The organism is Kutzneria viridogrisea DSM 43870 (assembly GCF_000525635.1).
Lineage (GTDB): Bacteria > Actinomycetota > Actinomycetes > Mycobacteriales > Pseudonocardiaceae > Kutzneria > Kutzneria viridogrisea.
In genome coordinates this window covers 7,903,376-7,961,046 of record NZ_CP007155.1, presented here as the reverse complement: position 1 = coordinate 7,961,046, position 57,671 = coordinate 7,903,376, and the positions used below count along the sequence as shown (strand labels likewise).

Below are 57,671 nucleotides of genomic sequence, written 5' to 3'. Positions count from 1 at the left end.
GTTCCTCGAAGTGCTCAGCGACGCCCTCGCCGCCGCGACCACCGCCCTCGCCTCACTGGTCATCCTGCTCACCGGGTTCCAGCGGGCCGACGCCATCGCCTCCGCGCTGATCGGCGTGGCCATCCTGCCCAGGGCCTGGGTGCTGCTGCGCGAGGCCGTGACCGTGCTGCTGGAGGCCGTGCCCCGAGGCGTCGACCCCGTGCGACTGCGCGCGGACCTGCTCGCCGAGCCCGGCGTGCGCGGGGTGCACGACTTGCACGTCTGGACCGTCACCTCCGGCTCGCCGGTGCTCACCGCGCACGTCGTGGGCGAGTCCGGCCCGGACCTGATCGACCGGCTCGCGGCCCGGGTCCGGCAGGGGTGGGGCATCGCGCACAGCTCGTTCCAGGTGGAGGACGCGGGTCCCCGGCCGGGCTGCCCCGCGCACGCGTGACGGCGCCAAACAGGAGGCGCTGGCGATCCGCCAGCCGCTCTGAGGTGAAGCGGTGCTGCCGCCGACTTGTCGGTGCTGCGTCGTAGGGTGCTGCACGTGACGTTCCAGGGCTTCGGCGAGCACGCGATCGACTTCTACGACGGCCTGGAGGCCGACAACTCCAAGCCGTACTGGGAGGACAACAAGCACGTCTACGCGGCGGACGTGCGGGCGCCGATGGAGGCGCTGCTCGCCGAGCTGGAGCCGGAGTTCGGCGGGCTGGGCACGCCCAAGGTGTTCCGGCCGTACCGGGACGTCCGGTTCAGCAAGGAGAAGCACCCGTACAAGACGCACTGCGGCGGGGTGATCGAACAGGGCCGCGGCGGCGGGGCCTACTACGTGCAGGTCGGCCCGGAGGGGCTGATGGTCGGTGGCGGCTGCTTCCACCTGGCCGCCGACCAGCTCGCCAGGTACCGCACGGCGGTGGACGAGGACCGGCGCGGGCAGGCGCTGGAGAAGATCCTGGCGAAGCTGCGGCGGGCGGGCTGGCAGATCCGGGGGGAACAGCTCAGGAGCAAGCCCCGCGGCTTCGAGGTGGATCACCCGCGCATCGAGCTGCTCCGGTACAAGTCGGTCTACGCGGTCCGGGTGTGGGAGCCGGACGACGTGCTGCACGAGCGCGGGAGCCTGGCGCGGGTGCGCAAGGCGTGGCGCGAGGTCCGCGCGTTCAACGAGTGGGCGGCCGACCACGTGGGCGTGAGTGATCAGCGCCACAATCGGCGGTGACCGGCGGGCAGTTGTGTGAATTCATGAAGAACTCGCACGTCTGTCTCACCTTTTTGCGCTGGATCGCCCTCGTGAGAGCTTTCCTCGCAGTTAAAACCCGGTAACACGGGTTGACGGTTCACGCGCGGAAGTTCTGTTAACGGGGCAACGAAGTGTGGTGACCTACGCAAGTGGGGTTGTGTGACGCTCCGGCATATGCAAACCTCACAGTGCCCCGAACGGGTGAACGACGCAGTGTGCGGCAGCGGTCGAAGTGGACTGCTGTGGCAGTGAGCTGCGGAAATTCCCTGCCTGGTGGTCTTGGGGGCCATCAGAGTCACGTCAGTGGATGGACAGTCGCCATGACTCGGCAGTGGTGCCACAACTCGGCTAGATAGCCGTCTCCTCGCGCTGGCGCGGCCGTTGTCGCTTGTCGCCAGAAGGTTCGCCGTCCCCGTGTCTCCCGGAAGGAGATTCGTCCGTGGCCCTTCCCATGCCCGTGTCAGTTGTGTTATCGGACGCTCTGCCGTCCGTCACCTCCACCCGGCGTTCCGTCGTGGACCTCGAGGTGATCGTGCCCGCCTACAACGAGGCCACCCGGCTGCCCGACACCCTGCGCGCGGCCGTGGACTACCTCGCCGGACTGCCGCTGACCAGCCGCGTTGTCGTCGTGGACAACGGCAGCGTGGACGGCACGGCCGCGGTGGTGGACCAACTCGACACCGGCTCGGTCGAGGTGGTGGTCATCGGCTGTTCGCGTCCGGGCAAGGGCGCCGCCGTGCGCCGTGGCCTGTTGACCAGCAGCGCGCGTTTCGTGGGCTTCGTGGACGCCGACCTGTCCACCCCGCTGGACACCCTGGCCAGAGCCGTGGCCGAGTTGACCAGCGGTGCGGAGGCGGCCATCGCCTCCCGGCACGCGCCCGGCGCCAGCTTCGTGCACCCGCGCTCGCTGGGCCGCAAGGTCGGCGGCTCCGCCTTCCGCGCGCTGGCCCGCCCGCTGGTCACCAAGGTGCGCGACACTCAGTGCGGCTTCAAGTTCTTCCAGCGCAGCGCGGTGCAGTCCGCCCTGCTGCGCTGTCGGGTGGACGGCTTCGCCTTCGACGTGGAGTTGCTGCGCCAGGTCCAGGCCGACGGTGGTCGCATCGTCGAGCTGCCGGTGGCCTGGCGCGACGACACCCGATCCACCTTCCGCCCGCTGCGTGACGGACTCGCCTCCTTCACCGCACTGCTCCGGCTGTACCGGGGAGCTCATCGATGAGTGTGAAGCTGTTGCACGGCAACAGGATTCTTGTGCTGAACTGGCGCGACGTGCGCCACCCGCAGGCTGGCGGTGCCGAGCAGTACATGCACGAGATCGCCAGGCGCTGGGTCGAGCAGGACGTGCACGTCACCTGGCTCACCGCCCGCGCGCCCGGCGCCGAGGCACGCGAGATGATCGACGGCATCGAGGTGCTGCGGACCGGGGGAGCGCTGTCGGTGTACCCGCGCGCCGCCGCCTGGATGGCGACCAGGGCCAAGCGCTTCGACGCCGTTGTGGACTGTCAGAACGGCATCCCGTTCTTCGCCCCGCTCTTCGCCGGGGCGGCCATGCCCGTGGTCCAGGTGGTGCACCACGTGCACCAGGACCAGTTCGCCACGCACTTCTCCCGGCCGATGGCAGCGGTGGGCCGCTTCCTGGAGGGACCGGCCTCGCGCGCGGTGTACGGCAGGCGGGCCATCGCCGCCGTCTCACCGTCCACAAGGGAGGAACTGCGCAGGCGGCTGGGGCTGCGCGGGCCGATCAGCATCGTGCCCAACGGGACCCACCCGGTGCTGGGCACGGCCGCCGCCCGCGAACCGGGCCCGGTGGTCACGCTGGTCACCAGGCTGGTGCCGCACAAGCGGGTGGACCTGTTGCTGGACAGCCTGGTCACCGTGCTGGCGCAGATCCCCGACCTGAAGGTGAACATCGTCGGCGGGGGCTCGGAGCTGGCAGCGCTCACCGCGTACGCCGAGCGGCTCGGGCTCGACTCCGCGGTGACCTTCCACGGCCGCCAGCCCGACTCCGTCCGCGACGACCTGCTCAGCAAGGCCTGGCTGACCACCTCCACCTCCGCGGGGGAGGGCTGGGGCTGCTCGATCCTGGAGGCGGCGGCCTGGGGCGTGCCCTGCCTGGCGCTGAAGGTGCCCGGGGTGCGCGACTCCGTGGTGCACGAGCACACCGGCTGGCTCGTCGACCGGGCCGAGGACTACGCCGAGGCGATGGTCACCGCGCTGCGCGAGCTGGCCGACCCGGTGCGGGCCGAGGCTGTGGCGCAGCGCTGCCGTTCGTGGGCGGCCTGCTTCTCCTGGGACCGCAGCGCCGAACTGCTCGCCGCCGTGCTGGCCTACGAGATCGGCGCCGTGGGCAGCCCGCAGCGCCGGGAGGCCCGTTCGGACATCACCACCGTGGCGACCCTGCCCGACAGCGAACTGCCCGCACTGGCGGCGGGTCTGCGCGCGACCGACGAGGTGCGCAGCGACGGGCGGTGCACCGGCGTGCTGCTCGGCGGCTGCGACGAGGTGGACGCGATGACGGTGCTGGACCGGCTCGGCGTGTCCGGGGCGAACCTGCGCCTGGCCAACCGGTACGACCTGCTCGCGGGGCCGCTGGGCGCACCGGGCTTCCTCACCGCACCGGCCGTGCCCGGTCTGGAGGACCCCGCGTGAGCGAACTCGCGAGCAAGCCGTCGAGCGCGGCGCCCGGGGAGCAGGCCGTGCTGCGCAGCAGCATGGTGCTGGCGGTCTCCTCCGGACTGGTCGGCGTGCTCAGCTACACCTGCGGCCTGCTGATGGCCAACCTGTTGCAGGTCAAGGCGTACAGCGACTACAGCGCGGCGCAGGCCTTGCTGACCACGGTGGGCGTGGCGGCCAGCGCACTCGTGCCGCTGCCGCTGTCCCGTGAGATCCGCGCCAACCCGCGGGGCTCGGCGGGCCGCAAGTCCGCGGTCGGCTTCGCGCTGACCGTCTCGCTGGGCGTGGGGTTGGCGGCCATGGTGGTGCTGACCGGCATCGCCTGGCTGTTCACCAACCCGGCGGCGGCGATCACCGTGGGGCTGGCGGGCTTCTCCCTGTTCGCGATCATGCCGGTGTGGGGCTGGTTGCAGGGCGAGTCCCGGTTCACGGCCTACGCGGGCATGTCGGTGGCCGAGGTGGCCCTGCGGCTGGTGGTCAGCACCGTGGCGGTGCGCGCGGGACTGGGTACGGCTGGTGGGGTGGCCGGGTTCATCGCGGGCGCCGCACTGGTGCTCGTGGCCGGGATCTGGTGGCTGCGCAGGGACTTGGGCGCCCGGCTCGGCGCGCCAGCGGACCGCTCGCGGTGGACCGAGACCGTCCGAATAGGACTTGTCCAGCTCGTGGTGTCCACTGTGGTCGGTGTCGACGTGGTGCTGGTGGCTGTGCTGGGCGCCGACTCCGTCAGCGACGCGAGCTACCAGGCGATCGCCACGCTGGCCAAGGGGCCGGTCTACGTGGCGACCGGGGTGACGGTCGTCAGCTTCCCGTTGCTGCGAACGGTTTCCGCCGACCGCCTGCACGGGGCCGTCGCGTCCATGGCGCGCTCCTTCGCGTGGCTGGCGCTGCCCGCGGCTGCCGTGCTGGCGACGGTGCCCAGCTCGCTGGTGGCACTGGTCCTGCCCGCGCGCTACCTGGGCTCCCTGCACCTGCTGCCCTGGCTCGCGCTGACGGGTCTGGGTTACGGCACCGTGGGCATGCTGGCGATCCTGTTGCTGGCGCTGGGCCGGTACCGGCGCTGCGTCGCGGGCTTGGCGGTGACGGTGGTCGTGTTGCTGTCGTGCATGGTGGGCGGCTGGGCGCTCGGCGGCGCGACCGGGCTGGCGATCGCCGCCGCGCTGGGCTCGGTGCTGGTGAGTGGGGTGCTCGCCGTGCTGGCGGCCAACCTGCTGCCGCCCGGTTCGATCCTGGCCACGCTGCGCGCGGTCCTGTCCGCCGGGGCGCTGCTGCTCGTGCTGTGGCTGGTGCACGAGGTGCCGCTGCTGTGGGTCCCCGTGGTGCTCGTGGCCGGTGCCTTCGTCCTCGTGGCCGCCAAGCGCGGCAAGCCGAAGGAACCCGAGCCCATCAAGGGTTTGCGCGTGCTGCACCTGGGGTTCGAGGACCCGGCGATGCCCGGCTCCGGTGGCGGCTCGCTGCGCACGCACGAGATCAACCGCAGGCTCGCCGCCCAGGGGCACGAGGTCACCGTGCTGACCACCCGGTTCCCGGGCTGCCAGGACCGGGTGCAGGACGGGGTCCGGTACTGCCACGTCGGTTTCGGCAAGGGCGGCAACCGGGCCACCCGCACCCTGGGCTACGTGCTGGGCCTGCCCTTCGCGGTGCGGCGCCACCGCGGAGACCTGGTGGTGGAGGACTTCTTCGCGCCGATCTCCTCGATGGCGGCTCCACTGTGGACCGGACGGCCCACGGTGGGCGTCGTGCAGTGGCTCAACGCCGCGGAGAAGTCGCGCGAGTACCACCTGCCGTTCACGCCGGTGGAGCGCTTCGGTGTGCGGCGCCACCACAGCGTGGTCGCGGTCTCGGAGGGCGTTGCCGAGCGGCTGCGCGGGTACAACGAGCGGATCTCCGTGACGGTGATCGGCAACGGGGTGGACCCGCTGGCCTTCTCGCCGAGCGCACGCCTTGGCGAGGACGTGGTGTTCATCGGTCGGCTGGAGATCGCGCAGAAGGGCCTGGACCTGCTGTTCACCGCGTGGAAGTCGGTCAGCGAACAGGTTCGCGGCACCCTGGTCGTCGCGGGGACCGGTCCGGACGAGGGCAGGCTGCGCCAGCTCGCCGAGGAGCTGGGCATCGCCGACCGGGTGCGGTTCGCGGGCTGGGTCAGCGGCCGGGACAAGTACGAACTGCTCGCCTCGGCCCGGCTGGCCGTGGTGCCCTCCCGCTTCGAGACCTTCGGCATCGTGGCGGTCGAGGCCCTGGCCTCGGGAACCCCCGTGGTGGCCTTCGACATCCCGTGCCTGCGCGAGGTGATCCCGGCCGAGTGCGGGCAGCTCGTCGAGGCCTTCGACGTGGCCGCCTTCGCGCGGGTCGTGGCCGAGCGCTACCAGGACGAGGCCTGGCTGGCCGGTGCCGGTCGGCTCGGCAGGCAGGCCGCCCGCGCCTGGGACTGGGACCTGCTCGCCGAGCGGCAGGCCGAGTTCTACCGGGCCGCGGTCGTGTCCGGGCCGCCGACCGTCCACGCGCAACTGTCCGATCTGGGCCGTGAGCGGACCCGCGGCCGTCGGCGCCGTCGGCTCGCGGTGGTCGGCAACGTGGGCAACGGCAACACCGGGGACGAGTCCCTGCTGGCCGTCACACTGTCCGAACTGGACGGTGACGCCGAGGTCACGGTGATCTCGCGCAACCCCGCGGCGGTCACCGCCGTGCACGGGGTGCCCGCGGTGCCGATGACCGTGGCCGGGGCCCTACCCGCGCTGCTGCGCTGCGACGGGCTGGTCATCGTCGGCGGCGGCATGTTCGGCCCCGGACTGCCCCGGCTCGTCCGGCTGCTGCCGCACGTGGCGGAGTGGGTGGGCCGGCTCGGGCGGGACGTGGCCTACGTGGCGATCGGCGTCTACGCGGGCATGCCGCCGGGCACGCTGGCGGCCCTGCGGCGGGCCGCGCGCCGGGGGCGGCTCACCGTGCGCGACGAGCTGTCCCTGCACACCCTGGACATCGGCAGGCCGGTGCCCTGCGTGGGCGACCTGGCCTGGCAGCTGCCCTCGGCCGAGCCCGCGCTGGCCCGCGCCGAGCTGGCTCGCGCCGGGGTCGACCTGGACCGGCCGCTGCTGGTGCTCTCCCCCAAGGCGGGCACCAACTCCGAGCAGAACGAGTCCGTTGTGGACACGATGGCGCTCGCGGCCCGCCAGTGGGTGGACCGCGGCGGCAGCGTGGTGGCGATCGCGCTGTCCGACCACGCCGACTACGGCCGAGACAGCGCGTACGGCGACACCTCGGCGGCGGGCCTGGTGTCCGAGCTGGCCGGGGTGCCGGTGCCCGTGGTGGGGCCGAACCTGGCGCCCGCGCTGGCCAAGGCGGTCATCGGCCAGGCCCACGGCGTGCTCGGGCTGCGCTTCCACGCCCTGGTCTTCGCGCTGGCCACCGGCACGGCGTGCATCGGCTTCCCCTGGGAGCCCAAGGCCCAGGCACTGTTGGCCGAACACGGCCTGCCCACGCTGACCGACCAGGCGGCACTGCTCACCTGGCTTGACGACCTCCTCCCGACCACGACTCTCGCAAGGCGGTAATCCACAGATGGCACTGCACCGCGCCAACGACGCGTCGACGGTGCTCCAGCGGCTGGTGCGCGGCGGTCTGCTCGCACCGGTCCTGCTGGGCCTTGCGGCCTTCGGGGTCCGCGCGCTCGGGCTGACCCGCAGCTTCGAGCTGTGGGTGGACGAGATGGTCTACACCGACCTGGGTGTGTCGGTGGCCCACGGGCAGCTGCCCAGCCTGTCCGGGCAGCCGTTCTTCCTGCACCCGCCGGGCGCCTTCCTGCTGGAGGGCCTGGTCGTCAAGGTGTTCGGCCTGACCGGCACCAGCATGGACATCACCTACGACCTGCGCTGGGTCAACGCCGTGCTCGGCGCGCTGACCGTGGCGCTGGGCTTCGTGCTGGTGCGCCGGATCACCGGCACCGGTCCGGCCTGGGCCTGTGGGGCGCTGCTCGCGCTGGACCCGTTCGTGTTGCGCAACAACAGCCGGGTCTTCCTGGAGACCCCGGCCACGCTCGCCGTGGTCGGCGGCCTGCTGGTGCTGGTCTGGGCCCTGGACTCCGAGCGGGGCCTGTCGGCGAAGGTCGCGGTGCCCGCCGGGCTGCTGCTGGGCTACGGGGTGCTCACCAAGGACGCGCTGGCGGTGTTCGCCGCGGTGCCGGTGGTGCTGGCGGTCCTGTGGCGGCGCACGCTCAAGCCCCGCGAGGCGCTGACCGTGCTGGTGGCCTCGCTCGTGCCGTACCTGAGCTACCTGGCCGTGGTGGGGCTGTGCGGGTTGCTCGGCGGCTGGTGGCAGTCCAAGGCCTCCGGCCTGGAGCGCATGATCGGGCTCAAGCAGACCACCGGCTTCAACGCCCCCAACGCGCCCAGCCTGGTGGACCGGCTGGTGGCCCAGCTCGGCCAGTTCGGCACCAGCTACGTGCTGCTGCTGCTCTGCCCGATCGCCGGGCTCGTCGCCGCGCTGAGCACGGACCGGCGGCGCAGGCTGATCGGGCTGTGCGCGGTGTCCATGGGCGGTTTCGGCATGTACGCCGCGCTGTTCGGCACCTTCGAGGAGCAGTACGGCTACGGGGTGATGGTCGCGGGCACGCTGGCGCTGGGTCCGGCCGCCGTGGAGGTGGTGCAGCGCTGGCCCAGGCTGACGGTGCCGCTGCGGGTCGGGGCCGCGCTGCTGGTGGCGGTCAGCCTGGGGCTGGCCCTGCGCGCGGAGCTGACCCCTGACGACGGGTTCGTGCGGGTCCGCGCCTGGGTGCACGACAACCTGCCCGCGGGCGCCAGGGTCGGCGTGACCAACAGCACCGGCCAGTGGGCGTTCAAGGAGGACGCCCGGTTCGGGGTCTGGCCCTCGGCGCGGTCCATGCTCGACCACCACGCGGACTACATCCTCACCCAGAGCCTGCCCACCAGCCAGGGTTACGGCTACGCGAAGCCGATCATGCTGGACTGGCTGCGCTCGGTGGGCAAGCCACTGCTGACCTTCCAGGGGCCGACCAACGGGCAGACCGTGCTCTGGCAGGTGCCCGCCGACGCGCTCACCGCGGGGGCTCGCGCGGGGGTCGGCAGCTGAACGAGGGCACCGACACTTCGTGACCCAACGGTTACGCAGAGGCGAAATCCGGGTCCCGGGGGCGAGTTTGTCCACTGTTGACGGACATTACCCCCGGGTAGCTCGGGATCGGTCAAGCTGGGCAGACTAGGCTGCTGGAACGTGAGCCGACGAGCGAAGATCGTCTGTACCATGGGTCCCGCGACCGCCACCCCTGAGAAGGTGCGCGATCTGGTCGCGGCGGGTATGGACGTGGCCAGGATGAACTTCAGCCACGGCAGCCACGCGGACCACAAGCAGGTCTACGACCTGGTTCGCTCGGCTGGCGACGAGTCGGGCCGGGCGGTGGGCATCCTCGCCGACCTACAGGGCCCCAAGATCCGCCTGGGCACGTTCGCGGGCGGGCCGGTGGAGTGGCGCACCGGGGACGTCGTGCGGGTCACCGTGGAGGACGTCGCCGGCACCCACGACCGGGTGTCGACCACCTACAAGAACCTCGCCAAGGACGCCAAGGTCGGCGACCGGCTGCTGGTGGACGACGGCAAGGTCGGCCTGGTGGTGACCGCCGTGGAGAACCAGGACGTGGTCTGCGAGGTCACCGAGGGCGGGCCGGTCAGCAACAACAAGGGCCTGTCCCTGCCCGGCATGGACGTCTCGGTGCCCGCGCTGAGCGAGAAGGACATCGAGGACCTGGAGTTCGCGCTCAGCCTGGGTGTGGACTTCATCGCGCTGTCCTTCGTGCGCTCCCCGGCCGACATCGACCTGGTGCACCAGGTGATGGACCGGGTGGGCAAGGGCAGGCTGCCGGTGGTCGCCAAGATCGAGAAGCCGGAGGCGGTGGACAACCTCGAGGCCATCGTGCTGGCCTTCGACGGGGTCATGGTCGCCCGCGGTGACCTGGGCGTGGAGCTGCCGCTGGAGCAGGTGCCGCTGGTGCAGAAGCGGGCCATCCAGATCGCCCGCGAGAACGCCAAGCCGGTCATCGTGGCCACCCAGATGCTGGACTCGATGATCAGCAACTCGCGGCCGACCCGCGCGGAGACCTCCGACGTGGCCAACGCGGTGCTCGACGGCGCGGACGCGCTGATGCTCTCCGGCGAGACCAGCGTGGGCCGCTACGCCATCGAGTCCGTGCAGACCATGGCCAAGATCATCGAGGCGGTGGAGACCGAGTCCACGGTCGTGCCCCCGCTGACCCACGTGCCGCGCACCAAGCGGGGCGTCATCTCCTACGCCGCCCGCGACATCGGCGAGCGGCTCAACGCCAAGGCCCTGGTGGCCTTCACCCAGTCCGGGGACACCGTGCGCAGGCTGGCCCGGCTGCACACCCCGTTGCCGCTGCTCGCGTTCACCCCGGAACCCGACGTGCGCAGTCAGCTTTCTCTCACCTGGGGCACCGAGACCTTCCTGGTGCCTAAAGTGGACTCGACAGACCAAATGGTGCGGCAGGTGGACATCTCGATGCTGTCCATCGGGCGCTACCAGCCCGGTGACCTGGTGGTCATCGTGGCCGGTTCCCCGCCCGGCACCGTGGGGTCGACCAACCTCATCCGGGTGCACCGGCTGGGCGAGGACGACCACGCCTAGGGAGTGACATGACTGAAGCGGCTCGGGCCGCGGCAGCCGACCCCGCAGCACTCAAGGTTGCGGGGTCGGTGCCGTTGACGCCGGATGGTGTGCCCTACGGACAGCCCGTGCTCGACCGCCTGGTCGCGCTGCTGGACCTGGAGCGCATCGAGGAGAACATCTTCCGCGGTGTGAGCCCCGCCCAGTCCCCGGTGCGGGTGTTCGGCGGGCAGGTCGCCGGGCAGGCCCTGGTCGCCGCGGGCCGCACGGTGGACCCGGACCGGCGGGTGCACTCGCTGCACGCCTACTTCATCCGGCCGGGCGACCCGAGCATCCCGATCGTCTACGAGGTGGACCGCATCCGGGACGGCCGCTCCTTCACCACCCGCCGGGTGGTTGCCGTGCAGCGGGGCAAGGCGATCTTCTCCCTGTCGGCCTCCTTCCAGAAGGCCGAGCAGGGCATGGACCACGCCGAGCCGATGCCGGTGGTGCCCGACCCGGAGTTGCTGCCCACCTTCGGCGAGCGGGTCGAGCAGCTGCGCGACAAGGTCAAGGGCTTCAACCTGGCGCCAAGGCCGATCGACGTGCGCTACGTGGCCGACCCGCCGTGGGTCACCAGGGAGAGCGGCCCGCATGAGGCCCGCAACCAGGTGTGGATGCGCGCCGACGGCAAGCTGCCCGACGACGAGCTGCTGCACGTGTGCGTGCTGGCCTACGCCTCGGACATGACCCTGCTCGACTCGGTGCTGGCCAAGCACGGGGTGTACTGGGGCACCGACAAGGTGCAGGGCGCGAGCCTGGACCACGCCATGTGGTTCCACCGGCCGTTCCGCGCCGACGAGTGGTTCCTCTACGACTGCGTCTCGCCCAGCGCCTCGGGCAACCGGGGGCTGGCCACCGGCAAGTTCTTCACCCGTGACGGCAGCCTGGTCGCCACCGTGGTGCAGGAGGGCCTGCTGCGCGTCCTGCCCTAGGGTGCGTGGAACAGCGCTCGCACGGGCTGCGGCTGCTCGGTCGGGCGCGGGCTGTTCGACTCGTCCTGGCCGCAGTGGCTGAACAGGACGGCGGTCACGCCGGTGTGTTCGGTGTTCTGGCTCGGTCGTTCGTCGGTGGCGGTCATCGTCGTCCTCGTCGTAGTGGGTGCGGTGCCCGCCGACCCGGCCGGGTCGGCGGGCACCGGTTGCTGCCTGGTCAGCAGGTGCTGACCTCGGTGGCCTGGAGGCCCTTGGCGCCCTGGGTCACGGTGAAGCGCACCGACTGGCCGTCCTCGAGCCGCTGCAGGTCACCGCCGAGCGCCGAGGAGTGCACGAACAGGTCGGCGCCGCCACCCTCGGGGGTGATGAAGCCGAAGCCCTTCGCGCCGTTGAACCACTTCACGGTGCCCTGTGCCATGTGTGACCGTCCTGTCGGTGGAGCTGTGGTGATCACGGCACCCGCGGACGCGGGCGCCGAGGCGGTGTGCGGGGTCGGCCGGTCAGCTGCCGAGCCGGTTGGGCCGGGTGTAGCGCGCGAGGCGGGCGGCCAGAGCCTGCCGGTCCCCGGCGCGCACCGGCGAGCCGGGGCCGCGACTGCCCACGAGCACCTCGGCCACGAACTGGGCCACCAGCAGGGGGTCGGGCACCGCGTCGGCGCCGAAGAAGGCCACCACCACCGGCACCTCGGTCGGGCCGGTCTCCACCGACACCGACCAGCCGCTGTGCTCACTCCACACCAGCATCAGGTCCCTGCCCGGGCGCAGCGGCGAGTGCTGCGGCAGCGCGAGGTAGGCGGTCGCGGTGTCGCTGACCTCGAAGGAGGTGCCCTCCTCGGGCACACCCGTGGCCGCGGCCACCGCATGCAGGTACCCGGACAGGCCGCGGCTGAGCGCGGGCGTGCTGTCGGTCGAGCGGGACCAGCCAGGGGCGCGGCTGTCGGCGGACAGCCCAAGCATGGACAGCAGCGTGCCGCAGTCCTGCGCGTCCACGGCGTGTCCGGCCACCGTGCGGGCCGCGTGCGCCTGGAGTTCGAGCTCGGCCGTCCTGGCCTCGTCCAGCGCCCTGCTGAACCGGCCTCGTTCGTCACCGGGTGCGATGGGGCGTGGACGGGTCATGTGGACTCCGTTCTTCGCGCCGAGCGCGTGGCGACAGAGATCGCGGGCCCGGCGGCGATCGGGCAGTGGTGGTGACCTAGCGGGACCGACGTCAGGTCGGCCGTCCCGTCCCTGGCTGGACAGACCCAGTCAGCTGAGTGGTCGTGGGCGACACCGGCTCGACCACCGGCGTGCGAAGGCCCTTCGACACCCCCAGTCTACCCCATGATGGCCGTACTGCCTGGGATTGCCGGGGAGTACGGTCAACGGATGGCGCCCCAGGCAAGCGGACCCGTGCTCGGCCCGACGCTGGCCGAGTGGCTCAAGGCCCGCGAGGAGACCCGCTCGCACCTGTCGGTCGCCGGACCCCCGGTGGACGAGTCCTGGGTGCAGCGGCTGTCGGACCTGCTCGCCACGGAGCGCTCCTGGCAGGAGCAGTACACCGAACTGCTCGCACTGGGACGGCCCGGCGGCCGGTTCCCGCCCTCCCAGCGCTGAGCCGCGTCCCGGCAGGCACCTCCTCGGCGCCGGAAGTCCCGCTGTCGCCGCGAGTTCGGCCCGCGGCAACCCCGCACCGCTAGGGTCCGCGCCATGCGCCGACCCCTGCTGGCGGCACTGGCCGCCGTCCTGCTCCTGCCCGGCACGACGGCGGTGGCGGCACCGCGGCCCGAGCCGGTCCACCAGGTCGACCCCCTGATCGGCACGGCGGGGGACGGCAACACCTACCCCGGGGCCACCGCCCCGTTCGGCATGGTGGCCTGGAGCCCGACGAGCACCCGCGGGGACCAGACCAGCACCGGGGCCGCCAACGGTTACCAGTACGGGGTCACCCGGTTGCGCGGGTTCAGCCTCACCCACGTCAACGGGGCGGGCTGCAACCCGGGGGCTGCCGGTGACGTGCCGATCATGCCGCTGACCACGGCCGTCACCAGTTCACCCAGTGCCGACAGCACCGACGCGCGGTACGCCAGCGACTTCACGCACGCCGCCGAGACGGCCACCCCGGGCCGCTACCGGCTCGCGCTGGCCAACGGGGTGAGCACCGACTTCGCCGCCACCGAGCGCACGACCACCGGCACGTTCGGCTTCCCCGCCGACAGGCCGGCGACCCTGTTGTTCCGGACCTCCAACTCCCTCAACGGCAGTGCGGACGCGCAGACCCACCTGGACGCGGCACACCGGCGGGTCACCGGTTCGGTGCTGACCGGGGCCTTCTGCGGGCGGCGCGCGAACGGCGGGGTCAACAACCGCAAGAGCTACTACCGGCTGTACTTCGTGGCGGAGTTCGACCAGCCGATCACCGGCACCGGCACCTGGCGGGACGACACCCTGCAACCCGGTGGCACCGACCAGACCGGCGGCGAGGGCTACGCCACCGGCAGGGACCGCGCGGGGCGTGGCTCCGGCGGCTACGTGAGCTTCGCCCCGGGCAGCCGGGTCAGCATGCGGCTGGCGATCTCCTACGTGTCGCTCGAAGGCGCCGAACGCAACCTGCGCGCCGAGGCGCACGGATCTGTCGACGAGGTGGCCGCCGCGACCGAGCGCGCCTGGAACACCGAACTGGGCCGAGTGCGGATCAGCAGCCCCAGCACCGTGTTCTACACCGCGCTGTACCACGGCCTCCAGCAGCCGAACCTGGTCAGTGACGTGGACGGCCAGTACCCGGGCATGGACCAGAAGCCGCACCGGCTGGAACCCGGGCAGCACGCGCAGTACGGCAACTTCTCCGGCTGGGACCAGTACCGGGCGCAGATCCAGTTGCTGGCGCTGCTGGAACCGGTGGTGGCCGGGGACTTCGCGCAGTCGTTGTTCAACTACGCCAAGCAGAACGACGGGGTGTGGGACCGCTGGGTGCACGTCAACGGGGCCACCCACGTGATGACCGGCGACCCGTCCGCCGCCACGCTGGCGACCTTCTACGCCATGGGCGTGCGCGGCTTCGACTACCGGGGCGCGTTCGACTCCCTGTACCGGCAGGCCACCGTGCCGCGCCCCGAGGGCCTGCTTGACGCCGGGTGCCCGGGGCAGTGCGTGGGGCAGCGGCCGAACCTCGCCCAGTACCTGGCTTCGCACTACAGCGCCAACGACGTGTGCCACTGCTGGGGCGGTGCCGCCGAGACGCTGGAGGACTCGGTGGCCGACTCCGCACTGGCCAAGTGGGCCGCTGCCCTGGGCTACCGGGACAAGGCCGCGGAACTGGCCGCCCGCGGCGGGTACTGGCGCAACGTGGTCAACCCCGCCACCGGCTACGCCCAGGCCCGCGACCTGGATGGCAGCTGGGTGACGCCGTTCGACCCCGCCAGCGACCGGGGCTTCGCCCAGGGCAGCAGCGCGGCGTACACCTGGATGGTGCCGCAGGACGTCACGGGGCTCGCGGAAGCCCTGGGCGGCAAGGACAAGGCCATCACCCGGCTGGACGCGTTCTTCCATGACGCCCAGGGCAACTGGCTGCTGCGTGGCGGCGGCCCGCTCAGGTACGACCCCACCAACGAGCCCGACATCCACGCGCCGTGGATGTACAACGAGCTCGGTGCGCCCCGCAGGACCCAGGACACCGTGCGGCAGCTCCTCGACACCGTCTACACCACCGGCCCGTCCGGGCTGCCCGGCAACGACGACCTCGGCACCATGTCCGCCTGGTACGTCTTCGCCGCGCTCGGGATCTACCCCCGCACCCCCGGCTCGGCCGAACTGCTCGTGGCCGCCCCGCTGTTCGGCAGCGCCCTGATCCGCCCCGACCACGCCGCGCCGATCCACATCACCGCCGCGGGCACCGGCCGGTACGTGGCGGGCCTGAGCCGCAACGGCGTGCCCGTGCCCGACTGGAAACTCCCCGGCGACTTCCTCCGCGGTGGGGGTGTGCTCCGCTTCGCCTTGTCGCCAACGCCATGAAAGTGCCGTTCCTTGCACTCAGTGCAAGGAACGGCACTTTCATGGCATCGCCCGCGCCTAGAGCACCGGCAGGTTCACCCCGCACGGCGCCGCCGGGGCCGCGGGGTCCAGCCCCTGCAGCACGAAGCCGATCGCCCGCGAGGAGTACGGCATGGACACGTGCTCGGACAGGTCGGTGGGGCAGCCGTCCTGCAGGGTCACGTTGCGCACGGTCGCACCGGGTCCGGCGGTGAGGAAGGTGGACTGGTACGGGGTGGTGACCTCGTCGTACTTGGTGGCGATCACCAGGTAGTCGACGCCCGGTTCGGTGTCACCGCCCGCGTTGAGCCGGGTGATGAAGTCCGAGCCGACCACCTGCTGGGTGGCGGCGGGGCCGAGCAGCAGCGGGGCGGGCGCCAGCAGGCCGAGGGCCCCGGCCAGGGTGGCGATGCCGCTCAGTGTGGTGCCGTGGTTGGTGGCGCCGAGGGTGACCAGGGTGTGCACCTTGCTCGCGCCGCCCTCGAAGCGCATGTACTGCCGGGGCACGATCCCGCCCTGGGAGTGGCCGACCACGTCGACCTTGGCGGTGCCGGTCGAGGCCAGTACCCGGTCGATGAACCCGCCGAGTTCCTTGGCGGACCAGCTGATGTCGCCGGTGCCCTTCATCGCGGGGTTGAACCCGGCCAGGCTCAGGCTGAACGCGCCGTAGTTCAGCGCGTACACGCAATAGCCCGCCTTCTTCAGCGCGGGCGACAACTTCGCGAAGTTGTTGTACTGGTTCTCCCAGGTGCCGTGCACCAGCACGACCGGGCGGGGGTGCGCCGCCGACGGGCGGCAGGACCAGTCGTTGGCGCCGGGGGCCTCGGCGTTGGGATTGACCGTCTGGGTGTAGAGGAAAGCGGTGGCGAAATCGGGTGCCACCGGGTCGGTGGCTGCCTGTGCCGGTGCGGCGGGGGCCACGCTCAGCAGGGTGGCGGCTGCCGCGACGGACAGCAGCGCACGAAGGCGGACGATCATCGTTGACCCTTCCACGGGGTGGTGCCGGGGAAACGGACGATAGGCACTGCCCGTGGAAGGTGTCGATACGCTCAGCGATTCTTGTCATGAATCGCTAGTTCGCATTACGCGAATGCCGTGAGGTACACCAAGGAACCGACTCCGGCCACCGTGCAGTAGATGGCGAACGGGGTGAGCGTCTTGGTCTCGAAGTAGGAGGTCAGGAACTTCACCGAGATGTAGGACGCGATTCCGGCGACCAGGCTGCCCGCCAGCGCGGGTCCGAGGATCGAGCGCATCTCGGGGTGGAACAGCTCGGGCATCTTCAGCACGCCCGCGGCCAGGATGACCGGGGTGGCCAGCAGGAAGGCGAAGCGCGCGGCGTCCTCGTGCCGCAGGCCCTTGAACAGACCGGCCACGATGGTCACCCCGGACCGGCTGATGCCGGGGAACAGCGCCAGGATCTGCGCCGCGCCCACGATCACCGCGTCCTTGAACGTCAGCTTGGCCAGCCTGCGCTCACTGGCCTCGTCCGCGGACAGCGGCTGCGCGGTGATGGCGTCCAGCGGGGCGGTGTCCCCCGAGGAGAACGGGGCGTTGGAGATCACCATCGTCTGCTCGGCGGGCACCTCGGCAGGTGCCTCGGCCTTGCGCTGCCTGAGCTTTTCCGCGGCGTAGAGCACGATGCCGTTGAGCGCCAGGAAGATCGCGCAGGGGATGGGCTTGCCCAGCACGCTGCGCAGGGTGCTCTCCAGCAGCAGCCCGGCGATGCCCACCGGGATGGTGCCGACCACCAGCAGCCAGCCCAGCCGCTGCTCGGGCGTCTCCACCTTCCGGTCCCGGATCGAGGTGAACAGCCCCCGGATGACCCGCACCCAGTCCCGCCAGAAGAACGCCAGCAGCGCGATGGCGGTCGCCACGTGCATGGCCACCAGCACCGCCAGGTACGGCGAGCCCTTCGCGGTCATACTCAGGTCCTCGGCCCACTTGCCGCCGACCAGCGCGGGCAGCAGCACGCTGTGGCCGAGGCTGGACACCGGGAACAGCTCGCTCACGCCCTGCAACAGTCCGACGGCGATGGACTCGACGTAGCTCAGGTCCGACATCTACGACCTTCCGGAGGTGTGGGGCGGTGGTCGGGCGCGAGGGTAGGCGCAGACCAGACGAGTCTGGTGAACCCTAGGTGAACGAACGGCGACACGCGACTGTCGGGAGTTCAGCTCTTCTTGCGGCCGACCCCGGCGAAGCCCGGAGTGTGCGTGGGGTTCACCCGGCTGTCCTGGTCGGCGTCGGGCCGCCACGCCTGTAGGGACACCAGCCCCGGCTCCACCAGCTCGAAGCCCTCGAACAGCTCGGCGATGCGCTCGCGACTGCGGAAGACCACCGGGTTGGTGGTGTTGGCGTAGACGGCCTGGAACCGCTCCAGCATCTCGGCGGGCTGCCCGGTCAGGCTCATGTGCGACAGCACCAGCTGGCTGCCGTCCGGCACGGCCTCCCGGTACCTGGCGATGATCGAGTCGGGGTCGCTGGACTCCGGCACGAAGTGCAGCACCGCGGCCATGATCACGCCGACCGGCTCGGAGAAGTCGATCAGACGCCGCACGTCCGGGTGCGCCAGCACCGCCTCGGTGTCGCGCATGTCGGCGTGGATCACCGTGGCCAGCGGGTTGCTGCGCAGGATCGCCGTGCTGTGCGCCACCGCGACCGGGTCGATGTCCACGTACACGGTCCGGGTCAGCGGGTTCACCCGCTGCGCGACCTCGTGCACGTTGCCCACGGTGGGAATGCCCGAGCCCAGGTCCAGCAGTTGTGTGACGCCCGACTCGACCAGGTGGCGCACGGCCCTGCGCAGGAAGTCCCGGTTGCCGCGCGCGCCGTGGATGGTGAAGGGCATCACGGCGATGGCCCGCTCCGCTGCCTCCCGGTCCACCTCGAAGTTGTGCGTGCCGCCCAGGTAGTAGTCGTACATCCTGGCTGAACTCGGCTTGCTGACGTCCATCGTGGCGGGGACCCAGTCCGGCAACTCCATGGCGCGCAACCTAGCTCGCGGGCTGGGCGGAGTCGAGCGCGACCCGCATCACTGAGCTCAGCTCAGCAGTGGCGATAAGGCAAGATTTGTCCGGTCACACCCCAGCGGCACGTGCGGAGGCCCCCGTGAGCGACGCGACGTCCGGCCAGCTCGCCGACCTGTTCCTGCGGGCGGCCAAGCGGATGCGGCACCGCTGGATGCGCGAGCTGGCCCCGCTGGGGCTGACCCCCGGTCAGGGCAGGGCGCTGGAGGTGCTGGCGGGCGGCGCCGACTGCGGCGGACCGGTGCGCATGGCGGAACTGGCGGGCAGGCTCGGCATCGTGCCGCGCTCGGCCACCAGCGTGGTGGACGGCCTGGAGGAGCAGGGGCTGGCCGTGCGCAGACCCGACCCGGCCGACCGGCGGTCCCTGCTGGTCAGCCTTACCGAGCCGGGCCGCGAGCTGGCCGTGCGCATCGACGAGACGCGCCGGCTGGCCGCCGAGCAGATCTTCGCCGTGCTGCTGCCCGAGGAGCGCGAGCAGCTGGCGGTGCTGCTGCGCAGGGTGGAGCAGGACGACCCGGCCGTCGTGTCCTGATTCGAGGGTCGTCGGTCATTGCGGCCACGCGCGGCCCGGCTGAGGATGAGGTCGTGCGCGAGCTCGTGGTGGTGGTCTACGACGGGGCGGTGCTGCTGGACGCGGCAGGCCCGATCGAGGTGTTCAGCTACGCCAGCCGGTTCGGGGCGGACTACCGGCTGCGGCTGGCCAGCCCCGGCGGGCGGCCCGCGCGCACCAAGACCGGCCCCACCCTGGCCGTGGACCTCGCGCTGGAGGAGCTCACCGGCCCGGTGGACACCCTGCTCGTCGCGGGCGGCACCGCCCGCCCGATCGACCCGGTGCTGGTCGGGCAGGTGCGCAGGGCCGCCGCGCTGAGCAGGCGCCTCACCGCCGTGTGCACCGGCAGCTTCGTGCTGGCCGAGGCCGGGCTGCTGGACGGTCGCCGGGTGGCCACGCACTGGGCCAGCTGCGCGGAACTGGCGGCCAGCTACCCCGCGCTGACCGTGGACCCGGACGCGATCTTCGTCCAGGACGGCCGGGTGACCACCTCGGCGGGCATCACCGCGGGCATGGACCTGGCGCTGTCGATCGTGGAGACCGACCACGGCGCCACGCTGGCCCGCGAGGTGGCCAAGTGGCTGGTCATGTTCGTGCAGCGGCCCGGCGGCCAGTCCCAGTTCAGCATGTGGACGCGCACTCCGGCCACCCGCTACGAGCCGCTGCGCCGCGCGCTGGACGCGGTGGCGCTCGACCCGGCCGCCGACCACTCGGTGGCCGCGCTGGCCGAGCGTGCCTCGCTGAGCGTGCGGCACTTCTCCCGGCTGTTCGCCAGGGAGGTCGGCACCGGTCCCGCGCAGTACGTGGAGCAGGTCAGGGTGGAGGCCGCCCGCACCCTGCTGGAGTCCGGGGACCAGGGGCAGGAGGCGGTGGCGCGCCGCTGCGGGTTCGGCTGCACCGAGACGATGCGCCGCGCGTTCCTGCGCGTGATCGGGGTGCCGCCGGGGGCCTACCGGGACCGGTTCAGGTCAACCGGGATCGATTTAGTCGGCTGACGCACCCTGAGGTGGAAACCGGGGCCGAACTGGAGCAGGCTGGCCGCATGGCAACTGAACAGAAGGCTCGGATCGGCGTCACGGGCCTGGCCGTGATGGGCAGCAACCTGGCGCGCAACCTGGCGCGGCACGGCTTCCGCGTCGCCGTGCACAACCGCTCGGCGGCCAAGACCAAGACGCTGGTCGAGCAGCACGGGCACGAGGGCGACTTCGTGGCCGCGGAGTCCCTGGCCGACTTCGTGGACTCGCTGCAGACCCCGCGCCAGGTGATCATCATGGTCAAGGCGGGCGGGCCCACCGACGCGGTCATCGACGAGCTGGTCGAGCTGCTCGAGCCCGGGGACATGGTGGTCGACGGCGGCAACGCGCACTACGCCGACACGCGCCGCCGCGAGGCCGCACTGCGCGAGCGCGGGCTGCACTTCGTGGGCACCGGCATCTCCGGTGGTGAGGAGGGCGCGCTCAACGGCCCGAGCATCATGCCGGGCGGTTCGCCCGAGTCCTACCAGCACCTCGGCCCGGTGCTGGAGGCCATCTCCGCCAAGGTGGACGGCCAGCCCTGCTGCACGCACGTGGGCCCCGACGGCGCGGGCCACTTCGTCAAGATGGTGCACAACGGCATCGAGTACGCCGACATGCAGCTGATCGCCGAGGCGTTCGACCTGCTGCACAAGGTGGCCGGGCTGGGCGCGGGCGAGATCGCCGAGGTCTTCCGCGGCTGGAACTCCGGTGACCTGGAGTCCTACCTGGTGGAGATCACCGCCGAGGTGCTCGGCCACGTGGACGAGGCCACCGGCAAGCCCTTCGTGGAGGTCGTCGCCGACCAGGCCGAGCAGAAGGGCACCGGCCGCTGGACCGTGCAGGAGGCCCTGGAGCTGGGCGTGCCGGTCACCGGCATCGCCGAGGCCGTGTTCGCCCGTTCGCTGTCCGGGCACACCGAGCAGCGCGCCGCGGCCCAGAAGGTGCTGCCCGGCCCGTCCTCGGTGTCGTCGGTGGCCGACCGCGACGCGTTCGTGGAGGACGTGCGGCAGGCGCTGTACGCCTCCAAGGTGGTGGCCTACGCGCAGGGCTTCGACGAGATCCGCGCCGCCGCCGACACCTACGACTGGGACATCGACCTGGGCGCGATGGCCACGATCTGGCGCGGTGGCTGCATCATCCGGGCCCGCTTCCTGGAGCGGATCAAGGACGCCTACGACACGAACAAGGACCTGCCCTCGCTGCTGGTGGACTCCTACTTCGCCGACGCGGTGATCAAGGCCCAGGAGGCGTGGCGGCGCGTGGTGGTGGCCGCTGCCGCCGCCGGTGTGCCCGCCCCCGGTTTCTCCTCGGCGCTGTCGTACTACGACGCGCTGCGCTCCGAGCGGCTGCCCGCCGCCCTGATCCAGGGACTTCGGGACTTCTTCGGTGCCCACACCTACCGGCGCGTGGACCGCGAAGGTAGCTTCCACACCCTGTGGGGCGAGGGGCGCAACGAGATCGACGCGTGATCGCGGTGCCGGTCCAGCGGCCCCTTTCCGCTGGACCGGCAACCTCGTGACCCACCCGAGAAGTGTGGAGGGATCATGAGGATTCGACCTCGGCACGTGGCCGCGATCTGCGTCGCGGCGGCAGTGCTGGTACTGCCCGGGGCGGCATCGGCCGACAACGCCAACAACTCCGCTCTGGGCAAGGACCTGGACGCCCTGCTGGGTGACGCCTCCCTGCGCGGCGGCCAGGTCGGTTTGGTCGTACGCGACGCGGACACCGGCTCGGTGCTGTACTCCAGACAGGGGGACAGCCTGCTGCTGCCCGCCTCCACCAACAAGCTGTTCACCTCCGCCGCCGCGCTGGAGGTGCTCGGACCGGACTACACCTTCAGCACCACCGTGTCCGGCACCGGCAGACGCGTGGGTTCCGTGCTCATCGGGGACCTGTACCTCAAGGGCACCGGCGACCCGACCCTGCTGGCCAAGGACTACCAGGACCTGGCCGCGAAGGTGGCCGCCTCGGGTGTGCGCACTGTCCTCGGCGACCTCGTGGCCGACGACACCTGGTTCGACTCCGTGCGGCTGGGGCCGAGCTGGGCCTGGGACGACGAGCCGTACTACTACAGCGCGCCGGTCTCCGCGCTGACCGTCTCCCCGGACACCGACTACGACGCGGGCTCGATCACCGTCAAGGTCACGCCCGGTGTGGTCGGCCAGCCCGCCAAGGTGGAGCTGACCCCGGCCACCGACGCCGTGCGCGTGGTCGACACCGCCACGACCTCGGCCGCGGGCACCTCGCCCGCCGTGGTGGTGGACCGCCCGCACGGCAGCGACACGATCACCGTCAGCGGCACGATCCCGGCCGGTGGCGCCGCCGCCAACGAGTTCATGGCCGCGGGCAACCCCACCGCGGTGGCGGCTTCGGTCTTCCGCAAGGCGTTGGCCGACAACGGGGTCCGCGTGGTCGGCGGCACGTCCTTCCGTGCGACGCCCGCTGAGGCCACGCGGATCGCCGACCGCAAGTCCATCCCGCTGAGCCAGCTCCAGGTGCCGTTCCTCAAGCTCAGCAACAACATGCACGCCGAGATCCTCACCAAGGCCGCGGGCCGCAAGGTGCACGGCCAGGGCACCTGGGACGCGGGCCTGCGCGCGCTGGGCGACAAGCTCACCGGCCTGGGCGTGGACCCGGCCGCGATGCAGCGCGTGGACGGCTCGGGGCTGTCCCGGATGGACCTGGTCAGCAGCGGGCAGCTCACCGCGCTGCTGGTCGCGGCGAAGGGCAGGCCGTGGTTCCAGTCCTGGTACGAGGCCCTGCCGATCGCGGGCAACTCCGAGCGGATGGTCGGTGGCACGCTGCGCAACCGGCTGGTGGGTACGCCCGCCGCGAACAACCTGCACGCCAAGACCGGCTCGATGACCGGGGTGAGCGGGCTGTCCGGCTACGTCACCGCCGCGAACGGTCAGAAGCTGGTCTTCTCCTTGCTGGAGAACAACTTCCTGGCCGGTTCGGTCCGGTCGGTGGAAGACGCCGTCGCCCTCCGGCTGGCGACCTACAACGGCGCCGCCGACACCGCCCAGCCCCGGTTGGCGCCGCGGGTCAGCCCCCAGCACGCCCCCGCCGACCGCCGCACCGCCCTGGAGTGCGGCTGGACCAAGTCCTGCTGAGGTAGCACCCGGGGACCAGCGCGTGTCGGCGCTTCCGGTACCGCGTGTCGGACGTTCCGGTACGCGCTCCCACCAGCTGGGAAACCGCCCGCCGAGCGCGAACACACCGTACGCGAAGCGCCGACACGCGAAGCTGCCCCGCGTGTCGGCGCTTCCGGTACGGCGTGTTGCGCCCCCGAACACACCAGTGGCCGCCGACCTCGTGCTGTGAGGTCGGCGGCCACTGCGCCTGAGCGGGACTCGCCCGCCTGTGAGCGGGACTCGCCGTTAGTGGGGGGTGAGCTCGTTCAGGGTGCTGCGCTCCTGGTCCACCAGGTAGACGCGGGCCGCGGCGATGTCGAAGTACATGCCGACCAGCTTGACCCGGCCCTCCGCCACGGCCTCCTGCACGCTCGGGTAGCTGCACAGGTTGTCCAGCTGCTGAGCCACGTTGGCCAGGCAGAGCCGCTCGTTGACCGCCAGCTGCTCGTCGCCGGGGGAGCCCGCGAAGCGCAGCACGCTGGGGTCGGCGTGCTTGAGCCAGTCACCCAGCGCGGAGTCGGCCCGCGCCGTGGAGTCCAGCACCGCCTTCATCGCCCCGCAGTCGGAGTGACCGCACACCACGATCTCCTGCACACCGAGCACGTCCACCGCGTACTCCACGGCGGCGCCCACCGAGACGTCCCCGCCAGACCCGTTGCGCGGCACCAGGTTGCCCACGTTGCGCACGCTGAACTGGTCGCCGGGCCCGCTGCTGGTGATCAGGTTCGGCACCACGCGCGAGTCCGAGCAGGTGATGAACAGCTGCTTGGGCCGCTGGCCGTTCTCCACCAGGTCGGTGAAGAACGGTCGCATCAGCGGGGCCGTCTGCTTCTCGAAGGCCCGGACGCCGACCAGCATCGGGTCGTCCTCGACCCTGGGATCGGGCACGTCGACCACGATGTCCTCGGCCTGCGTGCTCTGCCAGTGCGACCAGGGCGCGAACCAGCGCGGTTCGGTGGTGCGCAAGGACTTGCGGCGCGCGGGCCGCCCGCCGACGGCGCGGTGGTACCAGCTGTCCAGCACCTCGTCCACGCGGACCCGGCCGCCCATGCGCTCGTAGCCGGAGCGCCAGTCGCTGATCGCCTCGAACACCCCGTGGTCCATGAAGTCCACGTGCAGCTCCAGCACCACCTGCTCGCGCAGCGGGATCGCGCGCAGCTCACGCACCAGCCTGCCCGCGCCGAGGAACACCAGCGAGCCGCTGACCTTGACCAGCCAGGCGCCGTCCGCGCGCTGGCTGACCTCCACGGTGCTGTGCGTGAGCCGGTACAGCGCGCGCAGCATGGCCACGACCAGGCCGAGCAGCACGCCCTCCACCAGCCCGAAGGCGATCACACCCAGCAGGGTCGCCGCGTAGACCACGTGCTCGCGGTGCCGCCACAGGTGCTTCATGTGGCCGACGCTGACCAGCTTGATGCCGATCACCACCAGCACCGCGGCCAGCGCGGCCATCGGGATCAGCTCCAGCACGCTGGCCAGCAACAGCACGGAGACCAGCACCCACAGGCCGTGCATGATGGCCGAGGCCCTGCTCTTGGCGCCCGCGGCCACGTTGGTGGAACTGCGCACGATCACGCCGGTGACCGGCAGTCCGCCGAGCGCGCCGGAGACGAAGTTGGCCGCACCCTGGGCGATCAGCTCGCGGTCCAGGTTGGCGCGCTGGCCGTCGTGCAGCTTGTCGATCGCGACCGCGGAGAGCAGGGACTCGACGCTGGCCACGAGGGCGACGGTGAGCACGCCGCCGAGCACGGCGAGCCACGGGCCCTCCGGCAGCTTCGGCAGCACGACCTCGCTGAGGATGTCGCCGGGCAGGTTGACCCTGGCCAGCGTGAGGTTCAGACCCGAGGCCAGCGCGGTGCCCGCGGCGACCGCCACCAGCGGGGCGGGCACGACCTTGACCTTGGGCAGCTTGGGCCACAGCAGCATGACGGCCACGGTGACGGCGCCGACCAGCAGCGCACCCATGTTGTGGCCCATGATCTGCGCGGGCAGTTCGCGCAGGTTGTCCAGCACGTCGCCCTGGTTCTTGCCGCCGAGCACCACGTGGAACTGGCCGACGGCGATGACCACACCGATGCCGGCGAGCATGCCGTGCACCACGGCGGGGGACAGCGAGAGCGCGAGCCTGCCCACCCTGCTCAGGCCCAGCAGCAACTGCACCAGGCCGGCGGCGGCGGAGATCGCGGCGGTCGCGGCCCAGCCGAACTGGCTGACCAGCCCGGCCACGATCACGGTCAGCCCGGCCGCTGGTCCGCTGACCTGTAGCGGTGCCCCGCTCAGCGCGCCACCCACGACGCCACCGACCACGGCGGCGATCAGGCCCGCGATCAGCGGTGCGCCCGAGGCGGCCGCGATGCCCAGTGACAGGGGGATGGCCACGAGGAACACCACGAACGAGGCTGGGAGGTCGTTGCGCAGGATGCCTCTCCAACCGGACGCGGCAGGCGGCCCGGTGGTGGAGTGGTCACCAGCGTGCGACTTCGTGCCGCGGTGCTGCTTGGTGGTCAAGGATCTCTCCGATTCTCTGCGGGTCGGGCGGCATGTGACGCCCGTCATGGATCGCGCCGATCTCCATGATGCCCACTCCGGGAGAGCTTTTCCACTAAAAACGGTCAACAGACTGTAAAATGAAGTTTACGGAACCTGGGCCAGACGTCCTACGTTAGTCAAGGTCACTTGGTTCATGCGTCGCAAGTTTTGCATGGATTTTCATGTTTTCTGACTGGGTGTTGTGCCCGGACGCACGACAGCGGGGTCGGCAGCCGTCGGGGAGGGCTGTCGACCCCGCTGTCGGGGGTGTGCCAGGTGACGCGGAAGGGGGGCGTACGGGGGGAGGCGTCACCCGGCTCGAACACGGGCGGGTACCCGTGCCGTTCAGGGGGTCAGTGCTTATCCGGCACTGCGGAGGTGGTTGCGGCGCCTCGGTGTCGCGCCGTCCTGCTGCGGGGCCGACTGCTCCTCGCGAGTGATCGTCAGACAGAGGTGTGCCGCCAGGTACGCGCGGCACGGGGAGGGCAGCCTGCGGCTGAACCGCCGCGAGCGGCAGGTGGGGCAGCGCCCGTTCTCGTCGGGCTGGTGTTCGTCGAGCAGTGCCTTGAGCGCGGTGACCATGCGGGGCAGTTCCGAGCGGGCCAGCCCGACCGCGGTGCGCTCATCGGCGCCCTCGGCGAGCCGGACCAGGTCTGACAGGTGGTCGTGCAGGGACTTGTCCAAGTGGCTGAACACGCTCGAAGGCACCGGGTCACCAGGCCCTGGCGGTGCGGGTCCTGCCGGCGAGCGCGCCCGCTTCCTCGATGGCGCGTTCCAGGCTGTCGCGCAGTTTCGTCGCTTCGTCGATGGTCAGGCACGAGGTCTCGGCCGGTGGTGAGATCATGACTACTCGGCCGGGGCTGGACCAGACCCTCACCTGCCGCTGCCGGTCGAGAGCGTCCAGGCAGGCGATGTCCCAACGACGTCCGGTGATCTCGGTCATCCTTGGTCCTTCCGGGATTGGAGTGGCACCCGCCTTGTTGACGTTCCCCGGCAGCGGTGTGCTGGAAAGCAGCCTGCGACTGGCGGATGGGTTTCTGCAAGTTGCAGTACACGATTGGATGACAGGTCTTTGCTGGCTCTCAAGTCCCGTTCCACACTGAGGTTCGTGCGAAAGGCGGTTGACAGATGACCAGGGAGCCCAGTCCCACGGTCCGCAAGCGTCGTCTCGCCAGTGAGCTGCGTCGGCTGCGCGAGGCCGCCGGGCTGACCATCGAGGACGTCGGCGAGAAGTTGGAGTGCTCGCCGTCCAAGATCAGTCGCATCGAGACGCTGCGGGTCGGGGTCACGCCCCGAGACGTACGGGACATGCTACTGCTCTACGGCGTCCCAGAGGAACAGCGCGAGTACCTCGTGCAGATCGCCAGGGAAGCCCGGATCAAGGGTTGGTGGGAGTCCTTCGGCGACGTCGGTCGCGGAGCGTTCCTCGGCTTCGAGGCCGAGGCGGCGATCCTGCGCACCTACAACGCGATGTTGGTGCCCGGCCTCGCCCAGACAGAGGCCTACACCAGGGCACTGATCCGCGAGGGTGCGCCGGACATGTCGGCCGAGGAGGCCGAGCGCCGCATCGCCATGCGCATGACGCGCAAGCGGATCCTCGACCGGCAGGATCCGCCGCGGGTCTCCTTCGTCCTGGACGAGGCGATCCTGCGGCGGCCGGTCGGCAGCCCCGAGGTGATGCGGGCCCAGCTCGACCACCTGGTGGAACTGGCCGAGCGACCGAACGTCAGCTTCCAGGTGATCCCCTTCGCACACGGTTCGTACCCAGGAATGGGCTCGTCTTTCGTGATCATGGAGTTTCCCGATCCCGCCGACCGCGACGTGGTCTACGTCGAGGGCACCGTGGACGGGCAGTTCCAGGAGAACGCCGATGAAGTCGACTACTACACGATGCTGTGGGGGCATCTGGTGGCCTCCGGCCTGTGTGCCAAGGACACCGTCGCATTCATCGCGGACGCGGCCAGCCAATTCGACTAGTGCCGATCGTTTGCACAAGAAGTGAGGTTGTCGTGAGCGGTTCCCCGTTGTCCGCCCTGAGTTGGCGGAAGAGCAGTCTGAGCGGACCGAGGGACGTGTGCTGCGTGGAGATCGCGTTCACGGGTGCGGCCACCGCCGTCCGTGACTCGAAGAACCCCGACAGCGACGCCCTGTTCTTCGACGAGCGGGTGTGGAACCGCTTCCTGCTCGCCGCCAAGACGGGTGAGTTCGGCCCGAACTGAGTGTGATCGCGGGGCGTTCCGTGCGGTGCGCCCCGCGCCTGTCGGTCCACAACGACCACTGAGGCTGCCGGTGTCCAGGCGCGGACCGGTGGCCGCTGGAGGGGGACGCGAACCGGTCGACGTTCCGCCGCCGCGGGCTGGGGCGCCCTCGCGCACCAGGCCCAGCGCACGTCGATCGGCCCGCGTCGCTCCAGGGGGAGGTCGCGGGCCGTGGTGCGGGCCGAGTGGGGACGCGAACCGGTCGACGTTCCGCCGCCGCGGGCTTGGGTGCCCCTGCACGGTGGATTCAGTGCACGTCGATCGGCCTGGGGCGCTGTGCGGGCCGTGGTGTGGGGACGCGAACCGATCGACGTTCCGCCGCCGCGGGCTTGTGCCCTTTGCACGTCGATCGGCCCGCGTCGCTCTGGGGGAGCCTGAGCTCCGGGCCGTCCCACCGGGCCGGTGGCCCTCGGTGGAACTGGGAACAATCATTACTGATTCCTCTACACGCCCTCTGGAGCACGGCTGGAGAGGCCACTAGGCTTCGCACGCTGCAGCAAGCGCAGTGAAGGGCGGGCCGGTTGTCGGACTTGTGCACCACCACCTGGTGGTTCGAGGTGCTCGGCGCCCTGCGCGCGGGCCGCGACGGCCAGGACGTGCCACTGGGGGCACCCAAGCAGCGGGTCGTGCTGGCGATCCTGTTGCTGGGGCGCAACACGCTCGTGGCCAGGGACCAGATCATCGAGGCGGTCTGGGGTGAGTCGGCCCCCAGCAGCGCGGTCAACGTCGTGCACACCTACGTGGCCGGCCTGCGCCGCGCGCTGGAGCCCAGCCGGGCCAACCGGGCGCCGGGCTCACTGCTGCGCTCCTCCGGGGACGGCTACCTGCTGCGGCTGCCCCAGGACGCGGTGGACCTGGACGTGTTCGAGGCTCGCGTGGCGGCCGCGGGCAAGCTGCGCGCCGCGGGCGACCTGCTCGGTGCGCACGAGGTGCTGGACGAGGCGCTGGGGCTGTGGCGCGGCGAACCGCTGTCGGGGTTGCCGGGCCTGTTCGCGGAGGTCGAGCGGGGTCGGCTGGTGGAGCGCAGGCTCGTCGTGCTGGAGGACCGCGCGGAACTGCGCCTGGCGCTGGGCCGCGGTGCCGAGGCCGTGGGCGAGCTGACCCGGCTGGTCGCGGAGAACCCGTTGCGGGAACGACTGCACGGCATGGCGATGCGCGCACTGTGCCAGGCGGGCAGGCAGGCCGAGGCGCTGTCGGTCTACCGGTCGGCGCGGCAGGTGCTGATCGAGGAGTTGGGGGTCGAGCCGGGGCCTGAGCTGCAACGGCTGCACCAGGCGGTGCTGGCCGGTGAGGACCTGACCGACCCGTCCCCGCCGGTGACCACTTCCCGGCCGGTGGCCGCGCCGAGCCAGCTGCCGCGCGGACCGGCGAACTTCGTGGGGCGGCAACGGGAACTGGACCGGCTCGCGCAGCTGGCCGGGGACACGCCCGCCGGGCTGGTGGTGGCCGTGACGGGTCCGGCCGGGGTGGGCAAGACGGCGCTGGCGGTGCACTGGGCCCGCGACCGGTTCCCGGACGGCCAGCTCTACGTGGACCTGCACGGGTACGACCCGCAGCGCGATCCGCTGGACCCGGCCGAGGTGCTGCGCCGGTTCCTGTGCGCGCTGGGCGTGCCGACGACCGAGGTGCCCGCGACCCTGGACGAGCGTTCCGCCCTGTTCCGGACGATGCTCGCCGACCGCAGGCTCGTCGTGGTGTTGGACAACGCGCGCGGCTCGCAGGAACTGCTGCCGCTGCTGCCCGGGGCGCACAGCTGCGTGCTGGTGACCAGCCGTCGGCGGCTGGACGGGCTGGTCGCGCACGCCGACGCGCAGATCGTGGACGTCGCCCTGCTCTCGCCAACGGATGCCGTGGGGCTGCTCGGCCGCATCGCCGGGGAGCAGCGCCTGCTCGCCGAGCCGGAGGCCGCGCTGCGGCTCGCCGCCCTGTGCGACCGGCTGCCGCTGGCGCTGCGCGTGGCCGCCGCGCGGCTGGCGGGCACTCCGCGGCTGTCGGTGGCGGGGCTGGTCGCCGAGCTGGACGACGAGCGGGGCAGGCTCGCCGGGCTCGGCCTGGAGGGCGGGGACAGCGTGGTCCGCGCGGCCTTCGACGCCTCACGTCGCGCGCTGCCCAGGTTGCCCGCGCGCCTGCTCACCCTGCTCGGCGTGCACCCGGGCGCGGACGTCACCCCGCACCTGGCCGCCGCCCTGGCCCAGGTCGGGCTCGGCGAGGCCACGCGGGCCCTCGACGCACTGGCCGCCGCCCACCTGCTCAGCGTGTCCGAACCCGGCCGCTACGCCCCGCACGACCTCGTCCGCGCCTACTGCGTCACGCTGGCCGCCGAGGAGTTGACCGCCGAGGAGCACCGTGCGGTGGCCGGTCGCATGCTCGACTACTACCTGCACTGCGCGGACCTCGCCGACGGCCTGTTGCCCATCACCCGGGGCAAGGTGCCGATCGCCCCCGAGCACCCGCCCGCCGCCGTGCCGGTCATCGACGGCTCCGGCACTGCCATGGCCTGGCTGGAGGCGGAGCGGGGCAACCTGCTGGCCGCCGCCGGGTACGCGGCCGCGCAGGGCTGGACCACGCACGCCTGGCAGCTGCCTTACACGATGAGCCGGTTGTTCTGGCTCAGCGCCGACCGCGCGACCTGGCTGTCCACTCACGAGGCCGCGGCGCAGGTCGTGCGCGGCTGCGGTGACGCCGAGGCCCAGTTCGTGACCCTGCACAACCTCGGTGTGGTGCTCACCATGCACGAGCGGTTCGCCGAAGCGCTGGACGCGCACCGGGAAGCGCTTGCCGTGAGCCGCCGCGAGGGGCACGGCGAGCGGCAGGCCAGGGTGCTGACCTCGATCGCCAACATCCACCACGAGACCGGCCAGCTCGCCCTCGCCGAGGAGCACTACCTGCGTGCCGCCGAGATCGGTGAGCGCTGCGGGGCCCGGTTCGCCCAGGCCAACGCCCTGCACAACCTCGGCATCCTGCACGCGGACCAGCAGCGCCACGCCGAGGCCGAGCAGCGGTTGCGCACGGCCCTGCGGGTGTACGCCGAGACCGGTGAGGTGATCGGGCAGACCGCCTGCCTGAGCGACCTGGTGACCTCGCTGCTGGCGACGGGTGAGGTGGTGCAGGCCATGTCGACGGCCCGCCGCGCGCTGGAGATCGCCGTGTCCGCGGCGAGCCCTTACCACCAGGGCATCGCGCACGACCGGATCGCGCAGGCCCTGGACGCCCAGCGCGATCCCGGCGCCCAGGGCCACTGGCAGCGTGCGCTGGGCCTGCTCACCGAGCTGGGCGCCCCGGAGACCGACGGCGTGCGCTCCCGCCTGGCCCGCGCCCGCCTGACAGCCTGACCCCACCCCGCGAGTCCCGCTCTCCCGCACGCGAGTCCCGCCCACCGGTGCGGGAACCGCGGCCCGGCCCGCGCCCAGAGCGGGACTCGGCTGCCCCAGAGCGGGACTCGGCGTCCTGTGGGCGGGACTCGCGGGGTGGGGACTGAGGGGCCTTACTCGGGGCTCAGGGCCGCGCGGGGCCGCGGGGTAAGGCAGTACCGAGGTGATCAGCCGATGCCGGGCGGCCCACCTCAGGACGAACCTCTCCACTGTCACCGACGAGCAGTGGAGGAACGAGATGTTGGAGTGGACGCCCGAGTCGCTCAAGGCGGAGATCGACTACCGGCAGGAGCTGGCCCGCGACCGCATGCGGGCGGCCCGCGCGGCGCAGCAGCGGCACAGTGAGAGCTGGCTGGCACGCCTGGTGCGCAGGCCGCGCGGCGAGCAGTTGGCCAGTGACTCAGCCGACCCGAACGAGCTCGGAGAACCGGCCCTACACGCCGCCTGAGGTGTGCGACGATGCAGGTCGTGCCGAGACTCGGATCGGGAATTCCGCTGGTGGCGCGCAGTTCGGAACGAAGCCGACTGCGCGCCGCCTTCGCGCGTGCCCAGGACGGCACCGCCTCGGCGGCCCTGCTCTCCGGTGACGCCGGGGTGGGCAAGACCCGCCTGTTGACCGATCTGTCCGAGTTCGCCGCCCAGCAGGGCGCACTGGTCCTTACCGGGCGCTGCGTGGGTGCGGGCAGCGGCCTGCCTTACCTGCCGTTCGCCGACGTGCTCGGCCAGCTCCGCCAGCAGCACCCCGAGGCACTGCACAGCAGGCCCGCGCTGGCCAGGCTGCTGCCCGCGCTGGCCGCCGAGCCCGCCAGCCCGAAGACCGTCGGCGAGGAGGCCGACCTCAGCCAGTTGCAGCTTTTCGACGCCGTGCTGGGCCTGTTCGACGAGCTGGCGGGGCAGCGCTGCGTGGTGCTGGCGCTGGAGGACATGCACTGGGCCGACTCCTCCTCACGGCACCTGCTGCACTTCCTGCTGTCCCGGCTGCGCTCGCAGCGGCTGCTGGTGCTGGTCACCTATCGCGCCGACGAACTGCACCGCAGGCACCCGCTGCGCGCGGTGCTGGCCGAGCTGGTGCGGCTGACCTCCGTGGAGCGCGTCGAGCTGAACCCCTTCGACCAGGCCGACACCGTGAGCTTCGTGCGCGCGCTGGCCGACGAGGAGGTCACCGACGCCGCGGTGCTGCGCATCGCGACCCGCTCCGAGGGCAACCCGTTCTTCGCCGAGGAACTCCTGGCGAGCTGCCTGGACTGCGGCGAGCCCGCCGCGATGCCCACCGGGCTGGCCGACGTGCTGCTGTCGCGCATCGAACGGCTCAGCCCCACCGCCCAGCAGGTGATCCGCGCCGCCTCGGTCGGGGGCCGGCGGGTGGGCTACGCGCGGCTGCACACCGTGGCCGACCTGCCCGCGCCCGATCTGGAGGAGGCGCTGCGCGAAGCCGTGCAGCACAACGTGTTGCAGACCGTCGACAGCGAGGGCGCCTACACGTTCCGGCACGCGCTGCTGCGCGAGGCCGTCTACAACGACCTGCTGCCCGGCGAGCGGGTGCGGCTGCACCTGGCCTACGCCAAGCAGCTGCGCGGGGAGCCCGCGATGCGCGGCACCGCGGCGCGACTGGCCTACCACTACATGGAGAGCCACTCGCTGCCCGAGGCGCTGGAGTTCTCCACCCGTGCCGCCACCGAGGCGGACGACCTCGGCGCGCCGGGGGAGGCCCTGCACTACACCGAGCAGGCGCTCAAGCTGTGGGGCGCGGTGGACGACCCCGAGTCGCACACCGGGGTGGGGCAGCTCAAGTTGTTGCACCGGGCCAGTTTCCACGCGATCAGCGCGGGCGAGCTGGAGCGCGGCATCGCCTACGCGCGGGAGGCCGTCAACGCCGCCGACGCCGAGAACAAGCCGGAGGCGTACCGCAGGCTGTCCATGGCGCTGATGAACGTGGACGGCCGCGAGGACAAGGCCGCCGAGGTGATCAACGAGGCCTGGGAGCTGGTCCGGGACCAGCCGTCGAGCCCGCAGCGCGCCTGGGTACTGGCGATCAAGGCGCGGGCCAGGCGGGCGATCGGCGATTACCAGACGGCCCGCGAGATGGCCGAGCAGGCGGTGAGCGACGCCTGCGCCGCCGGTTCGCGCAGTGCCGAGGCGGACGCGCTGATCACCCTGGCGGTGATGGACGAGCGCGGCGGTGACGTGGAGGAGGCGTGCGGCCGCCTGGTGGTGGCCCGCGACCGGGCGATCGAGGCCGGGGCGCACAGCGTGGAGCTGCGGGCCTGGTTCAACCTCGGCATCAACCGGTACGAGCAGGGGCTGATCGGCGAGGCGGGCAAGGTCTTCGGTGAGGGCCTGCGGCGGGCGCAGGAGGCGGGACTGTCCTGGGGGCCGTTCGGCTTCCAGTTGCGGGTGCTGCTGGTGGTGACCCGGTACGTGGCCGGGGACTGGGCCGGGGTGGCCGAGGCCGCCGACCTGCCGCGCGACCCGGTGGCGACCATCGCGACCTCGATCGTGGCGGCGGCCACCGTGGTGGTGGACGTCGGCTCGGGACGGTTCGAGCAGGCCCAGCACCTGCTGGAGCGGCTGCGCCCCGAGTGGCCGACGGACTTCCAGCTGCCCATGTTCTGCACGGCGGCCAGCGCCGAGCTGCACAGCTGGCGCGGGCGGCCGGACCGCGCGCTGGAGGCCGTGCGGGAGGGCCTGGCCGCGGTCGAGGCGATGCTGCCGCGCGCCACCGGCGGGATCCGGTTGTCCGCGCTGGGGATCGGGGCCGCCGCGGACCTCGCGCAGCGGGCCCGTCGTCGTCGTGACGAACAGGCCGAGCGGGCCGCGCTGGAGGTGGCCGAGGAGTTGCTGGCCAGCGGGCTGGCCGCTGCCGAGGGCTCGCACCGCAGCGGGCGGCTCGGCCCCGAGGGCAGGGCGTGGCTGGCGCGGCTGCACGCCGAGCACAGCAGGCTGACCGGCGCCGGTGATCCCGAGGCGTGGCGGGCCGTGGTGGACGGCTTCGGTTACGGCCACTCCTACGAGCGCGCGCTGGCCCGCTGGCGGCTGGCCGCCGCGATGCTGGCCGCCAAGCAGGACGGCGCGGCCCAGCAGCTCGCGCTGGCCCGCGAGTCCGCGCAGCGACTGGGTGCGGCCCCGCTGCTGTCCGCCCTCAACCAGCTGGCCAAGCGGGCACGGATTCCGTTGGAGGACAACGGAATGGTGCCGCGGGACACGGTGGACCCGCTGACCCCGAGGGAGCGTTCGGTGCTGTCGCTGGTCGCGCTGGGGCGGACCAACCGCGAGGTCGGCGCGGAGCTGTTCATCAGCGAGAAGACCGTCAGCGTGCACCTGTCCCGGATCATGGCCAAGCTGGGCGCGGGACGCCGTGCCGAGGCGGTGGCCGCGGCGTACGACAGGGGCCTGCTGGAACCCTGATCAGCCTGCGGGATGACAACCGGTCAGCCTGCGGGACGACTCCGCTTGCAGCCCCTGTGGTGACGCCCGCGCGGGTGCGGTGCCCCTAGCGTTGCGGCTGTCAGGAACTCGTTTGCGTGAGTGGAGTGGAACATGTCAGCACTGGCGTCCGACGTCGGCACCCGGACCGCGGTCGCGGCCCGTGACCTGGTCAAGGTCTACGGCAAGGGCGACACCGCGGTGCGCGCGCTGGACGGGGTCGGCGTGGCCTTCGCCGCGGGCCAGTTCACCGCGATCATGGGCCCCTCCGGCTCGGGCAAGTCCACCCTCATGCACTGCCTCGCCGGTCTGGACACCGTGGACTCCGGTTCCGTCCACATCGGACAGAGCGAGATCACCAGGCTGTCCGACCGCGACCTCACCAAGCTGCGCCGCGACCGGGTCGGCTTCGTGTTCCAGGCGTTCAACCTGCTCACCACGCTGACCGCGGAGCAGAACATCCTGCTGGGCCTGGAACTGGCCGGTCGCAAGCCCGACCAGGTCTGGTTCGACACCATTGTGGACACCGTTGGCCTGCGCGATCGACTGCGGCACAAGCCCACCGAGCTCTCCGGCGGCCAGCAGCAGCGCGTGGCCTGCGCCCGCGCGCTGGTGAGCAAGCCCGAGGTGGTCTTCGCCGACGAGCCCACCGGCAACCTGGACTCGCGCTCCGGGGCCGAGGTGCTGGACTTCCTGCGCATGTCGGTGCGCAAGTTCGGCCAGACGGTGATCATGGTGACGCACGACCCGGTGGCCGCCTCCTACGCCGACCGCGTCGTGCTGATGGCCGACGGGCACCTGGCCGGGGAGATCGCCAACCCGACCGCCGACTCCGTGCTGGCCGCGCTGCGCCACCTGGGCGCGTGATGCTCAAGACCACCCTCGCGGGCCTGCGCGCCCGCACCGCTCGACTCGTGCTGTCCTCGATCGCGATCGTGCTCGGCGTCGCCTTCGTCAGCGGCACGCTGATCCTGGGCAGCGCCCTGGACGCCAACCTGCACAACGACTTCGCCCGGCAGACGCGGGGCGTGGACGTGTCGGTCGAACCCGGCCGCAGCAGCTCCGGCAGCGCTGACGAGGACCGCGGCGGCATCAGCCAGACCCAGTTGGACCAGGTGCGGGCCGTGCCCGGCGTGGCCGCGGCCGACGCGCGCTGGGGCGCCCAGGTGCCGCTGGTCGGCGCGAACGGCAAGGCCAAGTCGGCCACCGTGTCCGCGCTGGAGGGCGACCAGCGGCTGCGGATGACCGACCTCCAAGAGGGCCGGATGCCCGCCAAGGCGGACGAGATCGCGCTGGACGCCACGACCGCGCAGACCGCCAAGCTCGCGGTCGGCCAGAAGGTCTCCGTGCTGGACCAGGCCGACAAGCCCGTGCCGCTGACGATCGTCGGCACCTACACCCAGGGCGTGTCCAAGTCCTCGCTGAGCGGGGACGCCGCCGTGCTGCTGCCCAGTGCGCTCGCCCCGCTGGCCAAGGAGCACTACGTCGGCCAGGTCGTGGTGGCCGCCGACCAGGGGGTGAGCCAGCAGCAGTTGGCCGACCGGATCAGCACCGCGGTGGGCGGCAAGCTGTCGGTCAAGACCGGCGAGCAGTACACCGTCGACGTGCTCAAGCAGGTCAGCCGCGGTTCCGGCGGGCTGACCCAGTTCATGCTGGTGTTCGCGCTGATCGCGCTGGTGGTGGCCGCCATGGTCATCTACAACACCTTCACCATCCTGGTCGCGCAGCGGACCAGGGAGCTGGCCCTGCTGCGGTGCATCGGCGCCGACCGCGGCCAGGTGTTCCGCAGCGTGCTGTTGGAAGCACTGGTGATGGGCCTGTTCGCCTCGGTGCTCGGCCTGGGCGCCGGCGTCGGCCTGTCCGCGGCGTTGCAGGCCGGGGTCGGCTCGGTCTTCGGCGGCAGCAAGGGTCCCGTGCAGTTGCCGCTGACCGTGAACACCGTGCTCATCGCCTTCGGGGTCGGCGTGGTGGTCACCGTGCTCTCCGCCGTGTTGCCCGCGCTGCGCGCGACCAGGGTCGCGCCGCTGGCCGCGCTGCGCAGCCTGCCGGACAGTCAGGACGAGGTGCGCCGCACCAGCGTGGTGCGCATGGCGTTCGTGGCCATCCTCGCCCTGTTGGGCGGCGGCGTGTGCTTCATCGGTCTGCGCTCGGGGGACTCCGTCGGCTTCATCGTCACCGGGCTGGGCACCATGGTGCTGCTCGGCGCGGTGATCGCGCTCGGCCCGGTGATCGTCGGCCCGGTCAACCGGGTGCTCGGCGCGCTGCCCCGGCTGCTGTTCGGCGTGCCCGCGAAGCTGGCCAGCGCCAACGCCACCCGCAACCCCAAGCGGACCGCCGCGACCACCGCCGCGCTGATGATCGGCGTCACGATCGTCACGATGATCACCGTGGCGGCCGCCAGTGGCAAGGAGAGCGTCACCAGCGAGATCGACAAGCAGTTCCCCGCGGACTACCTGGTGACCTCCGCGGTGCGCGAGCACCCGCTGCCCACCTCGCTGGCCGACCAGTTGCGCGCCCAGCCCGAGGTGCAGACCGTGACCCCGACCGGCTCCGCCGAGGTCAAGGTCAACGGTAAGTCGCTGTACCTGTTCGGTACGCCCGCCGACTCACTGGGCAAGTCGGTGCAGCTCAAGCAGTCCCAGGGGGATGTCAGCAGGCTCGGACCGGACACCCTGCTGCTCAGCGACAGCCAGGCCACCCGGTACGGGCTGAAGGTCGGTGACCGCGTGCGGGCCGGTGGCGCCACGCTGACCCTGGCCGGTACCTACTCCAACGAGGACCAGAGCAGTGCCATCGTCTCCCTGGAGACCCTGCAACGGATCGCCCCGGGCACCGGGTATCGGATGATCATGATCAAGGTCCGGGACGGGGTCAGCCCGCAGGCGGGGCAGGCCGCCGTGGAGAAGGCCACCGCGAGCAGCCCCATCGCCGAGGTCGCCAGTGGCGCCGCCCGCAAGTCCGACCTGGCCGGCCGCGTCGACCAGATGCTGATGATCATGTGGGCCCTGGTCGGGCTGGCCGTGGTGATCGCGCTATTCGGCATCGCCAACACGCTCACCCTGTCGGTGCTGGAGCGCACCCGCGAGTCCGCCCTGCTGCGGGCGCTGGGCCTGACCCGCGGCCAGCTCGGCTTCATGCTGCTCATCGAGTCGGTGCTGATCGGCCTGATGGGGGCGGTGATCGGCGTGCTGCTCGGCATCGGGTTCGCCAAGCTGGTGGTCTCCGCGTTGTCCACCGACAAGCTGCAAGTGGGCTTCGTGTTGCCCGCGGGCCAGCTCGCCGTGATGCTCGCCGTCGCCGTGCTCGCCGCCGCTGTGGCCGCCGTCCTGCCCGCCCGCCGTGCCGCCCGGACCTCCGTGGTCGCCGGAATGGCCGAGGCCTAGCCCGGTTTGTCAGGAAAGTGCCGTTCGAGACATCTAGTGTCTCGAACGGCACTTTCATGACGGGACGCCTTGTTCGCGAGGTGTTTCTGCAGCTTCGCGTGGCGGAACTGGTAGACCGCTCCCGCCTGCCGCAGCACACCGCGTTGGTGCGCGTCGTTGAGGAAGGCCACCAGCCGCCACGGCACCCGCCCGGTCAGCGGCAGCCAGAACCGCGCGATCACCAGCCACCGCCCCCATGCCTTGCCCGCGAGAGCCGCCACGGCAAGGATGCTTCCGCTGAGGACGCCGGTGAGGAGGTCCAGCCTGTTTCCGGTCAGAGTGGGAAAGAGTGCTCCCATGAGCAGGGCTGTGACGGTCAGATAGCTGGCGGATTTGAGTAGAGCGCTGTTTCTGTCCGCTTTGAGCAGTGTTCTTCCGGTTGAGCCGTGTGTGCTCTCGATTTCCACGTCCGAGGTCACGAGTGTTGAGAACATGCTCACGGCAGCCTTGGCGATGAGGCCGAATGATATTCCCAAGACGATGAGTATGGAGAGGTGGACTCCGGTTCCCGGGATGTCGTTCGAAGTCAGGGTGGGTACTGTCGATTCGGAATCTTTGTTTGCTATGATGCTGACGGTGAGTATCGTGGCCCCGGCCAGCGGAAAGATCCAACTCGCTCGGCTGGCGAGGTTCGCCCGGAGTCCACGTTGTGTTCGCGGTCGCGCGCTTCGCTCGATTGCTCCTGCGAGGCCGAGGGAGAGCGCCAACGGCGGAGCCACCGTGATTACTGCCCCGATGCTGGGGGCGTTGGGAAGCAGCTGTGCACCGATGGCCGCTATGGCGATGAGGCCGAATCCACTGAGCGCTGTGAAACGAAAGAACAGGCTCCTGTCGAAGTGGATTGATCGACCTCGTGTTGGTCCGGTTGACATCCCTATCAGGGCTCCGAGGGCTGCGCCGAATCCTGAGTAGGCGAGCAGATCGCTTGTGTTGAAGGTCGCGTTGTGGTCTATTGTCGATACTACGTACAGCCACGTGAAATCCACTGCGCCCAGTAGGCTCCCGATGGTGAGGAACTTCGCCATCGGCGCCAGGCGTGTCGCCCTGCGGCGGATGTTCATGCGAGCGCGCGAGGGGGTGGATTCCGTGCCGCCCGAAAGGCGGTATGCGGCCGCATAGAGCAGGCTCAGTGTGAGCCCTCCGCCAATGCTGATTGGTAGGGAGAAGTTGTGACTGGGGCCGAAGGCGAAACCGATCGCGGTGCCGAAGGCGAGCCAGAGCCCGATCAGCGCGGTGAGGTGGTAGCCGATTCCGACGGCAAGTCCGCTGACCAGGCAGCACCCCGCGGCTGCCGGGAGGACGACACCGGTCCCACCGCACGTGAGGCCGACGAGGCAGATGATCACGCCCACCGCCGCGCCGATCAGCGACGCGCGTTTCAGGCGGGGCATGGAGTCGCCGAACTGCCACCAGGCGAGGTTGGGGGTGCCGAGCTTGGTGAGGTGCTGTGCGAGAAAACCGAGCCACTGCTGGGTGTTCTCGGGGTTCCAGCGGGGTTTCTCCTGGTAGGCGGCAGGAACGAAGGCGTCGAGCAGGTGGGTTTCCAGCGACTCGGGGGTTGGGAAGCGCTTGGTGTCGAACAGTTCGAGCGGTTCCGGGCCGGGGCCATCGCTGTAGATCGTGCGGGCGAGGCCGACCATCAGCGGGTTGGACAGCACCTGGATCACGTGCTGGGAGGCCAGGTCGGGGTGCACGGCCAGTCGGTTCAGCACCGGCTGCCAGACCCGGCGGCGGGCGGTGAGGGGCAGGTACTCGTCGAGGTCGCGCAGCGTGAGCGGGTCCAGTTCGATGGCGGCGGCATGGGTGAGCACGTCGGCGGCGCCCACGGCGGCGGTGTACTCGGCGAGCCGACTGGTCAGCAGCAGCGGCATGTCCACGCGGTTGATCGCATCGAGTGCGGCGCGGTGCAGGCCGGTGGCGATCTCGTCGAACCCGTCGAGCACGGGCAGGATCCGGTTGGCGTCGACCAGTGCGGCGGCCAGGCGGGCCCCGGCCGTCCCGGCCGCGGCGAACCCCGGGTGGTCGCGGATGAGTTGCTCGGTGAGCCAGTCACGTAACTGTGTGACGGCTGGATTCCACGAACCGAGGCTGAAGATGACCGGCACGGGTTCGTGGGCCTGGCGTTCGTCGAGTTGATCGAGTACGAACCGGATCGTGAGGATTGTCTTGCCGGAACCGGCTGGGCCCAGAATCACCAGTCGTCCGGACGGAACCCTGCGGTAGACCTCGAGGATCTGGTCCATTCGCCCGCCCAGGTCCACGGGCTTCTGCTGGCGCGACCGGTGGATGTTGGGCCAGTGGTCCATCAGGGCCTCGGGCGCGGTGTGCCAGCCGACGTCGAGGCTGCGCGGGTCGTGGATCCGGCGCCGTTCCTCCTCCCGGGACCACTGGAGCCGGACCGCGTCGGCGAGCTGGCTCGCCGCCTTGTCCAGTTCGGGGTGTGCGTCGGGAGCGGGGGAGCGCTCGCACCGGGCCGCGCAGTCCGGCACGAACTCGTGCAGCTTGTCGAGCAGCCGGAGGATCGCGAAGTCCTCCTCGCGGTGCCGCATTCTCAGGTACTGGAGCGGAGCGAGTTGGGCCAGTTCGGGCGGCAGGTTCTCCGCCTTCAGCCGGCTCACTTCGCCGATGAGCACCGGAATGACGTGCAGACCGCTCGCGAAGGCCATGGCCAGTTCCCGGTGTACCCAGTCCTGCGGATCGGCGATCGTGCGTCCGCCGCGCTCGGTCGTGAGCCAGCCCGAGCCGATCACCGCCACCAGCACCTTGCACCGCGGCAGCTTCGTGATGATCTCGTTGGCGAAGTCGTGCCCGAGCTCGATCGACTTACTGGCGAAGAAGACGTTCTGCTTGCCGAAGTGTTCGATGAGTTCGCGTGCGATGAGGGTTGCCGCCCACTCCTCATCTCCTGTGCGGTAGTTGACGAAGAACTCAGGCAGTGTGGTTCACCCCTCGACCCGAATCGAGTGGCCAGATTACGCGCCCACGATGCCGGGCAGCAATTGAGGTGGCCTTTCTTCCGGTCAATGGAAGAAAAGCCACCTCAATGCGGAGTGCTATCGGTGCTTCGTCGTGGTGCCGGTCGTCGTGTGGTGGCCGTTGATGAAGAAGAAGTACACGAGTACGGCGACCACCAGCAGGGCGAGGACGACGGCGAGCGCGATCTTGCCCTTGCTGTACGGGCGGTCGCCGATGACCTCACCGGTGACCCCGTTGATCAGGACCTGCCAGTTCTTGCCCGCGTACACGTAGCAGGCGATCCACACTGGCAGCAGCATCAGCTTGAAGGTCATGTCGGCGTGGTTGGTGTTGACCGACTCCACGCGCTGCTCGTCGCCGCCGATGTCGTTGCTGCAGTCCTGCTGGATGACCTGGGCCATCCGCGCCTTGGCCTCTTCGAGGCTGGTCTCGGGCTCGATGTCGTAGCGCAGCGAGTGGTACCCGGCGAGGTACTGCGGCTGGTACGGCTGGGCCTCGGGCAGTGGCCAGGGCGCGAGCTGGTCGAGCTTCTGCGGGGGCACGACCACGCTGGCGGGCACGAGCACGTCGTCGAAGAACCGGCTGACCTGCCCGCTGACGTGGTACCAGCGGGTGTGCCGGACCTGCCGGGTCTGCCGGTTGCCGTCGCTGTCGGTGTAGCTCTCGGTGACGTAGTAGTGCTCGCCGCGCGCCCCGGTGTAGTAGGACGTGGTCTGCGAGTCGAAGGTCCAGTGCGGCAGGTAGGTGCCCTTGGTGGACTCGGCGGTGCTGACCTTCTTCAGCGCGTTGGGCGCGAACCACCGCGAGGAGATCCAACTGCCCAGCGCGCCGCGAACCCCGTTGTGGTCCAGGCGGAACGGCAGCACGGCCTCGGGCACGATCTGCCCGGTCGCGTTCGGGTCCACCACCAGCGGGGTGCCGCAGAACTGGCACGGGCTGGCGGACTCGTTGGTCTCGGTGCGGGCCGCGCAGCGCGGGCAGGCCAGCACGTACGCCCCGATGCTGCCGACGGGCTTGCGGGGTAACGTGCCGAGCTCGGCCAGCGCGTACTCGCGGATCTGCCGGTCGCCGGCGGTGATCTGCTGCTGGAACCCGCAGTACGGGCACTTCAGCACGTTGGTGCCCGGCGCGAACTGCACGCGGGCCCCACAGCCGCCGCACGGGTAGGTGTGCGAGGACACCATCCCGGTCTGCTGGTACGGGTCGGTCATCGTCGCTCAGCCCTGCGGGGGCAGCGGCGGCGGGGTGTTGGCCAGCAGCGAACCCAGTTCGGGCACCTGCGAGGCGGGCACCCACTGCGCCATGCCCGTCTTCCAGACCAGCGTGTTCGGGGTCAGCACCCCGGCGCCCGCCTGCTGGGCGAGCGCGCCCTGGTCCAGCGGGCCGATGCGCTGCCCGTCGGCGGTGCCCAGGTACCACTGCTCCTGCGCGGGCAGCGGGGGCGGTCCACCCGGTGCGGTGGGCTGGGGCGCGGTCTGCGGCTGCTGGTACTGCTGCGGCTGCTGCTGGTACTGGGGCTGGCCGGGCTGCGGGAAGCCCGCCGCCACGCGCTGGCCCAGCGCCATGCCCAGGCCGACGCCCAGGCCCTCACCGGCCCCGCCGGGGTTGTTGGCCGCGTCCTGGATGGCGTTGGCCGCCTGGAACTGGGTGTACTGGTCCAGGTTGCCGACGATGCCCATCTGGCTGCGCTTGTCGATGGCCGCCTCGACCTCGGGCGGCAGCGAGATGTTCTCGATGACGAACTTGGGGATCTGGATGCCGACCGGGGCGAGCTCCTGGCTCAGCGCCGCGGCCAGCTTGTCCCCGATCATGCCCTGCTGGGTGGCCAGGTCCAGCATCGGCACCCCGGAGCTGGCCAGGGCCGTGCCGAGCCTGCCGACGATGATCTGCCGCAGGTACTCGGAGACCTCCTCGGTGCGGAACTGCGGGTCGGTGCCCGCCAGTTCGCGCAGCAGGGCGGGCGGGTCGATGACCCGGATGGCGAACGCGCCGAACGCGCGCAGCCGCACCATGCCGAACTCGGGGTCCCGCACGATGACGGGGTTCTGCGTGCCCCACTTCAGGTCGGTGAACTGCCGGGTGTTGACGAAGTACACCTCGGCCTTGAACGGGGAGTTGAACCCGTACTTCCAGCCCTTGAGGGTGGACATGATCGGCATGTTCTGCGTCTGCAGGGTGTACATGCCGGGCGGGAAGGCGTCCGCCACCTGGCCCTCGTTGACGAAGACGGCCGCCTGGGACTCACGCACGGTGAGCTTGGCGCCCATCTTGATCTCGTTCTCGTAGCGCGGGAACCGCCAGACGATCGTGTCGCGGCTGTCGTCGAGCCACTCGACGATGTCGATGAACTCGCCGCGGATCTTGTCGAACAGTCCCACTGGGTTCCCCCGAGGTGCAGCGGATGGTGGCGATGGCCCGGCCACGATACCGGATCGACCTGTGCGCGGGGGTGTGATCGGATCAGTCGTCGCTCTTGCCGCCGCCGGTGGACCGTGCGTTCCAGCGCACGCTGGTGACCTGCGGTTCCATGCTCAGCCGGGACACCGCCGACTCCATCTGCTTGTCGTCTCGCTGGTCGGTGAGCAGGTCCGCGCGCACCTCCACGTAGCCCTCCACCGAGCTGTTGCGGCTGGACACCGACTGCAACTGGAAGCCGGTGCCGGACATGGACTGCACGAGCAGTGCTCGGATGTGCGCCTCGGCCTCGTCCTTGGTCACGGCCATGAACGTGTACTTGGTGGTCGTCTCCTCGCCGGAGTCCGGCCGCCGGTCCACCATGCGGCCCACCCAGCGCAGCGCCACGTTGGCCAGCAGCACCACCACGGTGCCCGCCACCGCCGGTTCGTACAGCCCGGCACCGCACAGCGCGCCGACCGCCGCGGAGCACCACAGCGTGGCGGCGGTGTTCAGCCCGCGCACGTTCAGCCCGTCACGCATGATCACGCCCGCGCCGAGGAAGCCGATGCCGGAGACGATCTGCGCGGCCACCCGGGTCGGGTCGGCCTCGTGCGCCCCGGGCACGGAGGTGAAGCCGAAACCGGACAACAGCACAAAAAGGGTCGCTCCGGTGGCGACCAGGGCGTTGGTGCGCAGGCCCGCCATCCTGGCCCGGTACTGCCGCTCGAAGCCGATGGCCGCGCCGAGCCCGACGCCCGCGATCAGGCGCAGCGACATCTCCAGGGTAGACATGAACCGCAAACCTCCACTGTGGACGAGCGTCGGCCCCATTCGACATCGGCAGGGCGGACCGCGAGCTGTACGGGGCGTTGCGCGTTCACAGCCAACTGGTGAACTTGCGGACGTACCAGGTCTTCACCAGCTGCACGAGCAGGCAGTAACCGAGCAGTGCTCCAGCCAGCCAGGGCAGGTACGAGACGGGCAGCACCCGCATGCCCAGCGAGGCGGCCACCGGGCTGAACGGCAGCGCCAGGCCCGCGGCCACGGCCAGGGCGGTGGCCAGCACCACCGGCCAGCTCGCCCGGCTGGCCAGCCCGCGGCGGCTGCGGATCACGTGCACGATCAGCACCTGGGAGAGCAGGCCCTCCACGAACCAGCCGGTCTGGAACAGCGCGGGCTGGTCCGCGCCGAACAGCCGCCACATCACCGCGAACAGGGCCAGGTCGAACACCGAGCTGAGCGGCCCGATGACCAGCATGAACCGGGCCAGCCCGCGCGCCTCCCAGCGCCGGGGCGCCCGCAGGTACTCGCGGTCCACCCGGTCCCAGGGCATGGCCAGCTGGGACAGGTCGTAGATCAGGTTCTGCACCAGCAGCTGCACCGGCAACATCGGCAGGAACGGCAGGAAGGCGCTGGCGGCCAGCACGCTGAGCACGTTGCCGAAGTTGGAGCTCGCGGTCAGCTTGACGTACTTCATGGTGTTGCCGAAGGTGCGCCTGCCCTCGACCACCCCGTGCGCCAGCACGGTGAGGTCCTTGCGCAGCAGGATGACCTCTGCCGCCTCCCGCACCACGTCCACCGCCGAGCCCACCGACACCGACAGGTCGGCCTCGCGCAGCGCCGCCGCGTCGTTCACCCCGTCGCCCAGGTAGCCCACGGTGTGCCCGTTGGCCCGCAGTGCCCGCACCACGCGGGCCTTCTGCGTGGGCGTGGTTCTGGCGAACACCGTTGTGCGCTCGACGAGTCCGGCCAGCTTCGCGTCATCGGCGGCGTCGATCTGGTTGCCCAGCACGACCTCGCCCACCTCGATGCCGACCTCGCGGCACACCTTCGCCGCCACCAGCGGGTGGTCGCCGGTGATCACCTTGACCGCGACCCCGTGCCCGGTCAGCTCCCGCACGGCCGCCGCCGCGGAGTCCTTCGGCGGGTCCAGGAAGCACAGGTAGCCCACGAAGGTCAGCCCCTGCTCCTGCTCGACCTGGTAGACCTCCTGCTCCGGCACGGCCTTGCGCGCGACGGCCAGCACCCGCAGTCCGTCGGCGGCCAGCTCCTCGGCCTGTTCGAGCAAGTCCTTGCGCACCAAGGAGTTGATCGGCAACTCGACCCCGTCCACCGCCAGCGCGGTGCACCCGGCGAGCACGTCCTCGACCGTGCCCTTGGTGATCAGCAGGTGGTGTGCGTCCGTGTCGCGGACCACGACCGACAGCCGCCGCCTGCTGAAGTCGAACGGGATCTCGTCCACCAGCCGCCAGGTGGCCTCCAGCATCATCGCCCGGTCGGCGTCCACGCGTTCGGTCACGGCGCGGTCCAGCAGGTTGCGCAGACCGGTCTGCAGGGCGGAGTTCAGGAAAGCCAGCTCCAGCACCGAGTCCTCGTGCCGCCCGCGCGCGTCCAGGTAGCGGTCCAGCACGATCCGGTCCTCGGTGAGCGTGCCGGTCTTGTCGGTGCACAGCACGTCCATCGCGCCGAAGTTCTGCACGGCCCGCAGCTGCTTGACGATCGCCTGCCTGCGCGACAGCGCCACCGCGCCCCTGGCCAGGTTCGCCGTCACGATCACCGGCAGCATCTCGGGCACCAGCCCGACCCCGACCGACACCGCGAACAGCAGGGCCTGCGCCCAGTCGCCCCGGCTGAACCCGTTGACGGCCAACACGATCGGCACCATGACCAGCGCGAAGCGGATCAGCGTCCAGCTGGCCGCGCGCACGCCGCGGTCGAAACTGGTGTCCTCCACCCGGTGGGTGAGCCGTTCGGCGATCGAGCCCAGGTAGGTCCGCGCGCCGGTGCCCACCACGACTGCCGTCGCCGTGCCGCTGAGCACCGTGGACCCGAGGAAGCAGAACGAGGGCGAGTCCAGCACGTTGCGGCCCGCGGGCACCGGGGCGCCCGCCTCCTTGTCCACCGGCAGGGATTCGCCGGACAGCGTGGCCTGGTCGACGACCAGGTGGGTGGCGGTGAGCAGTCGGCAGTCGGCGGGCACCAGGTCCCCGGCCGACAGGTGGATCACGTCCCCGGGCACCAGCAGTTCGAAGGGCAGCTCGGTGGTGACGGCCCCGGACACGCCGCGCCGTGTGCCGCCGGTGCCCCTGCGTGCGACGGTCGCCGTGGTGGTGACCATGGCGCGCAGCCGCTGGGCCGCGCGCCCGGAGCGGAACTCCTGCCAGAAGCGCAGTCCGACGCTGATCAGCACCATCGCGCTGACCGTGATCGTGCCCTTGTGGTCCCCGGTCAGCGCGAGCACGAGGTCCAGCACCAGCAGGATCACCACGAAGGGGCTGGCGCAGCAGCGCAGCAGCTGGTTGGCCCACAGCTGGGCCTCACCGGCGGCGACCAGGTTCTTGCCGTGCCTGGCCAGCCGCGCGTCGCGCTCGAAGGTGGTCAGCCCCGCGGGGTGCCCGTCCAGGTGCCGGATCAGGGCCTTGGTGTCCATTGTGGACAGTTCGGTGAGCGTGGCGGCGACCGAGGTCGTGGTGCGCATGGCGGAACTCCCTGGCGGAGGGGTGAAGGGGAGTGGCCGCCGACTGGTGCGCTCAGGCGCGCGGGAGCGGGGCGGCCAGCGGACTACTGCCGTCAGTACTCAACGCCAACCACCTCCTCGCGCTCACAGGGCGTTGCTCGCCGTAGCGGAGTGTACCCGCTCGTGCCTTTTGGTCACAGATCTGCTTCGGGAGCTTGACAGTGAGGGCTGTCACCCAAAAAAGTGGAAGCGCTCTCATTTTGGCTGAAGGGGGAGTCAGATGACCACGGGCACCGCGCTGCGGTTCCCCGCCGGGTTCCTGTGGGGGGTGGCCACTTCCTCGTTCCAGATCGAGGGCGCCACACACGAGGACGGCCGAGGGGCCTCGATCTGGGACACGTTCTCGGCCACGCGCGGCAAGGTGGACGGCGGCGGCACCGGCGACCCGGCCTGCGACCACTACCACCGCTACGGCGAGGACGTGGAACTGCTGGCGGACCTGGGCCTGGCCGCGTACCGGTTCTCGGTGGCCTGGCCGCGCGTGCAGCCCGACGGCCGTGGCCCGGTCGAACGACGTGGTCTGGACTTCTACGACAGGCTGCTGGATCGCCTGCTGGACAAGGGGATCGAACCGGTCGCCACGCTGTACCACTGGGACCTGCCGCAGGCGCTGGAGGACGCGGGCGGCTGGCCCAACCGGGACACCGCCCACCGGTTCGCCGAGTACGCGGCACTGGTGCACGCCAGGTTCGCCGACCGGGTGCGGATGTGGACCACGCTGAACGAACCCTGGTGCTCGGCCTTCCTGGGCTACTGCAGCGGGATCCACGCCCCGGGCCGCCAGGACCCGGTCGCCGCGCTGAAGGCGGCCCACCACCTGCTGCTCGGGCACGGTCTGGCCATGCGGGCCCTGCGCGCGCAGGCGCCCTCGGACCACCAGCTGTCCATCGTGCTGAACCTGTCGCCCGTGCTGGCGGAGGATCCGTCCGCGGGCGAGGCCGTGCGCAAGGTGGACGGCCTGCAGAACAGGTTCTTCCTCGACCCGGTGTTCGGCCGCGGCTACCCGGCGGACGTGCTGGCCGACACCGCCTGGCTGGGCGACTGGCAGCGGGTCGTCGCCGACGGGGACCTCGACCTGATCGCCACCCCGCTGGACTGGTACGGCATCAACTACTACAGCCCGGTCCGTGTTTCCCTGGCCGACGAACCGCTCGCGGTCACCCCCGGCAACCTGCCCGGTCTGCGCGGCGTGCGCATGCTCGAACCGCGCGGGCAGCTCACCGGCTTCGGCTGGGAGCAGAACGCCGACGCGTTCCACACCCTGTTGCGCCGACTTGGCCGGGACTACCCCGGGGTGCCGATGATCGTCACCGAGAACGGGTCCGCCTTCCCCGACCTGATCAGTCCACAAGGGACGGTCGAGGACCCTGAGCGCAGCGGCTACCTCGTGGACCACCTGCGGGCGGTGCACCGCGCCGTGGACGCCGGGGTCGACGTGCGCGGCTACCTCGCCTGGTCCCTGCTGGACAACTTCGAGTGGGCCGCGGGCTACGGCCAGCGCTTCGGCCTGGTGCACGTGGACTTCGAGACCCAGCGCCGAACCATCAAGGACAGCGGGCGGCTGTTCGCGCGCATCGCAGCGGAGAACGAACTGCCGGTGTGAGGTCGGGTGGGGTGCGCGGCGCGTGTCGGCGGTTGCGGTAGCGCGTGTCGGCGTTTGCGGGACGGCGTGTCGGGCGTTCCGGGGCGGTGTGTCGGGCGTTCGGGGGTGGTGTGTCGGCGGTTGGTGTGCGGCGAGTCCCGCTCTGTGGGGCGCGAGTCCCGCGTTGGAGAGCGCGAGTCCCGGCCTCAGGGGCGTGAGTCCCGGTCTGGGGTGTGCGAGTCCCGCTGTGCGGTGTGGGCGCGCCGGGATTTGCGGGGTGGTGTGTTTGCGGTGGTGGGTGGTTTCTCGGTTGGTGGGATGCGGGGGCGGGGTACGGGGTGTGGCGGGGCTGGGGGCGTGGGTTGGTTTGGTGCGGGTCCCTCGCGGCGGCCTTGGATCGGGGGTTCCGGGGCATGGGGGGATGCCCCGATTCGCCGACGAGCGTATGGCCGCCGCTACTCACACAAAACCAACCCGGTTGAGGTTGGTGCGTACGGGGGTTGGGTGGTGCGGGTCGGAGGGTGGGGTGCGGGCGTGGTGGCGCTTGTGGTGGGGCGAGTCCCGGCTTGGGGAGGGTGGGTGTCAAGTACCGGGTTTGATGGAGGGTCTGATCATCCGCTCGGTGTCGACGCGGGTGTGCTTACGCGGTGATGGTTGGCTTCGTGTTCCACCGGTGGAATCAGGCCGAGTTCGCCGTGGAGCCGGCGGTGGTTGTACCAGTCGATGTACTCCGCGACGGCGATCTCGACATCGTCGATGCCGCGCCAGGGGCCCATGTTGCGGATCAACTCGGCCTTGAAGATCGAGTTGAACGCCTCGGCCAGGGCGTTGTCGTAGCTGTCGCCCACGGATCCGACCGAGGCCACCGCGCCGGCGGCGGCCAGCCGTTGGGTGTAGCGCACCGCCCCGTATTGCGCGCCGCGGTCGGAGTGGTGGACCAGGGCGCGGGTGTCCTGTCGGTCCCGTCGACGGGTCCACAGGCCCATCTCCAGCGCGTCGAGCGCCAGGCCGGTGCGCAGGCTGGTGGAGACCTGCCAGCCGACCACACGGCGGGAGAACACGTCCAGCACGAACGCGGCATACACCCAGCCGGTGAACGTGCGGATGTAGGTGATGTCGGCGACCCACAGCCGGTTGGGCGCCGGGGCGGTGAAGGTCCGTTTGACCAAGTCCGGGCGCGAGTCGTTCCCTTTGCCCGGTCGGGTGGTGCGTGGTGTCCTCAGTCGGGAAACCCCTTGCAGGCCACCCGTTCTCATCAGTCGAGCGACGGTGCAGCGGGCGACTGTTCGGCCGTGGACCCCGCCCTGGCGGACCAGTTCGGCGTGGACCTTGCGGACCCCGTAGACGCCGTAGTTGTCCTGGTGGATCTGGGTGATCTTCGCGGTGATGGCGATATCGCGGACCGCGCGGGCTGACGGCGGGCGGGACCGGGCGGCATAGTAGGTGCTCGGAGCGATCTTCATGCCGGCCTGGGTGAGCACGGTGCAGATCGGCTCGACTCCGAACTGGTGCTTGTGGGTGTCGATGTAGTCGACGATCAGCGGGAGGGGCGGTCTAGTGTCGTGCGCCGGAAATCCGCCACATAAGTCTAGTCTGGGTTGATGGCGCGGATTGGACGTCCTCCTGCTGAGGTGACGTTGACCGAGCAGGAGCGGGTAACGCTGGAACGGTGGGCGCGGCGGGCGAAGTCGTCGCAGGTGCTGGCACAGCGGTGCAGGATTGTGCTGGCGTGCGCGGACGGCCTGCCAGGCAAGCAGATCGCCGAGGATCTTCGGGTTCACCCGTCGACGGTGACCAAGTGGCGCAGGCGATTTCTCCAGCATCGGCTGGAGGGCCTGGTCGATGAGGAACGGCCGGGCCGTCCGCCGTCGATCACGGTGGACCAGGTCGAAGAGGTGATCGTGGCGACTCTGGAGGAGACCCCGCGCAACGCCACACACTGGTCTCGGGCGTCGATGGCGGAGAAGTCCGGGCTGAGCAAGTCGACCATCGGCCGGATCTGGCGCGATTTCGGGCTCAAACCCCACCGTGCCGAGACCTTCAAGCTCTCGACCGATCCATTGTTCGTGGAGAAGGTCGTCGATGTCGTTGGCCTGTACCACAATCCGCCCGAGCGGGCGGTGGTGCTGTGCGTGGACGAGAAGAGTCAGATCCAGGCACTGGACCGCTCCCAGCCGGTGCTGCCGATGATGCCGGGTATGCCTGAGCGGCGCACACATGACTACGCCCGCAATGGCATCACCAGCCTGTTCGCCGCGTTCGACGTCGCCGATGGCACGGTGATCGCCGAGTTGCATCGTCAGCACCGGGCCGCCGAGTTCAAGAAGTTCCTCATCACGATCGACAAGACGGTCCCGGCGGAGCTGGCCGTCCACCTGGTCTGTGACAACTACGGCACTCACAAGACCCCGGCGATCAAGGCCTGGCTGGCCAAGCACCCCAGGTTCCGCATGCACTTCACCCCGACCGGATCATCGTGGATCAACCAGGTCGAACGCTGGTTCGGCTTTCTCAGCGACCAGAAGATCACCCGAGGTACCCACCGCAGCGTCCAAGCGCTGGAGAAGGACATCCGCGTCTGGATCGCTGACTGGAACACCCATCCACGGCCGTTCATCTGGACCAAGACCGCCGAAGAGATCCTCGAGTCACTCGCCCGATTTTGTAGGCGGATTTCCGGCGCAGGACACTAGCTCCGCCGCGAAGAAAGCCGACGCGGACTTGAGGATCGCATTGGCTCGACGCAGCTCCTGGTTCTCGCGTTCCAGCTGGGCGATGCGCTCGGCGTCGCTGGTGGTGGTGCCCGACCGGTCCCCACTGTCGATCTCGGCTTGTTTGACCCAGGTCCGTAGCGATTCGGGGTGGATGCCCAGTTGGTCGGCGATCCATTTGATCGCGCCTGGCGCGGTGGCGGGGTCCCGGCGGGCGTCCACGGCCATCCGGGTCGCGCGTTCACGCAACTCGTCGGGGTACTTCTTCGGCGCGGGCATCGTGATGGTTCCTTCCAGGTTTCGATGTCTCCATCAAACCCGATACGGAACAGGGTTCCGGTCTGAGGTGTGTGAGTCCCGCTGTGTGGAGTGTGAGCCCCGGCTTGGAGAGCGCGAGTCCCGGCCTCTGGTGTGTGAGGCCCGGCCGCCGGTGGGCCGAGTTCCGCTGTCTGGGGTGCGAGTCCCGGCTTGGGGTGTGTAAGTCCCGCTCGGGGGAGGGCGAGTTCCGGTCTGGGGAGGGTGAGTCCCGGTCTCCGGTGTGTGGGTCTCGCTGTCTGGGGCGGGAGTTCCGGTCTGGGGTGTGTGAGCCCCGGTTTGGAGAGCGCGAGTCCCGGCTTCCGGTGTGTGGGTCCCGCTGTGTGGAGTGCGAGTCCCGGTCTGAGGAGCACGAGTCCCGCTCTGGTGAACGAGAGTCCCGGCTTGGGGAGGGCAAGTCCCGGTTTAGCGAGCATGAGTTCCGCTTGGGGGAGGGCGAGTTCCGCTGTCTGGGGTGCGAGTCCCGGCTTGGTGAGCGGGTGTCCCGCTCTGGGCGAGCGCGAGTCCCGGTCTGGGGAACCTGAGTCCCGGTCTCCGGTGTGTGAGTCCCGCTTGGGGGAGCGCGAATCCCGCTCCGGGGAGGGTGAGTCCGGTCTGGGGGAGGGTGAGTTTCGGCCTCGGGTGTGAGTCCTGCTGTCTGAAGCGTGAGTCCCGTGCTGGGGAGCGCGAGTTCCGCTGCCTGGAGCACGAGTCCCGGTTCGGGGAGTGCGAGTTCCGCTGTCTGGAGGGCGAGTCCCGGCTTGGGGTGTGTGAGTCCCGCTCGGGGGAGGGCGAGTCCTGGTCTGGGGGAGGACGAGTCCCGGTCTCGGGTGTGGGGCCTGCTGTTTGATTTGGGTGTGTCGGGTTTGGGGTTGGTCACCCACATGGATAGCCGTTGTTGGGTAAAGGTTTTGGGGTGGATTGGGGAGTAGAGTTGTTGGTATGACAGCGTTTGTGGACACTGTGACCGTCACGGAGTTGTGGCGGTTGGGGGACGCGGAGCTGTTGGGTGAGTGCAGGACGCGGAAGTGGTTCTGCGGCAAGCGTATGCGCGGGTGTTGGGGTTGGTCGCGGAGGCGGATGCGCGGGGTGTGGCGGAGCGGGTGGGGTACCCGAGCCTGAGTGAGTTGCTGCGCGGTGTGCTCTGCGTGAGCAAGAAGGAAGCCAGACAGCGGATCGCGCACGCGGGGGTTCCGGTGGCAGTTCCGCTTGAGCCGGAGCAGTTGTCGGTGATCAACCGGGTGCTACGGGAGTTGCCGCCACACATCGGTGCGGCCGACCGGGAGCAGGCTGTCGAGGTCCTGGCAGCAGCGGCCCAGACACTGGACGCCTCCAACCTGGTGCCACTGGGCCGGGAGATCGTCAACCGGCTGGACCCCGACGGGGCGCTACCGAGCGAGGACGAACTCGCCCATCCGCGACGAGAGTTCCGGTACGACACACGGCGGGACGGGTCAGTACGGTTCCACGGGTGCCTGGACGCGGAGACCGGCGCCCTGCTGGAGGCAGTCCTCAGCCCGCTGGCGAAACCACACGACGCCCACGACACACGCACCCTGCCCGAACGGCAAGGGGACGCGTTCGCGGAACTGCTGGAGACCAGCACGACGCCGACGGAAGGCGGAGAACGCCCCCACATCGCAGTGACCGTGCCGCTGACAACACTCCAGAACGGGCTCGGCACCACCGAACTCGCCCCATCAGCGATCCGCCGACTGGCCTGCGACGCGAAGGTCCTCCCAGTGGTACTGGGCAGCAACTCCGAACCGCTCGACGTCGGGCGGATCAGCTACACCGTGCCGCCCCACCTCCGACGAGCACTGATCGTCAGGGACAAGCATTGCGCCTTCCCGGGGTGCAGGCGACGGCCGAGCAGTTGCCATGCACACCACATCATCCACTGGGCGGACGGAGGGGACACGGCGCTGACCAACCTGGTGCTGCTCTGTGGAATGCACCACAGACTGATCCACCACAGCGGCTGGACAATCGACATGGTCAACGGCAGGCCGGAGTTCACGCCGCCGGGCTGGCTCCGGAGGAGGCGAAGAAGCTAGGAGGAGCGGCGGCGGACCAGCTGGACGGGCAGCACCTCGTGGCGCTGCTTGGGTTCCTCGCCGCGGATCAGCAGGAACAGGCAGTCGATCATGGCCTGGACCTGGGTGCCGATCTCCTGGCGGACGGTGGTCAGCGGGGGATCGGTGTGCGGGGCGACGGAGGGGTCGTCGTCGAAGCCGATGAGGGCGACGTCCTCGGGGACGCGTTTGCCGGCGGCGCGCAGGGCGGTGAGGGCGCCGGCGGCCATCAGGTCGTTGGCGGCGAACACGCCGTCGAGGTCGGGGACGCGGCGCAGCAGTTCGGTCATGGCGCGCTCACCGCCCTCACGGCTGAAACCGCCGCTCTCGGTGAGGTGGGCGGTCTGGGTCTCGTCGGCGTGGACGGCGCGCTGCCAGCCGGCGAGGCGGTCGAGGGCGGCGAGTTCGTCGGAGGGGCCGGTGATGCTGACGACGCGGCGGCAGCCGAGGTCGAGCAGGTGGCGGGTGGCGAGTTCGCCGCCGCCCTCGTTGTCGTTGTCGACGGTGTGCAGGCCGCGCAGGGTGCCCCATGGCCGACCGCCGAACACGACGGGCAGCGGCAGCTTGTGGGCGGCCTCGGGCAGGGGGTCGTCCTGGTGCGGGGTGAACAGCAGGGCGCCGTCCACGTGGCCGCCCGCGAGGAAGCGCTGGGCCCGCAGCTGGTCCTCCTCGGAGTGCACGAGCACGAGCACCATCTGCGAGTCGTGCACGGCGAGGCCGGTGGCGGCCCACTTCACGATCCCTGCGAAGTGGGGGTCGTTGAAGATCTTGGGCTGGGGCTCGGAGAACAGCACGGCCACGGCCCCGGTCCGCCGGGTGACCAGGGTGCGGGCGGCCTGGTTGGGCTGGTAGCCGAGTTCGACCACGGCGGTGGTCACGGCCTCCAGCGCGGCGGGGCTGACCCGGGGCGAGCCGTTGAGCACGCGGGAGGCAGTCGCGCGGGACACCCCGGCCCTGGCGGCCACGTCCTCCAGGGTGGGACGCGCATCAGGCCGCTGGATCACCACACCGCACCACTCCTCACCGGCAACTCGGGTGCAGCTTATCCCCTCTGTCCTGGTGGCTCAGGGCCAGCGACACCCGCAGCAGCCCGTCCTCGGTGCGCACGGAGCCGGGCAGCCCGGCACGGCTGCCGGTGCGGATCAGCGCCTCCTCGGCGGGCAGGCACCAGCCGATCAGCTCGGCGAACCCGGCGCCCCGGGCCATGCCCGCGAGGTAGCCGAGCAGGGCGGTGCCCACCCCACGTCGCTGCCACTCGTCCTCGACGAGCAGGGACACCTCGGCGAGGTCAGGAGTGGTCATGCCGATGAGCTGCCCGATGCCGACGACCTGGTGCCCGCACACGGCGAGCACGGTGCTGCCGCGCGGCGGGGCGAGCAGGCGGTGCAGCCAGCGGCGGGGCACGCTGCGCACCCCGGCGTGGTAGCGGGCGAACAGGCTCCGCATGGAGCAGCGGCGGTGCAGGGCGGCCACGGCCTCGGTGTCGGCCTGCCGACCGGCGCGCAGCACGATCCCGGCGCCGTCGGAGGTCAGCACGGCGCGGGGGCCCAGCGGGATGCTCTGGGTGGCGCGCAGCAGCTCGACCAGGGCGAAGGCCCTGGACAGCTCGGTGTCGGTGAACGGGGCCCAGCCGCGGCGCACGAGGATGGCGCCGCCCTCGGGCATGCCGAGGACGAACTGGTGGGCGTCCACGGCCTCCACACCCCAGCCGACCAGGGCGGAGCCGGTGTTCACGGGCTCCACGGAGTCGGCGCCGAGCACGGTGCGCAGCGCGGCGGCCACCTCGGCGGGGTCGGCCACGGCGCGGGCGGCGGCCCGCAGGGTGGCGGCCCGCTCGTCGACCAGGTCGTGCACCCGGGCGGCGGTGATGGCGACCCGCCTGCCGCCCTCGGCGCGGACCACGCCGACCAGGTCGGCGGGCCGCAGCGAGTCGGGCGCGCTGATCACCAGCTCGTCCACGACACCGCCGGGCACGGGCAGCACAGACAGGGCCAGCACGTTGCAGTCCCGCGCGGCCAGGTGCACGGTCAGCTTGGCCAGCACGCCGGGGTTGTCGTCCAGGTGGACGCGCAGCCGCCAAGTCGAGGTGCTCATGGCCTCCAGCGTGACCGACCGCCGTTGCCTGCGTGTTTCGGCGGGGTTATTGCCCGGCGGGCGGGCACCAGATCCAGCCGCACGAGGTGCTGGTGGTGGTCGGGGACGCCGAGGTGGGCCTGGGCGTGGTCCTCGTGGTGGTGGTGGTCGTCGTCGGCCGGGGGGCCGCACTGGACGGTGAGCTCGGGTCCACGGGCTTGTTGACCACGGCCTGCGGGGCACTGGAGGTGGTGGAGGTCGGCGTCATCGTGACCACGATGGTGGACACCTCGGTGCGCACGGTGGTGGTGGCCACCGGGGCCTGGGTGTGCGCGGCCTCGTGCTCGTTGACCGACCGTTCGTGCAAGTAGGCACCCAGCAGGACGCCGACCACCGCGGAAGCGGCCACCGCCGACCCCGAGGTGGCCCACAAGGCACGCACCGCCGGTCTCCTCTTCTTCGGTCCAACGGGTGAGTCGACGGTACGCCGTGGAGCGTGACCGGATGCTCCAACACGACCCACATCACGCTAGTAGACCGGTCAAGAGCCCGGGAATGCCGCACGGCAGGGGGTGTGCGGCATTCCCGGGGCGGTTCAGGACTTGTCCACGAACCGGGTGGTGTAGGTCTTGGACAGGTCCACCGTGTCCTTCTTGCCCTTGACGTTGGGCGAGAACTGGCTGAGCACGGTCAACACGTTGGCGGCGCCGTCGGCGGGCATGCGGCCGTCGGCGTTGAACATGGACTTGGTGTCGTTGATGGCCTTGACGTACAGGTCCTTGTTGCCGCCCGCGAAGTCGGCGGGCATCTTCTCGGCGATCTCCGCGGCGGAGTGCGTGTTGACGAATTTCAACGTCTTCACAAGCGCGTTGGCCAACTTCTGCACGACGTCCTGGTGCGCGGCCACGTAGTCACAGGTCATGTACAGGGAACTGGCCGGGTACAGCCCGCCCAGCGCGGCCTTGGTGCCCTCCACGGTGCGCATGTCCATGAGCACCTTGCCCTTGCCGGTGGAGGTCAGCTGGGCCACGGTCGGGTCGGTGGTCATGCCCGCGTCGATCTGGCCGTTCTCCAGCGAGGCCACGAAGGTGGACCCGGCCCCGGCCTTGACCTCGGTGAAGTCGGTGCCCGCCTTGAGCCCGTGCTGGGAGGCGAGGAACTGGGTGAGGAAGTCGGTGGAGGAGCCCAGATCGGTCACCCCCAGCTTGCGGCCCTTGAAGTCGGCGGCGGAGCGCACCTGGTCGGCCTTGGCGGTGGCCACGACCTCCACCTCACCGGGGATGTTGGCCAGCTGCACCACGCTCTGCAGGCACTTGCCCTTGGTCTGCAGGTCGATGGTGTGGTCGTAGAAGCCGACCACGCCCTGCACGTCACCCGCGATCAGCGAGTTCTCGGCGTTCACCCCGGCCTGCTGGGTGGCCAGGTCCACGGTCAGGCCCTGTTCCTTGAAGTAGCCCAGCTGCTCGGTCAGCTTGGCGGGCAGGTAGATCACCTTGTCGATGCCGCCGACCATGATCTTCAGGTTGGTCTGCGTACCGCCCGCGCCGTCGGAGCGGGAGTCCCGGCAGGCGGCCAGGCTCAGTGCGGTCGCGGCGGCCAGCAGCACGACCGCGGGGGTGCGGAGCTTCATCTCGGGGGTCTCCTCAGATCTGGACTTCGGTGTGCGCGGCGGGCGGACGCCACTTGAGCAGGCGCTTCTCCAGCGCGGTCAGCAGGGCCTCGGCGACCAGGGCCAGCACGGTGATCACGATCATGCCCGCGTAGATGCCCGGGGTGTCGAAGTTGCCCTGGGAGCGCGCGATCAGCAGGCCGAGGCCCTGTTC

The 57,671-nt window shown here is 70.9% G+C and carries 44 protein-coding genes and 1 pseudogene (2 of these 45 running past the window's edge); 25 read left to right on the top strand and 20 right to left on the bottom strand.

All coding sequences use genetic code 11. The annotated features are described in order from the left end of the window. The 8 genes from KALB_RS34480 to tesB form a co-directional block, all read left to right on the top strand. On the top strand, positions 1-433 hold the final stretch of the coding sequence (locus tag KALB_RS34480; RefSeq protein WP_025360230.1) for a cation diffusion facilitator family transporter. 437 nt of this gene lie to the left of the window's left edge; 433 of the gene's 870 nt are visible here — the last part of the coding sequence; its start codon lies off the left edge, out of view; its stop codon occupies positions 431-433. A gap of 96 nt (positions 434-529) precedes the next feature. Then, positions 530-1,198 (top strand): DUF2461 domain-containing protein, encoded by a 669-nt coding sequence (locus tag KALB_RS34475; RefSeq protein ID WP_025360229.1) that lies wholly within the window; start codon positions 530-532, stop codon positions 1,196-1,198. A gap of 535 nt (positions 1,199-1,733) precedes the next feature. Next, on the top strand, positions 1,734-2,435 hold the full coding sequence (locus KALB_RS34470) for a glycosyltransferase (protein ID WP_035968231.1): 702 nt from the start codon (positions 1,734-1,736) through the stop codon (positions 2,433-2,435). After that, positions 2,432-3,865 carry a glycosyltransferase family 4 protein gene (locus KALB_RS34465; RefSeq protein WP_025360227.1) on the top strand — a complete coding sequence of 478 codons (1,434 nt, stop codon included), beginning with the start codon at positions 2,432-2,434 and terminating at the stop codon, positions 3,863-3,865. Before KALB_RS34470 ends, KALB_RS34465 begins: the two co-directional genes overlap by 4 nt. Then, positions 3,862-7,434, top strand: a complete 3,573-nt coding sequence (locus tag KALB_RS44930) for a glycosyltransferase (protein WP_025360226.1) — start codon at positions 3,862-3,864, stop codon at positions 7,432-7,434. Before KALB_RS34465 ends, KALB_RS44930 begins: the two co-directional genes overlap by 4 nt. A 7-nt stretch (positions 7,435-7,441) precedes the next feature. Further along, complete coding sequence (locus KALB_RS34455) at positions 7,442-8,968, top strand: ArnT family glycosyltransferase (protein WP_025360225.1); 1,527 nt, start codon at positions 7,442-7,444, stop codon at positions 8,966-8,968. A gap of 141 nt (positions 8,969-9,109) precedes the next feature. After that, positions 9,110-10,534, top strand: coding sequence for a pyruvate kinase (pyk, locus tag KALB_RS34450; RefSeq protein ID WP_025360224.1), 1,425 nt, complete (start codon positions 9,110-9,112; stop codon positions 10,532-10,534). Positions 10,535-10,542: 8 nt separating this feature from the next. Then, on the top strand, positions 10,543-11,487 hold the full coding sequence (gene tesB, locus KALB_RS34445; RefSeq protein WP_025360223.1) for an acyl-CoA thioesterase II: 945 nt from the start codon (positions 10,543-10,545) through the stop codon (positions 11,485-11,487). On the opposite strand, the gene KALB_RS47170 is transcribed toward tesB, so the two are convergent. From KALB_RS47170 to KALB_RS34435, 3 genes are all read right to left on the bottom strand, one after another. Continuing rightward, entirely contained in the window at positions 11,484-11,690 is a 207-nt protein-coding gene (locus KALB_RS47170; protein WP_148309770.1) for a hypothetical protein, read from the bottom strand. The genes tesB and KALB_RS47170 overlap by 4 nt on opposite strands. A gap of 14 nt (positions 11,691-11,704) precedes the next feature. Beyond that, the gene (locus KALB_RS34440) at positions 11,705-11,905 is read right to left on the bottom strand and encodes a cold-shock protein (RefSeq protein WP_025360222.1); all 201 of its coding nucleotides are present in this window, start codon (positions 11,903-11,905) and stop codon (positions 11,705-11,707) included. Between the two features lie 82 nt (positions 11,906-11,987). Further along, the gene (locus KALB_RS34435; protein WP_025360221.1) at positions 11,988-12,602 is read right to left on the bottom strand and encodes a DUF6292 family protein; all 615 of its coding nucleotides are present in this window, start codon (positions 12,600-12,602) and stop codon (positions 11,988-11,990) included. A 249-nt stretch (positions 12,603-12,851) separates the two neighbouring features. On the opposite strand from KALB_RS34435, the gene KALB_RS34430 reads away from it, so the two are divergent. Beyond that, positions 12,852-13,079: a hypothetical protein gene (locus KALB_RS34430; protein WP_148309769.1), complete on the top strand. Its 228-nt coding sequence runs from the start codon at positions 12,852-12,854 to the stop codon at positions 13,077-13,079. Positions 13,080-13,172: 93 nt separating this feature from the next. Beyond that, positions 13,173-15,473, top strand: a complete 2,301-nt coding sequence (locus KALB_RS34425; protein ID WP_025360219.1) for a GH92 family glycosyl hydrolase — start codon at positions 13,173-13,175, stop codon at positions 15,471-15,473. Between the two features lie 57 nt (positions 15,474-15,530). On the opposite strand, the gene KALB_RS34420 is transcribed toward KALB_RS34425, so the two are convergent. From KALB_RS34420 to KALB_RS34410, 3 genes are all read right to left on the bottom strand, one after another. Next, entirely contained in the window at positions 15,531-16,469 is a 939-nt protein-coding gene (locus tag KALB_RS34420; protein ID WP_025360218.1) for an esterase/lipase family protein, read from the bottom strand. Positions 16,470-16,573: 104 nt separating this feature from the next. After that, the gene (locus KALB_RS34415; RefSeq protein WP_025360217.1) at positions 16,574-17,554 is read right to left on the bottom strand and encodes an undecaprenyl-diphosphate phosphatase; all 981 of its coding nucleotides are present in this window, start codon (positions 17,552-17,554) and stop codon (positions 16,574-16,576) included. Between the two features lie 110 nt (positions 17,555-17,664). Beyond that, complete coding sequence (locus KALB_RS34410; RefSeq protein ID WP_025360216.1) at positions 17,665-18,477, bottom strand: SAM-dependent methyltransferase; 813 nt, start codon at positions 18,475-18,477, stop codon at positions 17,665-17,667. Positions 18,478-18,602: 125 nt separating this feature from the next. Here KALB_RS34410 and KALB_RS34405 point away from each other — a divergent pair, with 125 nt between their 5' ends. The 4 genes from KALB_RS34405 (at position 18,603) to dacB (ending at position 23,199) form a co-directional block, all read left to right on the top strand. Further along, positions 18,603-19,052 carry a MarR family winged helix-turn-helix transcriptional regulator gene (locus KALB_RS34405; protein WP_025360215.1) on the top strand — a complete coding sequence of 150 codons (450 nt, stop codon included), beginning with the start codon at positions 18,603-18,605 and terminating at the stop codon, positions 19,050-19,052. A 53-nt stretch (positions 19,053-19,105) separates the two neighbouring features. Beyond that, positions 19,106-20,065: a GlxA family transcriptional regulator gene (locus KALB_RS34400; protein WP_236650084.1), complete on the top strand. Its 960-nt coding sequence runs from the start codon at positions 19,106-19,108 to the stop codon at positions 20,063-20,065. A 47-nt stretch (positions 20,066-20,112) separates the two neighbouring features. Continuing rightward, on the top strand, positions 20,113-21,555 hold the full coding sequence (gndA, locus tag KALB_RS34395; RefSeq protein WP_025360213.1) for an NADP-dependent phosphogluconate dehydrogenase: 1,443 nt from the start codon (positions 20,113-20,115) through the stop codon (positions 21,553-21,555). A gap of 75 nt (positions 21,556-21,630) precedes the next feature. Beyond that, a complete protein-coding gene (dacB, locus tag KALB_RS34390; RefSeq protein ID WP_025360212.1) occupies positions 21,631-23,199 on the top strand; it encodes a D-alanyl-D-alanine carboxypeptidase/D-alanyl-D-alanine endopeptidase in 1,569 nt (522 codons plus the stop codon). Positions 23,200-23,466: 267 nt separating this feature from the next. Here the strand turns inward: dacB and KALB_RS34385 are convergent, their stop codons facing one another. The 3 genes from KALB_RS34385 to KALB_RS34375 form a co-directional block, all read right to left on the bottom strand. Further along, on the bottom strand, positions 23,467-25,728 hold the full coding sequence (locus tag KALB_RS34385; protein WP_025360211.1) for a SulP family inorganic anion transporter: 2,262 nt from the start codon (positions 25,726-25,728) through the stop codon (positions 23,467-23,469). Positions 25,729-26,109: 381 nt separating this feature from the next. Continuing rightward, positions 26,110-26,457, bottom strand: coding sequence for a hypothetical protein (locus tag KALB_RS34380; protein ID WP_025360210.1), 348 nt, complete (start codon positions 26,455-26,457; stop codon positions 26,110-26,112). A 4-nt stretch (positions 26,458-26,461) separates the two neighbouring features. After that, positions 26,462-26,692 carry a hypothetical protein gene (locus tag KALB_RS34375; RefSeq protein ID WP_025360209.1) on the bottom strand — a complete coding sequence of 77 codons (231 nt, stop codon included), beginning with the start codon at positions 26,690-26,692 and terminating at the stop codon, positions 26,462-26,464. 185 nt (positions 26,693-26,877) lie between these two features. Here KALB_RS34375 and KALB_RS34370 point away from each other — a divergent pair, with 185 nt between their 5' ends. From KALB_RS34370 to KALB_RS34340, 7 genes are all read left to right on the top strand, one after another. Beyond that, positions 26,878-27,726: a helix-turn-helix domain-containing protein gene (locus KALB_RS34370; RefSeq protein ID WP_030109050.1), complete on the top strand. Its 849-nt coding sequence runs from the start codon at positions 26,878-26,880 to the stop codon at positions 27,724-27,726. Continuing rightward, positions 27,645-27,968: a DUF397 domain-containing protein gene (locus KALB_RS50140; protein ID WP_318296230.1), complete on the top strand. Its 324-nt coding sequence runs from the start codon at positions 27,645-27,647 to the stop codon at positions 27,966-27,968. The genes KALB_RS34370 and KALB_RS50140 overlap by 82 nt, the downstream gene beginning before the upstream one ends. Positions 27,969-28,528: 560 nt before the next feature. Beyond that, positions 28,529-31,339 (top strand): AfsR/SARP family transcriptional regulator, encoded by a 2,811-nt coding sequence (locus tag KALB_RS34360; RefSeq protein ID WP_042221090.1) that lies wholly within the window; start codon positions 28,529-28,531, stop codon positions 31,337-31,339. A gap of 277 nt (positions 31,340-31,616) precedes the next feature. Further along, positions 31,617-31,826: a hypothetical protein gene (locus KALB_RS34355; RefSeq protein ID WP_025360207.1), complete on the top strand. Its 210-nt coding sequence runs from the start codon at positions 31,617-31,619 to the stop codon at positions 31,824-31,826. Between the two features lie 11 nt (positions 31,827-31,837). Next, a complete protein-coding gene (locus KALB_RS34350) occupies positions 31,838-34,783 on the top strand; it encodes a helix-turn-helix transcriptional regulator (RefSeq protein ID WP_025360206.1) in 2,946 nt (981 codons plus the stop codon). A gap of 132 nt (positions 34,784-34,915) precedes the next feature. After that, positions 34,916-35,668, top strand: coding sequence for an ABC transporter ATP-binding protein (locus tag KALB_RS34345; protein WP_025360205.1), 753 nt, complete (start codon positions 34,916-34,918; stop codon positions 35,666-35,668). After that, a complete protein-coding gene (locus KALB_RS34340; protein WP_025360204.1) occupies positions 35,668-38,184 on the top strand; it encodes an ABC transporter permease in 2,517 nt (838 codons plus the stop codon). The genes KALB_RS34345 and KALB_RS34340 overlap by 1 nt, the downstream gene beginning before the upstream one ends. On the opposite strand, the gene KALB_RS44555 is transcribed toward KALB_RS34340, so the two are convergent. The 5 genes from KALB_RS44555 to mgtA form a co-directional block, all read right to left on the bottom strand. Next, positions 38,181-41,159: a TIR domain-containing protein gene (locus KALB_RS44555; protein WP_268872281.1), complete on the bottom strand. Its 2,979-nt coding sequence runs from the start codon at positions 41,157-41,159 to the stop codon at positions 38,181-38,183. The two genes, KALB_RS34340 and KALB_RS44555, sit on opposite strands and share 4 nt — an antisense overlap. Positions 41,160-41,276: 117 nt before the next feature. Further along, a complete protein-coding gene (locus tag KALB_RS34330; RefSeq protein ID WP_025360202.1) occupies positions 41,277-42,410 on the bottom strand; it encodes a TFIIB-type zinc ribbon-containing protein in 1,134 nt (377 codons plus the stop codon). Positions 42,411-42,416: 6 nt separating this feature from the next. After that, positions 42,417-43,577, bottom strand: coding sequence for an SPFH domain-containing protein (locus KALB_RS34325; RefSeq protein WP_025360201.1), 1,161 nt, complete (start codon positions 43,575-43,577; stop codon positions 42,417-42,419). An 82-nt stretch (positions 43,578-43,659) separates the two neighbouring features. Beyond that, positions 43,660-44,388 (bottom strand): MgtC/SapB family protein, encoded by a 729-nt coding sequence (locus tag KALB_RS34320; protein WP_025360200.1) that lies wholly within the window; start codon positions 44,386-44,388, stop codon positions 43,660-43,662. Positions 44,389-44,473: 85 nt separating this feature from the next. Continuing rightward, the gene (gene mgtA / locus KALB_RS34315; protein WP_025360199.1) at positions 44,474-47,074 is read right to left on the bottom strand and encodes a magnesium-translocating P-type ATPase; all 2,601 of its coding nucleotides are present in this window, start codon (positions 47,072-47,074) and stop codon (positions 44,474-44,476) included. Between the two features lie 259 nt (positions 47,075-47,333). On the opposite strand from mgtA, the gene KALB_RS34310 reads away from it, so the two are divergent. Beyond that, positions 47,334-48,716 carry a GH1 family beta-glucosidase gene (locus tag KALB_RS34310; RefSeq protein WP_025360198.1) on the top strand — a complete coding sequence of 461 codons (1,383 nt, stop codon included), beginning with the start codon at positions 47,334-47,336 and terminating at the stop codon, positions 48,714-48,716. Positions 48,717-49,306: 590 nt separating this feature from the next. On the opposite strand, the gene KALB_RS49605 is transcribed toward KALB_RS34310, so the two are convergent. Next, complete coding sequence (locus KALB_RS49605; protein WP_148309767.1) at positions 49,307-50,476, bottom strand: IS3 family transposase; 1,170 nt, start codon at positions 50,474-50,476, stop codon at positions 49,307-49,309. Between KALB_RS49605 and KALB_RS34300 the strand changes: the two genes are divergently transcribed. After that, a complete protein-coding gene (locus tag KALB_RS34300) occupies positions 50,357-51,388 on the top strand; it encodes an IS630 family transposase (RefSeq protein ID WP_236650411.1) in 1,032 nt (343 codons plus the stop codon). The genes KALB_RS49605 and KALB_RS34300 overlap by 120 nt on opposite strands. Positions 51,389-51,391: 3 nt before the next feature. Here the strand turns inward: KALB_RS34300 and KALB_RS34295 are convergent. Continuing rightward, a pseudogene (locus KALB_RS34295) lies at positions 51,392-51,685 on the bottom strand (transposase); the annotation flags it as partial. Positions 51,686-52,848: 1,163 nt separating this feature from the next. Between KALB_RS34295 and KALB_RS34290 the strand changes: the two are divergent. Further along, on the top strand, positions 52,849-53,757 hold the full coding sequence (locus KALB_RS34290) for an HNH endonuclease signature motif containing protein (RefSeq protein WP_158510869.1): 909 nt from the start codon (positions 52,849-52,851) through the stop codon (positions 53,755-53,757). On the opposite strand, the gene KALB_RS34285 is transcribed toward KALB_RS34290, so the two are convergent. Continuing rightward, entirely contained in the window at positions 53,754-54,776 is a 1,023-nt protein-coding gene (locus KALB_RS34285) for a LacI family DNA-binding transcriptional regulator (RefSeq protein WP_025360196.1), read from the bottom strand. The genes KALB_RS34290 and KALB_RS34285 overlap by 4 nt on opposite strands. 19 nt (positions 54,777-54,795) lie before the next feature. Beyond that, a complete protein-coding gene (locus tag KALB_RS34280; protein ID WP_025360195.1) occupies positions 54,796-55,869 on the bottom strand; it encodes a GNAT family N-acetyltransferase in 1,074 nt (357 codons plus the stop codon). A 32-nt stretch (positions 55,870-55,901) separates the two neighbouring features. Here KALB_RS34280 and KALB_RS34275 point away from each other — a divergent pair, with 32 nt between their 5' ends. Continuing rightward, positions 55,902-56,219 carry a hypothetical protein gene (locus KALB_RS34275; protein WP_148309766.1) on the top strand — a complete coding sequence of 106 codons (318 nt, stop codon included), beginning with the start codon at positions 55,902-55,904 and terminating at the stop codon, positions 56,217-56,219. Between the two features lie 224 nt (positions 56,220-56,443). On the opposite strand, the gene KALB_RS34270 is transcribed toward KALB_RS34275, so the two are convergent. Together KALB_RS34270 and KALB_RS34265 are read right to left on the bottom strand one after the other, a co-directional pair. Beyond that, a complete protein-coding gene (locus KALB_RS34270) occupies positions 56,444-57,478 on the bottom strand; it encodes an ABC transporter substrate-binding protein (RefSeq protein ID WP_025360193.1) in 1,035 nt (344 codons plus the stop codon). A gap of 13 nt (positions 57,479-57,491) precedes the next feature. Next, positions 57,492-57,671, bottom strand: the final stretch of a protein-coding gene (locus tag KALB_RS34265) for an ABC transporter permease (RefSeq protein WP_025360192.1). Its footprint extends 675 nt past the window's final position; 180 of the gene's 855 nt are visible here — the last part of the coding sequence; the start codon falls outside the window, past its right edge — the gene reads right to left on this strand; the stop codon is at positions 57,492-57,494.

Bases quoted from the DNA above. Each gene is read 5' to 3' on its own strand.
- gndA (WP_025360213.1), top strand. From the start codon at position 20,113: ATGGCAACTGAACAGAAGGCTCGGATCGGCGTCACGGGCCTGGCCGTG.
- KALB_RS34435 (WP_025360221.1), bottom strand. From the start codon at position 12,602: ATGACCCGTCCACGCCCCATCGCACCCGGTGACGAACGAGGCCGGTTC.
- KALB_RS34355 (WP_025360207.1), top strand. From the start codon at position 31,617: ATGTTGGAGTGGACGCCCGAGTCGCTCAAGGCGGAGATCGACTACCGG.
- KALB_RS34330 (WP_025360202.1), bottom strand. From the start codon at position 42,410: ATGACCGACCCGTACCAGCAGACCGGGATGGTGTCCTCGCACACCTAC.
- KALB_RS34465 (WP_025360227.1), top strand. From the start codon at position 2,432: ATGAGTGTGAAGCTGTTGCACGGCAACAGGATTCTTGTGCTGAACTGG.
- KALB_RS34370 (WP_030109050.1), top strand. From the start codon at position 26,878: ATGACCAGGGAGCCCAGTCCCACGGTCCGCAAGCGTCGTCTCGCCAGT.
- dacB (WP_025360212.1), top strand. From the start codon at position 21,631: ATGAGGATTCGACCTCGGCACGTGGCCGCGATCTGCGTCGCGGCGGCA.
- KALB_RS34440 (WP_025360222.1), bottom strand. From the start codon at position 11,905: ATGGCACAGGGCACCGTGAAGTGGTTCAACGGCGCGAAGGGCTTCGGC.
- KALB_RS34420 (WP_025360218.1), bottom strand. From the start codon at position 16,469: ATGATCGTCCGCCTTCGTGCGCTGCTGTCCGTCGCGGCAGCCGCCACC.
- KALB_RS34455 (WP_025360225.1), top strand. From the start codon at position 7,442: ATGGCACTGCACCGCGCCAACGACGCGTCGACGGTGCTCCAGCGGCTG.
- KALB_RS34430 (WP_148309769.1), top strand. From the start codon at position 12,852: ATGGCGCCCCAGGCAAGCGGACCCGTGCTCGGCCCGACGCTGGCCGAG.
- KALB_RS34270 (WP_025360193.1), bottom strand. From the start codon at position 57,478: ATGAAGCTCCGCACCCCCGCGGTCGTGCTGCTGGCCGCCGCGACCGCA.
- KALB_RS34410 (WP_025360216.1), bottom strand. From the start codon at position 18,477: ATGGAGTTGCCGGACTGGGTCCCCGCCACGATGGACGTCAGCAAGCCG.
- KALB_RS34280 (WP_025360195.1), bottom strand. From the start codon at position 55,869: ATGAGCACCTCGACTTGGCGGCTGCGCGTCCACCTGGACGACAACCCC.
- KALB_RS34375 (WP_025360209.1), bottom strand. From the start codon at position 26,692: ATGACCGAGATCACCGGACGTCGTTGGGACATCGCCTGCCTGGACGCT.
- tesB (WP_025360223.1), top strand. From the start codon at position 10,543: ATGACTGAAGCGGCTCGGGCCGCGGCAGCCGACCCCGCAGCACTCAAG.
- mgtA (WP_025360199.1), bottom strand. From the start codon at position 47,074: ATGCGCACCACGACCTCGGTCGCCGCCACGCTCACCGAACTGTCCACA.
- KALB_RS34350 (WP_025360206.1), top strand. From the start codon at position 31,838: ATGCAGGTCGTGCCGAGACTCGGATCGGGAATTCCGCTGGTGGCGCGC.
- KALB_RS34340 (WP_025360204.1), top strand. From the start codon at position 35,668: ATGCTCAAGACCACCCTCGCGGGCCTGCGCGCCCGCACCGCTCGACTC.
- KALB_RS34415 (WP_025360217.1), bottom strand. From the start codon at position 17,554: ATGTCGGACCTGAGCTACGTCGAGTCCATCGCCGTCGGACTGTTGCAG.
- KALB_RS34310 (WP_025360198.1), top strand. From the start codon at position 47,334: ATGACCACGGGCACCGCGCTGCGGTTCCCCGCCGGGTTCCTGTGGGGG.
- KALB_RS34345 (WP_025360205.1), top strand. From the start codon at position 34,916: ATGTCAGCACTGGCGTCCGACGTCGGCACCCGGACCGCGGTCGCGGCC.
- KALB_RS34320 (WP_025360200.1), bottom strand. From the start codon at position 44,388: ATGTCTACCCTGGAGATGTCGCTGCGCCTGATCGCGGGCGTCGGGCTC.
- KALB_RS34425 (WP_025360219.1), top strand. From the start codon at position 13,173: ATGCGCCGACCCCTGCTGGCGGCACTGGCCGCCGTCCTGCTCCTGCCC.